Source organism: Anabaena azotica SJ-1, assembly GCF_047275885.1.
GTDB lineage: Bacteria > Cyanobacteriota > Cyanobacteriia > Cyanobacteriales > Nostocaceae > Trichormus_B > Trichormus_B azotica_A.
The window spans coordinates 1,440,619-1,498,289 of record NZ_CP178454.1 but is presented as its reverse complement, the minus strand read 5'-3'; the positions used below and the strand labels follow the sequence as shown (position 1 = coordinate 1,498,289).

Sequence of the window (57,671 nt, the reverse complement as noted above, 5' to 3'; positions counted from 1 at the left end):
CTACACCCCTTTCTAGAAAGGAATCAGGACAGAAAACCTCAACAGATGCAACATCTTTTCTCATCTGTCTATTTCCATCTAAAACCGCAAACTGTTGTAACACCTCTGTGCCACTGCGATAGATTTCTGTCCCATCTCGCAACATAATGCGTGTGCGGAGAGTTGAACCATATTTAACAGTAATTGCAGCACCAGTAGTTGGTATTAAATCAATGGGTAAAGTACGATTTCCCAACATCGCATTTAACAAAGTTGATTTACCATGATTGAAAGGACCAAATACCGCAATCTGAAAATTAGGATTATTTAAATGATTACAAACAGCAGTTATATCTTTATATAGAGTTGATTCTGTATTCAAATCTATTAATTTACAAGCAGATTTAATAGCATCTATTAATTGACTATAATTTTGATATTTTGGGTACATATTTTTCTGATTTTATAATTAATATTTCTCTCGTTCCCATACTCTATATGGTAATGAATTCTAAAAAACTCTGGCTTCTTTACAGGACATTTGAAAAATTCATCATGGTGTATCAAACAATCTCAAATCTCCCCTGGATCTGGGGATAAATCAATCAAAGTCCCCCTTTTTAAGGGGGATTTAGGGGGATCTATAAAAAAATCCAACACCCTCTTAGATTATATTAGAGTCAGAGCCTCTGTATAACATTCCCAGTCAGAGACTGGGAACGAGACAATTAGCTATAGTAAGCTAATAAGTTGCTATATGCAGATTCTATTTTTTGTAGCTGTTCAATAATACCTTCCTGCAAAGTTTTAAACCGCTTGAACTCAGCTTCACGATTAATTTCGTGTGTTGTTTTCTGTTTGAGAAGATTATCTAACTCCGATTTACGAGAATTGATATCATCATTAATACGTTGACTGACTTCTTTTTCGTAAGCATTAAAACATTCTTTGACAGCATCATAAACAACTTGAGATTGTTCATTTGCTACTTGAGGAAGATATTTAACCAACTCTTTTTTGGCAGTTTTTACTAACTCCTTCCTCGCTTGATCTGCTTGTAGAATTCCCACACCCAAACCTAGCAAAGCAAAACCAATGGGACCGAGAAAAATACCTGTAACGGCTGTAATTATCCCCCCAACACCAATCACAGTAAAGTAGTTTAAAAGGATATTTTTCCAATCAAATCCAGCACCAGCTAAAGCCACACCAGCTAAGTTACCTCTAGATAAAGATAATAATCCCATTGCCCATTTTGCCCAACCAGGTGAATTATCCTCTTCTGAGGTAGTTGTGGCATTAACTTTAACTTTTTGACCTGTTAATTTTTCAGTGATTTGGTCTGTAACTTGACTGTAGGATGCACCATATTGTGCAGCAGAAACAGACAATTCTCTAAATGCTGCATTTAGGTCTTTTTCTGCCGTTAAAGTCCAAGCTGAAAATTTATCAGTAATATATTGTTCAAATGCTTTTTGTAATGCTTCATTAAAAGCATCCCGTTTACCACTACTCAAGAAATCAAACAAATTTAACTCTGGTTGGTAGCGTAAGAAATCGGTTTCAAAGGTATTCCCTAAATTCAAAACGTAGCTACGGAAAGATTCAGATATTGCTCTTGCTTTAGTATCTCTAGTATTGATAATTTCTTTTTGGAATTGATCACGAATGTGATTGAGTTTGGTAAATTCAGGTTCAACTGAATCAATGCGCTGTTTCAATTCATTGACATCTTTATCAAGCAAAGGAATACGTCTATCAATTGCTTCGCGGGTATGGTTTACAGCTTGTCTAGCTAAAGTCCTCACTTGACGTAATTCTGCGATCGCTCTTTCCCTAGTCAAAAAGGTGTTCAAAGCCCCCATAAACTCAGGAAACCCGGTTTTACTTAAATCAGCTTGGGGATTCTTTAACCTGCGTCTGAGTGCTTGAATTGATGAAACCTCAAAAACGCGCTCATCATAGATATCTTGTCCATCCAGATAACAATATTCCGCTAAATTCGCCTTAAATACTTGTCTGAGTCTAGTTTCTGCTGCTTGTAACTCTTCCAAATCATCAGGATCAATTAAAGATTCCTTCACCTGATCCCAAGCATTAACCAAGAAGAAAACCGATAAACCCCGACCTTTGATATAATTCTCTAAATATCGTCTCTCACCTAAAGTACAAGGTTGAGAAGCACGCATCACAAATAAAATAGCATGACAGTTATTCACATAACCTAAAGATAACTCATTCCGTGCTTCTGTATCATTTAACCCTGGACTGTCAACAATTTCAATCCCCTTTTCTAACAAAGTTAAAGGATATTCAACCACAGCATAATCAACATCAGGAAATGCTTGTTTTTTCTCCTGTTCTAACTTCTTCGCTTCCGCTGGATCAATAGTATATTTATATTTAAAGCTTTGGAAATCTAATTGTTGAGGACTTTTCCCATCATTAAAGTGAATAGTAACTTTTTTCTCAGCCCCATAGCGTAAAACAGTTAATACCGCCGTACAGGGATTGACATCACTGGGTAATAAATTTTCTCCGATTAAAGCATTAAGAAACGTACTTTTACCACGCTTCATATCTCCCAAAACCAAAAGTCGAAATACCCCTTGCCGCAAATTTTTACTAGCTATAGTAATATCTTCAATATCTCGTGATAAACTAAGTTTACCAGATGAACTATCACCATCTAACTCCGCTTGATTAATCGTGTCAGCCAGCTTACTTAAACAAACAGAAATTTCCGACCGGACTTGAACAACACGCTCTAAATCATTGATAAATCTATCAGTACCAGCTTGATAATTCATATTCACCACACTCTATTTAATATTTTTGAATTTCGATTCTAAGAACAGTTTGTAACCTAAAAAAGCCAACGCCCCAAAAATAACAACTCCAGCTACAACCGAAGCCACTCTAACTGCCACAAGCGTGGCAACTGCAAGACCAAAAAGCTTTGCACCAAGAATCAATTTTTTCATCCCAGATTTTTGAGAATTTTCTGGTTGATGTTTCTCAGTTTCATACAAAGGCGTATCAGTAGCATGGATTCTATCTTCCATTTCCCGAAGTCGCATTTCAACTTTACGTTGCAGTTCTCTATTATGTTCATCAGGTGATGTCATTGATATCCAACCTCTGTAGTTAATACCCTTGTATGTTAACTTACCCTGTTAATTGTACTCAAGAGCAAAATCACAGTTTTAACCTCAATTATGTAAACAGATGAACTAGGAAGAGTTATCTTGAACCATTTACACAGATTCAATATTTTTGAGGGAATTTTCGGAAATTGTGGAAAAATTACTCTCTCCTACCAAAATAGAGGCTTCACTTTTCCCTCCTTCCCTTGTGGGGTTGGGGGTTAGGTCTAAGAATTATTGCTGTAACCAATTTATTGGTCTGACGTACCCGACAAGAGACTTAATTGTGACACTTGTGTAAGTTCTATATATGTAGAATCAATCCAAAATTGGATGACCCTAAGAATTTGGTTTCAATACATGAACTCTGTTGTAACCAATTTATTTGTCTGACCTACCCAACAAGAGACTTAATTGTGACACTTGCGTAAGTTCTATATCTTAGGATTTACGCAAAAGTAATAGAAAAATGAACCGCAAAGACGCGAAGGACACGAAGGAAAGAGCGTTTAGAGAGATTCTGCGTAAGTTTTATATCTGTAGCATCAATCCAAAATTGGATGACCGGGGAGGGTGTAAGACATGGAAAATAGATTCAGGAATAACTTTAAGTACATTCAGCATGGATATAAAACAAGGATTTGTTGGCACTGTTGGTAACACACCGCTAATTCGCTTAAATAGTTTCAGCGAAGAAACAGGTTGTGAAATTTTGGCCAAAGCAGAATTTCTCAACCCAGGAGGTTCTGTCAAAGACCGCGCAGCACTTTACATCATTGAAGACGCAGAAGCAAAAGGTTTACTCAAACCCGGTGGTACCGTTGTAGAAGGAACTGCTGGTAATACAGGAATTGGACTAGCGCATATATGCAACGTAAAAGGGTATAAATGTTTGATTATTATTCCCAATACCCAATCCCAAGAAAAGATAGACGCACTCACCACCCTGGGGGCTGAAGTTCGTCCCGTTCCTGCTGTACCTTACAAAGACCCTAACAACTACGTCCGGCTATCAGGTAGAATTGCAGCCGACATGGAAAACGCAATTTGGGCTAATCAATTTGATAACTTGGCTAACCGTCAGGCACATTACGAAACCACAGGGCGAGAAATTTGGACACAGACAGACGGTAAAATAGATGGTTGGGTGGCAGCAACTGGTACTGGTGGTACTTATGCTGGTGTGGCAATGTATCTGAAAGAAAAGAACCCAGCCGTTAAATGCATTGTTGCTGACCCAATGGGTAGCGGTTTATATAGCTATATCAAAACCGGCGAAATCAAAATAGAAGGTAATTCCATAACAGAAGGAATTGGTAATAGTCGCATTACAGCTAATATGGAAGGCGCACCTGTTGATGATGCAATTCAAGTTGATGACCAAGAAGCTTTAAGAGTTGTTTATCAACTATTACGAAAAGATGGTTTATTAATGGGTGGTTCGACCGGAATTAATGTTGGTGCTGCTGTAGCTTTAGCGAAACAATTAGGTCCAGGACATACTATAGTTACCATCTTGTGTGACAGTGGTTCTCGCTATCAATCACGTATATTTAACCGTGAATGGTTGGCTAGTAAAGGATTGGTTGTTAGTTAAGAGTTTTCTAAGCATTCAGCTATCAACCCTCAGCTTTTTAAAGCTTACGGAGTTTTCTGATATTCATCGCCATCCTAGTAAACTGGGGGCTAGTAACTGAATCAAAATATCTACCTAAATCTACTCATATCTGATTAAATAGGAAACTATCATGAAGATATGAGTAAGTTTAAACCATCCTCTCTAACAGCAACAAAAATTTCTCGGTTAATACATAGCTGACTGGGGATATTATTAATTAATGTATACATTAACCTACTATCACGTTACTTATAGTAGCATAAGTTTTAACGATGAGACTGGATAACTAGGAAAGTAGTGAAATACCCCGAACTACAGGAGATGTAAAATCATTGCTACTAGGATTTAAAACCGAGCTAAAGTTAAACCACATTCAACGGATAAACATAGTAAAACACTGTGGAGTAGCCCGTCATGCCTGGAATTGGGGATTATCTCTAACTAAACAAATCTTAGACCATAACCAAAATAATCCTGATGAGAAAATCAAATTTCCCACAGCAATAGACCTACATAAATGGTTAGTAGCATTAGTCAAACCTGAAAATCAATGGTATTATGAATGTTCCAAATCAGCACCGCAAGAAGCATTAAGGAATTTAAGACAATCCTGGGATAGATGTTTTCAAAAAAAATCAGGAGTCCCCAGATTTAAAAAGAAAGGTAAACATGATAGTTGTACCTTGGAAGGAACAGTAAAAATTTTAAGTAATCACAAAATTCAAGTTCCCAAAATAGGGATATTAAAGACCTATGAAAGATTACCTCAAACTCAACCAAAGTCAGTCACCATAAGTCGCCAAGCTGATAGATGGTTTATTAGTTTCAAAATAGAAGTAGAAACAAAAATATCTAATTTAACCAAGATTGTCGGTGTAGACTTAGGAGTTAAAAACCTAGCAACCTTATCTACAGGTGAAGTCATACCTGGAGCTAAATCTTATCAAAAATATCAATCAAAATTAAGGCGACTACAATGGTTAAATAGACATAAAATAATAGGTTCAAACAATTGGAAAAAAGCCCAACTCAAAATAGCTAGGTTACATAGAAAAATAGCAAATATCAGGAAAGATACATTACACAAATTAACTACACTGTTAGCTAAAAACCACGGTGTGATAGTGATAGAGGATTTGAATGTATCAGGGATGTTAGCTAATCATAAACTAGCTGCGTCTATTTCTGATATGGGTTTTTATGAATTGAGGAGACAATTAGAGTATAAATGTCAACTGTATGGCTCAAAATTAGTGATAGTTGATAGGTGGTTTCCTAGTTCTAAAACCTGCTCCCATTGTGGAGTAAAAAAAGAAACTCTGTCATTGAGTGAAAGAGTGTTTAATTGTGATAGCTGCGGATTTGAATGTGACAGGGATGTAAACGCGGCTATTAATTTATCAAAAGCTGTCAGTTAGGCAGTGTTAGCCTGTGGACTGAGTAGTGCCGACACTTTCAGGGTGAAGCAGGAAGTAAACGACGCTCAAGAGTCAGCCTTTCGGTAGATGGGTAGATTTGAGTAGGTTTTATATAGCGGCGATGATATTATATTGACAATTCCCGGTCTAAAGAAAGACATCATCACAAAAATGTCAAATTACCCAATTCAATATCAGCCGGATATTGCCAAATGCGTGCAGGTTTGCCAACAGCGTACTTGCAGAAAACAAGGTGCAGTAGAAGTTTTAGCTGCTTTTCAGGCTTTACCAGTTCCTGATGTGACAGTTACAGCTAGTGGTTGCTTAGGACAATGTGGTAATGGACCAATGGTGCTGGTGTTACCAGATATGGTTTGGTACTGCCGAGTTTTGCCTCAAGAAGTACCGCAACTGGTAAAAAAACATTTGTTAGGCGGTCAAATAGTTAAGCAGATGCTTTATTCTCGCTTTCATTCACGAGTTAATTAGGGCTTGCTGAATAAGTTTTTTCGTGAGGTGTAGGGGTGAAGCATTTGGAAAATAGCCCTTTATGAAAACCGTAACAGTATCTTATATTAATAGTTTTAATCCCCTTGCGGGGAAGAGATTATGAGAAACAGTACGTGATTCATTGAACTTTTTCTTTAACAGGAAAGCGTTTCAATCCCCTTGCGGGGAAAAGGTTATGAGAAACAATGAAGCGCCTCGATATTGCCCTACACTGGGGTCAAAAATAGTTTCAATCCCCTTGCGGGGAAAAGGTTATGAGAAACGAGGGTGTCGAAGAGGTTTCCTGGGAGGAGGAGGCTCTAGTTTCAATCCCCTTGCGGGGAAAAGGTTATGAGAAACCCGCACGTCAACTAGCGATCGCAGTTATTAAGACTGTTAAAGTTTCAATCCCCTTGCGGGGAAAAGGTTATGAGAAACAGCGGCAGCGGAAAAGGACAGTTTGTGAGCGATCGCAAAGTGTTTCAATCCCCTTGCGGGGAAAAGGTTATGAGAAACTAAATGTAAATTAACCATACACTCTAGAAATATAGCTGATGATTTCAAGTTTCAATCCCCTTGCGGGGAAGAGGTTATGAGAAACCCAGACTGACCCAAGTTGCACACCTCAGTAGTGCTACCATCCGTCTGTTTCAATCCCCTTGCGGGGAAGAGGTTATGAGAAACTAGATGTTCTCCAGATTACGAGGATGATGATGATCAGAAGGAGTTTCAATCCCCTTGCGGGGAAGAGGTTATGAGAAACACTAACCGAAATCGTAAAAGTTTGTGACGAGACAAACACGTTTCAATCCCCTTGCGGGGAAGTGGTTATGAGAAACATGAGCTCTCCCACATGATGTCTGAGAACTTAGGAGATATACAACGTTTCAATCCCCTTGCGGGGAAGTGGTTATGAGAAACAGTTAGGGAAACTAATAAGGGAATTCCAAGAAGGTAAATTTGGTTTCAATCCCCTTGCGGGGAAGTGGTTATGAGAAACTCATACATCTGGTCACTATCGATCAACACTTTGTACTGACACGCATGTTTCAATCCCCTTGCGGGGAAGTGGTTATGAGAAACCCTATACTTATGAAACCCTTGCCACATTTAGCTTTTAAAGTGCAACTGCACGAAGCTACTGAAACAAAAATGTGACAATAAAAACAAGTATTGAATTATCAAGGTGCGAAAGGCTGTATTCAACCAATAACAAGAGAATAAAACAAAAACTCTAAGATGTCAACTCAAAAAACCAAGGTTTTCTCTAAATTACAGAAGATGACTAAATTTAAAGCTGTTTAACTCCTTGCGACAAAACTGATGCTCCTCTTTACATTCTGTTACAACCACCCAGAACCTGACGTGGAGGGTATTTAGACCAGTTGCATACCCCCATAACCTTGAATATCAAAGTTTACAAAATTAAATAATCTGGTGGTTCATAAGGTGGTTCACTTCCATAGACTTTTGTCTTTTGTTTTGCAGTTTCATCCAGAGGATAAACGCGCAAATTATCCTCGCTGACAGCAGATTGCAAATCTAAATAAAGTTTTTTAAATAAGTTGATAGTTTATAGGTTTGTGGTGGGTTACATTATCGCTAACCTAGCCTACGGTTATTTATAGTTGAGGAAATGGGAGATTTGCGTGAGGTCGTGTAGTAATATTTTTAGGTGATATCTGGGTTGGAAGATAGGACTTGAGGACTGTATCATAAATTATGAATTATGAAGTTTAAATTTTAAAAATCCAAATTTAGCTTCACAATCCATAATTTACGAAAAATAGTGGGAAGTTTGAAATCCTACCAATTGGTAATAACCTGAAAATCCAAAAAATTTTCATGTTTTTACTTCCTTTAGGGGCTAAGGCTCCATTCACTCAGTCGGGGCATCGACTGTTGGGTTAGGTGATGTCAGACGAGTTATGCCCGCGATCGCTTTTAAACCCCAAAATCCCACCCCTTGAAGAGGTGGGAGTATGTCAAAAGCTTTCAGATTGAATGCAAAAGAAAAATCTAGTTTTGAGTTTTGAGTTAGGACGCTGTAACCCAAAACTCATAACTTTGAAATTTCAAAAATCAGCCAAGCTTTTAAGCCATTTGATTTTCAATTGCCCAACGCGCTAATTCAGTACGGTTGTGGAGGTTGGTTTTACCCAACATATTGGAAACATGGCTTTCAACGGTACGCTGACTGACATTTAATTCTTCAGCAATTTCCCGGTTGGCTAAACCCCTAGCTACAAACTGTACTACTTTCAGTTCTGTTGGGGTCAACTGGACATCGAAGGGAACCTGGATACGAGAACCATTTTCCCCTCCCTTTGTTTGGTGTTCTTTCCAACGAATAGTTTGCTTAAGTGAGGATTCTACTTGTGCTACGAGTTCTTCAGGTTCAAAGGGCTTGACCATGTATACGTCAGCACCTTTGTTCAGTCCTTTAACTCGGTCTGCACTTTGTCCCTTAGCGGAGAGGAAGAGAACGGGAATCCAACTTGTACGTTCATTTTGTCGTACTTGTTCCACAAAAGTGTATCCGTCCATTTCCGGCATCATCACGTCACAGATGATCATGTCTGGAACTTCATGTTCTAAAATTTCCAGAGCTTCTCGTCCATTTTCGGCTGTGATGACTTCGTATCCCCGGAATTCTAAGTAATCCTTCACCAGCAAGATGAGGTTAGGGTCATCATCAATCAATAGAAGTCGTTTGTGATCTTTCATGCTGGGCTCTTTCATAGCAGTGGCACTTGTCGCGCGTCGATCCATCAAGGTCTTGAATAGTTATCCTTTATGGTGGATTATTGAGATGTTGTTTTTTTCCCCACTTAACTTGCCTTTGCTGCCTAAAAGTCTAAAAAGTGATGGACACTCTGAAGAAAATAGTAGCTAGATGGCAAAATTCCAGTAAGGATACGGAGAGCAATAGTATTTATAATGCGTTATTATATGTTGCTTTGAAAGGGGCGGGCTAAAAAACCTGATTAAATAATAATCTGTCTGGCTGACAAGTTCAGTATTTAGCTGAAGATGGCCCTGGCTCACAACTCACCCGCACTTTCATTTGCTTACTTTTGCTCTGCTATATCCCTTGGATGTTAAGCCTCAATCAGAGGTTCACAAGAAACCAGGGAAGTTTCTGGCAAAGGATGGGTTAAAAATGCTTGTGCTTCAACCACCATTATGCCGATTAAGTGTTCTGGGATGATCCGCTCAATGACTTCCGGTTTTGTTTGGCTATACCAGACCCCATCTGGGTAAACTACCATTATCTGCCTAGAACAACAAACACGCAAGCAGTTAGTTTTAGTTCTGAAGATGCAAATGGGATGACTCTCGTGAAATGGGTTGATGTGTCGCTCTTTGAGTCGCAGTTTCCAGCATCCCAGAATTCTAGATTAGCCTGTTTTGACCAGTTGTGAATCACTATCTGCTCAGAACAAACATCAAGCTGTTCGTTGAAGAATTGCTAGTCCTAGAACGTCTACAACCATTACTTAGGGTTTTAAGTTCCTTGGCTTTAGTAGTTTTGGGGATTGGACAGCAATTCTTTAGCTCACTGTATTGTTACTCATTAAGCGACTCCCTGATTACAGTTCTATAACAATTTCTCAGCTTTGCAAATAAAAGTTGTCCATATAAAAATATTCATTACTTACGCAACAGAACCAGACAACAAATACAATTAGGCATTTATACTTTAAGTGAAGTAACTTTTTGGTTCAGGAAGAAGGTGAAAGATGATAGGTGACAGGTGATAGGTGACAGGTGACAGGTGACAGGTGACAGTTAAGAGGGAATAGGGAATAGGGATATAGATGATTAATACGTTATTACTCCCCTGCTCCTCTGCTCCTCTGCTCCTCTGCTCCCCTGCTCCCCTGCTCCCCTGCTCCCCTGCCCCTCTGCTCCCATGCTCCCCTGCTCCTCCACACCCTACACCCAATTCCTAGTTCGGAAACCCGTACAGAAAACATTGTTGCCATTTGTCACTGCTTTTCGGTAGATTAGCACTCAGGAGTCGAGAGTGCTAACAAGCGAGAAAAAATTAAAATTATGGCAGCTGTATCTCTAAGCGTATCTACAGTTAAACCTTTGGGCGATCGCGTTTTTGTAAAAGTGACCGCCGCTGAAGAAAAAACCGCAGGTGGTTTGTATTTGCCTGACACCGCTAAGGAAAAGCCCCAAGTAGGCGAAGTAGTAGCCCTTGGACCTGGCAAGCGGAATGATGACGGTAGCCGTCAAGAATTGGAAATTAAAGCCGGTGATAAAGTGCTTTACTCCAAGTATGCTGGCACTGACGTTAAGCTCGGCACTGAAGAATATGTACTGCTTTCTGAGAAAGATATTCTAGCAGTCGTTAGCTAGTTCGGTGATGAGGGGTCAAACAATTCAAAATTAAAAATTAAAAATTTGGATTTTGAATTGGCACGAACTGACACCCCACTGAAAAACTGACAACTAACAAACTAATAACCAATTCAAAAAATTACACAGATTATGGCAAAGCGCATTATTTACAACGAAAACGCCCGTCGCGCCCTTGAGCGTGGTATTGATATTCTGGCTGAAGCTGTTGCTGTCACCCTTGGACCAAAAGGTCGTAACGTAGTTCTAGAGAAAAAATTTGGCGCACCACAAATCGTTAATGATGGTGTCACTATTGCTAAAGAAATTGAATTAGAAGACCATATTGAAAACACTGGTGTAGCTTTGATTCGTCAAGCTGCTTCTAAAACTAACGATGCTGCTGGTGATGGTACAACCACCGCTACAGTTTTGGCTCACGCCATTGTTAAAGAAGGCTTACGGAACGTGGCTGCTGGCGCTAATGCAATTCTGTTGAAGCGCGGTATTGATAAAGCTACTGCTTTCTTAGTTGAAAAAATTGCTGAACACGCTCGTCCTGTAGAAGATTCTAAAGCGATCGCACAAGTTGCGGCAATCTCTGCTGGTAACGACGAAGAAGTCGGTAGCATGATTGCTCAAGCTATGGACAAAGTGGGTAAGGAAGGCGTAATTTCCCTGGAAGAAGGGAAGTCTATGACCACCGAACTCGAAGTCACCGAAGGGATGCGCTTTGATAAAGGCTATATCTCTCCTTACTTTGCTACTGATGCAGAGCGGATGGAAACAGTGTTTGACGAGCCTTACATCTTGTTAACCGACAAGAAAATCGCTTTAGTACAAGATTTAGTACCTGTACTTGAGCAAGTAGCTCGTTCTGGTCGTCCTTTGGTGATTATCGCTGAAGATATCGAAAAAGAAGCTTTGGCTACTTTGGTAGTTAACCGTTTACGCGGTGTACTCAACGTTGCGGCTGTTAAAGCTCCTGGTTTTGGCGATCGCCGTAAGGCTATGCTAGAAGATATCGCTGTCTTAACTGGTGGTCAACTCATCACTGAAGACGCTGGATTGAAACTAGATACTACCAAGCTGGATAGCCTGGGTAAAGCTCGCCGCATCACCATCACCAAGGACAACACCACAATTGTTGCTGAAGGTAACGATGTCGCAGTTAAGGCTCGTTGCGAACAAATCCGCCGTCAGATGGAAGAAACAGAATCTTCCTACGACAAAGAAAAACTCCAAGAGCGTTTGGCTAAATTGTCCGGTGGTGTAGCTGTAGTTAAAGTTGGTGCAGCCACCGAAACCGAAATGAAGGACAAGAAACTACGCTTGGAAGATGCTATCAACGCTACCAAGGCTGCTGTAGAAGAAGGTATTGTTCCTGGTGGTGGTACAACCTTGGCTCACCTAGCTCCCCAATTGGAAACTTGGGCTAACAGCAACCTCAAAAATGAAGAGTTGACTGGTGCTTTAATCGTTGCTCGTGCTTTACCTGCTCCTCTCAAGAGAATCGCAGAAAACGCTGGTCAAAACGGCGCTGTAATTGCAGAAAGAGTCAAAGAAAAAGATTTCAACATCGGTTTCAACGCTTCTACCAACGAATTCGTTGATATGTTGGAAGCTGGTATTGTTGACCCCGCTAAGGTAACTCGTTCTGCTCTCCAAAACGCAGCTTCTATCGCTGGTATGGTGTTGACAACCGAATGTATTGTTGTTGACAAACCCGAACCTAAAGATGCTGCTCCCGCTGGTGGCGGTGGTATGGGTGGCGGAGATTTCGATTACTAAAATCTTTTCCTAGTTTAAATAATGGCCGCTTCCGCAAGGGGGCGGCTGTTTTTTTGTGTCAAAATCAGGGTGTTTCCTACGAGAAAATAATGAATTAATAATTTCAAGGAAATGTTATTTAATAATATACTGTTATAGCTTTAACGCTAAGTTCGCTAAGTATGGAAGATTACCAAGCTGCTTTTATGCAGCGTCACCTTGATACTGAAATATTATGTAGAAAGGAATCGGAAAGAAGAGTAGCTGCTATGCACTTGGGAGGTATAACCATTGAGTGTTTATTAAAAGCCATGATTTTTGCTACCTTGCCAAAAGGTGTAACTCAGGAATGGAAGACTGATACCAATGATCCTGGACATACTATTACTAATCCAAAACATAGTTATATAGAAGCATTAAAACGGCATAATAGACTCAGATCCCGAATTGATAATTTTCCTGAAGTGCGAAAATGGCTAGATGAAGTAGAAAATCCAAATAGCCAAAATTTTATAGATATGCGTTATTCTGGCCTTGAACCTGATGATGAAAGTTACAAACGCTGGTTAAAAGCCTATCAGAGTCTCAAAGGGTGGTTACAGAAGCAAGCTACTCAACTTTAAAGAGGTGATCAAATGCAGGAAAATTGGCAGGTTTTGCTAAAGCAGGAAATTGCAAAGCATTATATGCATAATTCACCAGAATGGATTGATTTAAATATTTCTACATCAGGTTTAATAAATCTGACTATTGTGAGTAATGCCTTTGTCAATTTATCCATTCCCCAGCGTAAAGAACAAATTTATAACTTACTTAAATCGCAAGTTCCTCGTTTATCTACTGGTTTTCTCTCCCTATATACGCTTCAAGAAGCTGAATCACTTAATCTTTCACCACCACAGACTTTTGATCCAGCATCAATACATACTTGGCAAGATTTAGCAATTCAAGCTGCAAACCCACAAAATCAAACTCAATTACCCCAGCGTGAACCCAGTTTACCCAGAACAGTAACATTTTATTCCTTTAAAGGAGGAGTAGGACGCACTACAGCATTAACTCATGTTGCTTGGATTTTAGCAATGCGAGGACGTAAAGTTGTAGCTGTAGATTTAGATTTAGAAGCACCTGGTTTAAGTACAGCATTTAACCTACAACCACAACCAAAATATGGAATTGTTGACTATTTTTATGAACGTTCCTATTTACCAGAAGGAATAAAAGCGAGTATTTCTATTACTGAAATATTTGGTGAAGTGAGAATACCAAACGCTAAAGGAAGATTATTTGTTGTTCCTGCTGGTTGTCTTAGTCTTGATTATATTTCTAAGGTTGATGATCTCCATGCTAATACTGTTATTGATGGAAATCAAAATCTTTGGACTGTTTTCAAGCGGGAAATTTATGAACAATTAAAACCTGATGTTATTTTAATTGATTCGAGAACGGGAATTAATCAATGGGGAGCTTTATCATTAATTCAAGCTGCTGATGATGCGGTTATTTTTCTTTTTCCTAATGAACAAAATAAACAGGGAATAGAATTACTATTGCGCTCACTAAACACCCTAAAAAATCTATCAATAAATTTTGTTTTCTCTCCTGTTCCTGATGTTAGCAAACTTGACAAGGTAAACGAGATTTATAAATCTTTCCTAGATGAAATAAAAATATCCACAGATGAAGAATCTGAAATAGATGATACTGATCAATTAGAAATACCAGAACCTTTAGTAATTCCCTATCTCCAACCCATTGCGTTAGCTGATAATTACCCTGTAAGAGCTTTACTAGATTACTATAATAAAATTGTCAATTTAATTGATGAAGAAACTGACGAAATTGAAAGAACAAATATTTTAACTAATTCAGAAACACGCTGGAAAATTATCAAAAGCTTGCAATTTCCTGAAGTAAATGCTGCGGATACAGATAAAAAACAAGATTTCACCCTCCTATTCCAGCGTACCAATGATTTTGAGAAATTTTTAGATCATGCAACTTGTTTAATTAGAGGTAGAAAAGGAACAGGTAAAACTGCTCTATATTGGCTTTTTCTCAAATATAAAAGTGATGCTCAAAAACTAGCTCGTGGTAGATTAGATAATACTGTATTTTTGTCTGCACATGGTAGATTTGAGGAAAGTCGTCCATCTCGTCGACAATTCCGATCTATTCATGAAAATTTACAGCAAAACGGTGGCACATGGGAAGATTTCTGGAGAGCTTATTTATTACTTAGATGTCATCAGGAAAATTTATGTAACTTTCCTAGAAATAGGAAAGGTGAAAAATTTAGTGATCTGAAAAATATTATCAATAATTTACCTAAAGGACAATGGCAATCTGAATATAATGAAGCTTTATTAGAATTATCTACTAACTCTAAACTAAGTGAAATAGTTAATGATGCCATCAACATTATTATTCATGAAGACACCAAAAATAAATCTCAGAAAATCTGGTTTCTTTATGATGATTTAGATGAAGATTTTCCTGAAGCAGGAGAAGTAAGACAATCAGCATTATCTGGATTATTTCAATTAGTTCAATCTTGTGATGCAAATAGATTAACAGAAATTAGATTTAAGATTTTCTTGAGAGAAGATATATGGAATCGTTTAATTTTTGATAATAAAAGTCATTTTACTGGACGCGATATTATTTTACAATGGACTAGGGTTGATTTTTTAAGATTAGCTTTGCGTCAATCAATACAATCTCCGCATTTTAAGAATTTGGTAGATAGGTTTTCTCCTATTGCTGAAGATGCAATTGATCAAACTAATGAAGATGAAATTGATAAAGCTTTAGAATTGCTTTGGGGAAGTCGTCGCAGAAGAGGAGACAAAGCTAAATATGTATCTAGATGGGTTTATGAAAGATTAACTGATTCTAGTCGTACTACTTTTCCTCGTAGTTTAAGTATCTTATTAACAGGTGCAAAGGAACAAGAATTAAGCTATCAAGGAAAATCATCAATTCAGACACCAACAGATCGTTTATTACGCAGTAAATCTTTAGAAATGGGATTGAAAAAAGCATCTGAAAAAAGATGTGATGAAATCAAAGAAGAATATCGTCATTTGACTAAATTTTTTGACTCTCTCAAGCAGAAACCAGCCCTTTTGCCTAAAGAAGAATTACATAGTATATGGCAAGAATCAGCACATGATATAGCAGACTTTGAAGAATTCGCTTCTTTTTTAACTGAAATCGGTATTATTCAATTGCGCGAGAAAGATCAACGCTATAAATTTGCGGATATCTATGTATATGGATTTGAGATGATTCGTCAAGGTGCTGTATAAAAATATTTTTAACTTTATATTCCTGGTTGTGTAGAAGTTCTCGCAGGTTTACGGTTTGAAAAAGATTTGGGATTCTACCATACTTGTTATGCTAAATCATCAGAAAGAGGGAACAGGGAACTCTTAACAGGGTAAAGAGGCAATATTTTGTAATAATGTTCAAAACTATGGCTTCTTTATTATGTATAGTAAGCTTTTCGAGATTTTTTTGCTTGATTTTGCTAGGTACTGAAGTTTAAGGAATCTCCATTTTTAATCAAGTTGTATAGGAATTTCTAGCATAAATTCTGTACCATAACTGGGATCAGAACAGACATAAATATTACCTTGATGCTTTTCAATAATTTGGTAGCTAATTGCCAGTCCTAAACCGGTTCCTTGATTGACAGGTTTAGTTGTAAAAAAGGGATCAAATATTTTGTGTTGTAATTCTGGACTAATTCCAGGCCCATTATCTTGGATGGTAATTTTTATTTTCCCAGAATCAGTTTTTTCGGTTTCAATAACTATTTGTTTTTGCTCTTGTTTTGGTTGTTCTAATAAAGCATCAATAGCATTACTCAGAAGATTCATAAAGACTTGGTTTAGTTGGGCTGGATAACATTCAACTAAAGGTAAGTCTCCATATTTCTTGATGATTTCGATATCCTGTTTGAGACGATGATTTAAAATCAATAGTGTACTGTCAAGACCTTCATGAATATTCACGGCTTTTTTATCAGCTTGGTCAAGTCTGGAAAAGTTTCGCAAAGACAGTACAATTTCCCGGATGCGATCAGTTCCCATTCTCATTGAGGAAAGTATTTTAGGTAAATCCTCAATAATAAAATCTAAATTAATTTCTGTAGCGTGATTTTGAATTTCAGGATTTACAGAAGGATATTGTTGTTGATAAAGTTTGATTAAACCTAATAAAGATTGGATATAATTATGAAGATGAATAAAATTGCCATGAATAAAATTAATAGGATTATTAATTTCGTGAGCTAATCCAGCTACCATTTTACCCAAACTAGACATCTTTTCTGTTTGGATTAATTGGACTTGTGTTGCTTTCAGTTCTTTTAATGTCTGTTCTAGTTGTCTTGCTTGTAGTTGGGAAGTGGCATTTGCGGCTGACAGTGCTTTGAGGTTGTTATAAGCTTGGGAATGATAACGGATACGAGCGATTAATTCGACCACATCCGGTAATTTTATTAAATAGTCATTTGCACCCGCAGCAAAAGCATCTGCTTTAATTTGTGGTTCTTCTTTGCTGGATAGCATGACAATAGGAATGTCATAAGTTGCTGGATGAGAGCGAAACCAACGTAGTAGCATTAAACCATCAATATCAGGCATTACCATATCTAAAAGTATTACTGTAGGAGCAATAGATATGGCTGTTTGAATAGCCTGTGCAGGTTCGTCTATATAGTGAAAAGCAATATCTTTTTCATTAGAGAGTAATCTGCTAACGGCTTCACCAATTATTGCTTGGTCATCTATCAATAAAACTGTGACTACATCTGTATCTAAATGAACTCCCGATGGACTATGTTGCAGTTTATTTTTCTGAACCAAACTTAAGAACGATCCTTTAGTTGTGAGCGGCGTTAGTGCAAGAGCGGTGGATGTGGAGATCATGATTTATTAAATCCTCATAACTATTATATTTGTTTTATTTTTGTTTAAAATTCTAGGTATATACAGCAGTGATGAGCGTTGAGCAGTCAAATTTTATTGTTGTATAGCTTTTCACGCTTCTTTTCTACTGGTTTTACCTGCTGTATTGTGTCTTTTTTATCTTATATTTAGCATAACCTTAACTAATAATAAAAAAACTTTAGTTTGCAATTCGTAAACAAAATGATACCGTTGACTCTCCCTAGAAAGTTTGTTTATTTAGAAATAGTTTTTACGTAATTATTGGTAGCCAACAAACAATATATTCAAAACAAAAATATCGTCATATCTGATAAATTCAGCTTGAATCAAAGAAATATTGACGGTTTTAATCCTGAATAACAAAAAGCTTGTTATGGGTTGTATTCATACTCCTAGTAATATGTCAACCCAAAAATCACGGATAAAGGTAAGCAAGGGAAGAAAAGAAATTTTTTTTCTGTGGTTATCTATCAAAATCTCTTTGACAGACTACTAGTACCACAGTGCGGAAGTAAAAAGCCAAAATGAATACAGTGTAAGCATTTCAGGGATTTGTGATGGTTTATTTACGCCGTACTATACTAGTTTTGGTTCTTAAATTCCAGCTGGTAGTAATTTTGTCGCTCGGTTGCTCACTGTGGTGACAATCCTCAAGTTTTAAAAATGTGACGACAAAATTATGGGGTGGTTTTACAACCACCCCTAAAACCCCTCTTAATTTAAGATTTAGCAGCGCCCTTGACGAGCTATATAATTACTCAGATATATTAACGAATTCAGAACTAGCTAAAGTTGGAGCAGTAAAGATTTGTGAGTACAAGTTAGATGGTTGTTGACGAGCCACAACTGGTAATACTTGACGAGCATGAGCCGCAACTTCAACTGTCTTCACATCATAGGTTTGTGTAGCTAACTTAGGATAGAAACCAATCCCGATGATAGGAAGTAATAAACAAGCGGTGATGAACAATTCACGAGGTCTAACATCAGCGACTACGGTATCTAAATGTAGCTCTTCGCTTTGATTACCGTAGAACACTTGACGCAACATGGAGAGTAAATAGATGGGAGTCAAAATCACACCAACTGCGGATAGAAAGATGACTACTACTTTGAAGCTGGAACTATAAACATCACTGGTGCCAATACCCAGGAACACCATCAATTCACCGACGAAGCCACTCATACCGGGTAAAGCTAGAGAAGCCATTGAACCGATAGTAAACAGAGCGAAAGTTCTGGGCATTGCTTTAGCCATACCGCCCATTTGATCCATCATCAAGGTGTGAGTACGTTCGTAAGTTACACCAGATAGGAAGAATAAACTAGCAGCAATTAAACCGTGAGAAACCATCTGTAAGACAGCACCGCTGATACCAATTTCTGTGTAAGATGCAATCCCGATTAATACAAACCCCATGTGGGCAATGGAAGAGTAAGCTAAACGACGTTTGAGGTTGGTTTGAGCTAAGGCGCAACAAGCACCGTAAACAATATTGACTACACCTAAGATTGCTAAGATGGGAGCGAAAACAACGTGGGCATCGGTTAACATTTCTACGTTGAAGCGAATTAGAGCATAGCCACCCATCTTCAACAACACACCAGCTAATACCATTGAACCAGGCGCAGATGCTTCACCATGAGCATCAGGCAACCATGTATGGAAGGGGAAAATTGGTAGTTTTACACCGTAAGCAATTAAGAAACCTGTATATAGTGCGAGTTCTAGAGCTTGGGGATATTCTTTGAGTCCCAATTCTGTCATGTTGAAGGTGAAGTTATCACCATAGAAAGCCATTGCAAAACCAGCTACCAGAATAAATATAGATGCTGCGGCGGTGTAAATAATAAATTTGGTGGCTGCATAGCGGCGGTTTTTTCCACCCCAGATGGAAATTAGCAAGTAAACAGGTACTAACTCGATTTCCCACATTAAGAAGAACATTAATAAGTCTTGGGCGAGGAATACGCCTAATTGGGCGCTGTACATCACCAGCATCAACGCATAAAATAAACGCGGCTTATTGGTTACTTTCCAAGCCGCGAATACTGCAAGTGTGTTGATTAAGCCTGTTAATAGGATTAAGGGCATTGATAAACCATCAACCGCTACAGCCCAGTTAAAGCCTATTTGGGGTATCCAAGCGTAGCTTTCTGTCAGTTGCAGGGCGGAACTTTGGAAGTCGTAACCTTGCCAAAAGGCAAAAATCATTAATGCAAAGTCTGCAAAAGCTACTCCTAATCCATACCAGCGAACTGTTTTACCGTCTTTATCAGGTATGAAGGGAATGGCTAAGGATGCCACTAAGGGCAAGAAAATTATGGCTGATAGCCAAGGGATTTGTATCGGATTCATCACTGTTGACAATCAATTTTTGGTTTTTCTTTTAATTACATTATATTAAGGAATCGTTACTTTTGTAAACAATTTCCTTTACATATTTTCTATTGAGAGGATAAATAGTAATAAATACTTACCAAAATCGTCTCGTAGCCATTCTAAGAGTAAAATTTTGTAACGTCAACAAAAAAGCGGCTTTATTTGCCGCTTCTTTAAGTTATAATTTTTGTTCCAATTTTTTATGTTGATTTGATAAAGTATTTATTACTGAGTTTTAATACCTAAACAATACGGTTGACAATTGTCCATACTTCTCCATCAGAACGTACATAAGGAACAGAGATGGTTTTAAATCCGGTAATGAAGGGTTTATAGTAAACCTGCCAATACATGGGGCTAAGTTCATCAGCACAAGCTTTCAGAAATTTAATTTCCTGTGCGAGTTCTCTTGCAAGTTCATTCACCCGCTGGGCATGAACTTCGGCTACTTTTTTCGCTTCTTCTAGTTGCTCTTGTTGTTGAGCAAGACGTTTTGAAAAAGTTAGTTTTCCATTGAAATAGGCTTGTTTCTGCTGCTTCTGCTGTTCTAGGAAATTAATTGCATCATCTATTCCCTTTAGTTCAGCAGATAATTGAGCATTTTCTCTAGCTTGACGACGGTAAGCCTCAACTACTGCTAAAGCTGAATCATGTTCACCGGATTCTACATTATTATTAGTCAGTGCATTCCTTTCTTCCTGGAGTGCCTGAATTTGTGAATTAAGTTCGTTGATATCTGCCTGAATTTTCTCCATATATATATAGTGAATGATTGGGGATAGGTGATAGGGGAAAGTGTGACTTGAATCAAAAAGTGAGCTTTTAGCTCAAGATATGGGAATCTAGCTAAAAAACTATTATCTATTTTTTAGTGCTTTATTTCTTCTGTGCGATAGCGAAGCACTGCTGCAAGCAGATCGCATACAAAACATTTACCTCCAATGCATAAACTTCATTAGCTTGAAGGAAATGCAGATTTGCTTGGCGGACACGCTCTCTTGCTGCCGAATCAAGCTGATCAATTGTACCTCTAAGTCCACCACCTAAAACCATTGTCCACCCATCTTCTGGAGCAGCTAGTTCATGAGTACCTGCTGCTGGGATTGCAGAAGCACCAGTCCCACAACAAACATCTAAAATGCGATCGCCGGCACGAAGCGAAAGTTGATCAATGGTTTGCATAGTGGGATCATCTGCATGAATTAAACCTACATCCTGAATACGAACCACATCTAACTTAGGCAAACGTCTAATTAAGCCTCGCAATATTGAACCATTGAAGTTCTCATCTGTTAGTAAACGCACTGTTGATTAGTTCTCCTTGAGTCTAATCACGATCAAGTAATCGCTGTCTAAGATCAGCCAAGTTATATTGCTGGGAAAATTCACTACGTTGTTGCTGGGATTTTCGCTGACGTTGCTCTAAGTAGCTATCAATTTCCTGACGATGACTAAGGTAGTAAGCGATCGCTGAGTATATATCCTCTAAACGGAGAACAGAATATTGAACCGCAATTTCTTCAGGTGTAGAACCACTATGATATGCAGCTAATAGGCTATCTAGGGTTACTCGACTCTGAGCAATGCGAATACCTCCAGCTTCATCCCAACGAAATGGTGGAGCAGAAACTTTAAATTCGACTTGAATACTCATAGGTTGGTTTTGGAAACATTTGTGTTGCTTTATCTATACCTCTCAATCTTATACCTAAACGCCCAATTGCTGTTAATTCATTACTGTGTTGAAGATCCTATACAAGCCAAATATAAGGTGAATGACATTTCATTAACGCACTTTACAAGATTGGCGATCGCACTAAGTTATTGGCTGAATTTGTTTTTTAGCTTTATAGGCATCGCGCAAGCACTGACTTACTCACTTAGGTAAATAATTAATATCGAGAACTTCCTCCAAAGAATAAGGACATTGTGCGGGAAAATTTACAGTAAAACCAGTTTTTTCTTGAACATAGCCCAAAGCATCCTCATAAATAGTTGTAAAAATAGAATGCAAGTAATTATACAAATTAGATGTTAATCTGTCTTTTAACTGTACACGAAAACTTCTAATTTCCGAACGCCAATGATTTTTATTTCTGTCATATTCTTGTGTCCAAAAATGCAATAATAAAAGATGTCTAATGACTTGTTCTAGTAAACTTTTAACTTGATGTTTATCTCTTGTTGCCAATGATTCCAATTCCTCAATTAAGTTTTCTAAATCTAATTCATCAAAACGACTTTGTTTTAATAATTTAATAGTTTCTAATAACCATAAATGATCGTCTGTTTCATAGAGTTGCTGTAAATTAGTAATAACTGTCATAACGTCACCTTTTGTTATTTACAAATTACACATACAATCAATGTATATTGTAGGGTGTATCAGGCTAGATAATTTAATGTTAATCAACAAATTGAAATGTTTAAAGTAGCGATAATTCATGAATTACCGTTCTAAAATGTCACCATAGATACATTGGTATTGCTGAATTTTTAATTACGAATTACAAAATTACTGCCCCTTGAATATCGAGGGGGAGCGATCGCACTACAGATGTAATTCCCGCTTGTTTCCAGGCATTGGTCATGGCTGTTACTACCGCTTGTGTATGCAATTCATCAGTTAAAGCTAACAGCGTTGGACCTGCACCACTAATTACCATGCCATAAGCACCAGCAGCCACAGCAGCAGTTTCCACAGCGTCGTAACCGGGAATTAAGGCTTGACGATAGGGCTGATGTAACTTGTCTTGTAAAGCTGCCCTTAACCATTCTTCCCGATTAGTTGCCAAACCCCGCAGCAATAAACCAAAATGGGCAGTATTAAAAATCGCGTCACCACGACTGACTTCTGTTGGTAAAACTCGCCGTGCTTCTGAAGTTGACAACTCAAAATCAGGAATTGCTACCACTGGAAATATATCTCTGTGCCAGGTAATATCACAAATTTCCCAACCTGTGCGGCTAGTAGCGGCTAGACGGCATCCCCCTAATAAAGCTGGAACAACATTATCAGGATGTCCTTCCATGGCGATCGCTAATTCCATCACCTGCAACTCAGATAAAGGAGAACCTGCCAAAACATTACCAGCAACCAACCCACCGACAATAGCAGTAGCAGAACTACCCAAACCCCGCGCCAGTGGTACACCCAACTTAATCTCTATTTTCACAGATGGCGGTGTCTGCTCTATAAATTCATATAACTTCAAAAAAGCCTGATATAACAGATTACTCTCATCCGTTTGTACCTTTTCGGCTTCCGTGCCTGAAACTTGAATAATTAACCCACTCTCATGGCGAGTAAACTTAAATTCGTTGTAAAGCTTTAAAGCCGCACCAATGCAGTCAAAACCAGGACCCAAATTAGCAGTGGTAGCAGGAACTTTAACGGTAACAGTAGAAATTACAGACATTTTGAGAATTAAAAATTAAAAATTAAAAATTAAAAATTGATCACTTAACTAGCATCCCACGTCAAGAGTCCATTTTTTCATCAACAAGCAAAATTTTTTCACACAACAACGCACTGAGGCAGGGGTGCAGAGAGGCAGAAGTAAGTTTTTTCCACCACACCCTACACCCCACACCCCAATTAAATAGCAATACTTTGGGGAATGCGGGAAGGTAGCAAGTAAATGTAAGGCTTAGAGAGAGAAGCATTACGAGTAGCTATTTTCTGTTCTATTTCCAGCAACCCAGTTTGAAACTTCTCAAAAGCTTGTTTTGCCGAAGATTCTGAGAACGGATTACCTAAAGTCAACAGTGATTTACTAGAGTATGGAGGTGTCATTGTTAACACCTTTACCAAAACAATTTGCTTAATTGTTTCCAACCTATTGGGCAACCTTTTAGTCAAAGGAATGATATTGTTGCCATCTCTGGTAAATAAATCTGATAAAGATTCATAGAGGGCAAAGGGATTATTAGGAATCCATCCAGCATAGTCATATTGACCAAAATTGACAGCCGAGTGTTGAGCAGTTGCCGTGAAAATAATGTTAGTAGCAATATCAATTAGATCAGCTATGGTATCCAACTGATCATTTTTTTCAGGTGGCAGCAGACCCTTAATATTACCATTAGTGATCAGTTCTTCTTTCCATCGTTGTAATTCTTGATCATTAACTACATCCGCATCAGTTTTATAATGGTTTTTCAGAACATCACTCACATATTCTTTGATAGCATCCCACATCAATACAGCATCATCACGATAGTAATAGTCTGGTATTTCCAAAACATCACGTGCTTTTAGATTGTAGGGTAAAGCTTGCTCGTAAAATTTTAATTCTGGAGTGATATCTTCATAACCGTTATAACCTCTCCTTAAAAATTCATTAGAACCACTGTAACCCAAAGCTCCAGTCACATCAAAAAAACCACCTCTACTCAAAAACACATTACGAGCCATATTATTGATCGCCATAGTGTTGAAATAATGAGGTGTCAACAACTGATAAATAATATGTTGTGGTGATATTTTTCGGTATGTACTAACTCCAAAAGCCTCTATGAGTAAATGTGTACACAATAAATGAGAAATTACCCCTTGATAAGCCGCATCAGTACTAGATACAGCAACTTTGGCAGCTTGCCAAACTTCTGATGGTGAATTAGGGGTTAATATTTGGTTATATTCTTGATGATCAGCGTCAGCCTTGTACTGTAATTTAATTGCAATGGGAATTAACTGTTGTTTGTCATTGACATAGAAAAGACAAATGGGAGATTGTGGATATTTTCCTATCTCCTCTTCCATTCGAGCATCCGTGATTTGGTTCAGAATTTTGAAATCTAAAATATATAGGCGATTTCCCTGTAACGCTGATTCTAGATTAATTTCTTTACCTTGAACCGGGTTAATAATTTGGTCAGTCACTGGGAAATTACTCTCAGGACTAATATCGGCTGGCAGACATTTACGGATAACTACTGGATTCATTCCTGCCAGACGTTGACGACCAAATTCAACATCAGAATCCCAATCTTTAGCTACTTCTGGTGCTTCTAAAAAAGTCCAAGGTTTAAAAAAATCATGAAATTCATTTACACTATTCCAATCATTAAATTGAGAGAAAATAGTTAATAATCCAAAATCAGCAGTACCTGTAAAAATTATTTCACCCTTTAGCAATTTTTTCCAAAGATAAGGAAAAAGATGAAGAAGTTGGGCTAATAGTAAACCTATGATGCCTTTAATGGTCATGCCGAGAAAAATAAATATTTTCTCCAGACTAAAGCCCTGTCCCCTGGGAACACCTTTAACGTGACCGGGTAAGTAGGGATAACTTGCTTCCCATTGGTACTTATTTTCAACAGCTTGCCAATTTTGTGAACTCATATATCTATGAATTTCCTTGATTTTCAAGTTATGCAGGAGCAGGAAAATATTAGACACAACTATCTTAGGTACAATAAGGTCTTCAGGATACTTGCGCTATTACAACCTCAAGTTCAAATTATCGCTGATTGTTCAATAAAAGTTAGTTAATTTCACTTAAATTTAATTCTTGAACAAAAAAAATACCCACAACCAAAGCAGTAATGGTAGCGGGAAGAATTTATTATCAAAAATTTTGGAAGTTGTCAGTTAATAGATAAAAAACTTAATTTTGTGGTCAGAATGAAAGGGGTGTAGGGCGTGGAAAAAATAATCTTTCCCTATACCCCACACCCTGTTTTTAGTTAAGAAGAAGTTGGAAAGTTGACTGCAAAACTGTAAATTTTCCCTCTGAACAGAGAAATATGAGGTTTACTTCAAAGTTGCTAAAACTGAGTTAATATCAGGTTCAGCGATTTTCGGTATCAAGAATCCATCAGCATAAATGCGAGGATTGCTTTGGGAGATGATTGTATAAGATTGGCGAACATGAGTATTTACAGCCACGGTCTTGGCATCATACATCTGCATAGCCAGCTTGGGATAGAAACCAATGCCGATAATCAGGACTATAAAACAAGCGGCGATAAAAACTTCACGGGGTCTAGCATCGCTGTATACTGCTTGGGTAGGTAGGAGGCAATCTGTACCAAAACAAGCTGTTCCTTCATCTTCCTGATTTTCTAATCCAGCATTATTAATGTCACATATTAATGCTGCATCGTTGCCATAAAACACCTGGCGTAGCATGGAAAGAAGATAAATAGGTGTAAGGATGACTCCAACAGCAGCGAGAAAAACTGTGACGGTGCAAAAGATGGAACTATAAACATCACTGGTTGTCAGACCAACAAAAACCGAAAGTTCACCAACAAAACCACTCATTCCTGGTAGAGCTAAAGATGCCATTGCACCTATTGTAAACAGTGCGAATACTATGGGCATGGCTTGACCAATACCACCCATATCTTTCATTACCATTGTGCGAGTGCGATCGTAAGTAACACCTGCGAGGAAAAACAACACGGAGGCAATTAAACCATGTGATATCATTTGCAACATTGCCCCATTCATTCCCAAATCGGTGAAAGAGGCTAAACCTAACAGCACAAACCCCATGTGAGAAATGGAAGAAAAAGCCAAACGCCGTTTCATGTTGGTTTGGGCAAAGGAATTTAATGCACCATAAATAATATTGACAACACCAAGAACAGCTAAAACTGGTGCAAAATAAACATGAGCATCAGGTAGAAGTTCCATATTTAGGCGAATCAAACCATAGCCGCCCATTTTTAACAACACACCTGCCAAAATCATGGATACAGGGGAAGATGCTTCACCGTGGGCATCTGGCAACCAGGTATGTAAAGGGAAAATAGCTAGTTTAACGCCAAAGGCAATAAATAAACCTGCATATAGTAGCAGTTGTAAGCCAAGGGGATAATCCTTCAAAGCCAGGGTGGTGAGATCAAAACTCATATTACCGCCACCGTATAACCCCATTGCCAGGGCTGCTACTAAAATAAATATAGAAGCTGCTGCGGTATACAATATAAATTTTGTTGCTGCGTAGCGTCTTCTTTGTCCACCCCAAATGGAAACTAATAGATATACGGGAACAAGTTCCACTTCCCACATGATGAAAAATAACATCAAGTCTTTGGCAACGAATACTCCTACCTGTGCGGAATATAGCACCAACATCAGAAAGTAAAATAAGCGTGGTCTGCGGTCAACTTGCCAAGCAGAAAACATGGAAAGGGTAGTGACAAATCCTGCTAAAAGCACGAGGGGAACTGAGATACCATCAACTGCAACGCTCCAGTTTAGTCCCAACTGAGGCATCCAGGCAAAATTTTCGACTATTTGGAAACTAGCATCACTAGGGTCGTAATGCTGCCAAAAGGTGTAACACATTAAGGCAAAATCAGCGATACCTACACCTAGCGCATACCAACGGATAAGTTTACCGTCTTTATCAGGTATTACGGGAATCAGGAAAGATGCAAGGAGTGGAAACAAAACAATCGCGGTAAGCCAAGGGAATTGATCCGCCATCATGTCAATAAGAAAAAATACTCATTTGTGTAATAAAGTTATTCTACTAATGTTTGTAACATTTTCTTTATAATTCTTTATCTCAGATATACATAGATAAATATCAATTGCTGGTTCAGAAGTCAGAAGTAACGAGAGTACAAGCGATCGCTAATTCTGCATTTTTGACTAAAATCTCTTTTTCCAGGGTATACACTGGATATTGGGGAGTTCCGGCCAATAATTTCTCAATTCTCTCCCTTGCTGCTACTACAACTTTCTCATCCAAGCTGCCGTTACTCAAAGAAGTGGTAAAATCCTCAGTTATTTGATATGTCCTTTCTATTGAGGAAGAATTGATATTGCGAGAAACAATAAATAAATCGCAACCGGCATGAAAAGCCCGTGCTACTGTTCCCGACTGCATAAACATCTCAGACACGGCTTTCATATCCAAGTCATCGGAAACAACCACACCCTGAAAATTCATTTCTTCCCGCAGGATCTGATTTAAAATCGGTTTTGACAACGTGGCTGGAAATTCAGGATCTATTTGTGGAAACAAGATATGGGCAGTCATAATTAGCGGTATCTGTTCCTCAATCAACGTTTTGAAAGGTATTAATTCCCGTCTTTGCAATTCCTCTCTAGTTAAATTGAGAGTTGGTAATTCCAGGTGAGAATCTTGGCTGGTGTCTCCATGTCCTGGAAAATGTTTTGCACAACCGATAACACCTCCTTCCTTGAGTCCCCGATAATATTCCCTCGCACGTTGACTAGCAGTTTCAGGAGTAGTTCCAAAAGCGCGGGATCCAATAATCGGGTTTTGGGGATTGGAGAAAATGTCAGCAACGGGAGACCAAGAAAGATTGATTCCTAGTGATTTTAATTCCAAAGCAGTTGCTTTAGCCACTTCTTGAGCATGAGATTTTAATAGATAACTTTGGGGAAATCGAGTAATCGGTAATGGAGTTCTGACAACTCTTCCACCTTCATGATCTATGGTCATAAACATGAAATCACGTTCTGTATATTCACGCAAACTTTGATGTAATTGCTTAAAATTTTCTACCCAAATTTGATATGGGACACCATCAAGAAAGTTTTTGGCGAAAAATATCACCCCAACAGGTTTTAATTCACTTAATGCCCTTTTATCATCATCATTGAGGCTTGTTCCAGAAACACCGAGAATCAGATGATTACCAAAGCTTTGTATCTGTTGTGATTTTGACATAACTTTTAAAAATAAAGATTTACATTCTTTTTGAGGCAAAAGATCATACATTCTTCTCCTCTGCCCCCCTATACCCTACACCCCACACCCTACACCCTTTTCTTACCCCCACACCCTCTTTTTCCAGAAACAAGGCCAAATGTAACAGAATGCAAAGTATAATGAGAACGAGAAAACAATTAAGAAATATTGAAGAACAGTAGGTTTAAATGCGAGTAGCGTCCACGAAGTGCCGCGTAGCTATCGCCGGTGCCGGTCTAGCAGGACTTTCCTGTGCAAAATATCTCACAGATTTAGGTCACACACCCATTGTCTTGGAACGCCGAGACGTAGTGGGCGGCAAAGTGGCAGCTTGGAAGGATTCTGATGGAGACTGGTACGAAACAGGACTGCACATTTTTTTTGGGGCTTATCCCAATATGTTGCAGTTATTTAAAGAACTAGACATTGAAGATCGGTTGCAGTGGAAAGAACACACAATGATCTTCAATCAACCAGAAGCACCAGGTACATACAGCCGCTTTGATTTTCCAGATATACCCGCCCCCTTCAATGGTGTGGTGGCAATTCTGGGAAATAATGATATGTTAACGTGGCCGGAGAAAATTAGTTTTGGTCTTGGTTTAATCCCAGCCATGCTAAAAGGTCAAAAGTATGTAGAAGAAATGGATAAATACTCTTGGAGTGAGTGGTTAAAACTACAAAACATTCCCCCCAGAGTAGAAAAAGAAGTTTTCATTGCCATGTCAAAAGCCTTGAATTTCATCAACCCCGATGAAATTTCTTCTACAGTCTTGTTAACAGCCTTAAATCGGTTTTTACAAGAAAAAAACGGCTCAAAGATGGCGTTTTTAGATGGTTCACCTACTGAACGCCTGTGTCAGCCAATCATCGACTACATCACAGAACGCGGTGGCGAAGTACGATTAAATGCACCATTAAAAGAGATTCAACTCAACGAAGATGGCAGCGTTAAATCCTTTTTACTACGGGGTTTAGATGGGGCAGAAGATGAAGAATTGACAGCAGATATATATGTATCTGCCATGCCTGTTGACCCTTTAAAGGTGATTTTACCCAAACCTTGGCAGGAAATGGAGTTTTTCCAAAAACTAGAAGGTTTGGAAGGTGTGCCTGTAATCAACGTACATTTATGGTTCGACCGGAAATTAACAGATATTGATCATCTGCTATTTTCCCGTTCACCCCTCCTCAGCGTTTATGCTGATATGAGTAATACTTGCCGTGAATATGCCAATCCTGACCGTTCTATGTTGGAATTAGTTCTAGCACCGGCTAAAGATTGGATATCTAAATCTGATGAGGAAATTGTTACTGCAACTATTACCGAGTTGGAAAAACTCTTCCCGCAACATTTTGGGGGAGATAATCCAAGCAAACTGCTGAAATATCACGTCGTGAAAACTCCACGTTCAGTTTACAAAGCTACACCAGGAAGGCAACAACACCGTCCCTCTCAGCAAACCCCCATTTCTAACTTCTATCTGACTGGGGATTACACCATGCAACGCTACCTAGCCAGTATGGAAGGTGCCGTACTTTCTGGTAAGCTGACAGCACAGGCGATCTCGGAAGCACCACCGGTAGCAAATTCCTCTGGCCTGCAAACGCTAACTCGACCGCCCGCAACGAATGCTGCAACTGCCTGATTCCCCCCCGCGCATGAAAACGCTGGTCTCTGTAGACGAGTCCTACAAACTTTGTCAGGAACTCACAGCCAAGTATGCCAAAACTTTTTACCTGGGTACATTGCTGATGAGTCCGGCAAAACGTCAATCTGTTTGGGCAATATATGCTTGGTGTCGCCGTACAGATGAATTAGTAGATGGCCCCGCATCTGCTATAACCACGCCAGAAACCCTAGACCTATGGGAAAAGCAGCTGGAATCAATTTTTGCGGGACACCCATTAGACAATTACGATGTAGCTTTAGTAGATACACTCCAACGCTTTCATCTGGATATTCAGCCCTTTCGGGATATGATTGACGGTCAGCGTATGGATTTATATCGCAGTCGTTATCAAACCTTTGAGGAGTTATATCTCTACTGCTACCGAGTGGCTGGTACTGTCGGCTTGATGTCAACCACGATTATGGGCATAGATACTAGTATCTATACAGCACCTTGGCATCAAAACCAACAACCTTATCTTCCTATAGAAGAAGCGATCGCATTAGGAATTGCCAATCAACTGACCAATATTCTTCGGGATGTCGGTGAAGATGCACGTAGAGGCAGAATCTACATCCCCCTAGAAGACTTGGCAAAATTCAACTACACCGAAGAAGACTTTTTTAAAGGTATTGTAGATGACCGTTGGCGTTCCCTGATGCGTTTTGAAATCGACCGCGCCCGCAAATTTTATACCAAAGCCGATAGGGGAATTAGTTACCTAGCGGCGGATGCTCGTTGGCCTGTATGGTCTGCATCCATGCTCTATGGACAGATTTTAGATGTGATTGAACGCAATAATTATGATGTGTTCAGTCAGCGTGCTTACGTCCCCCAGTGGAAAAAGTTACGTACCTTGCCAGCAGCTTGGATGCGATCGCAAGTTTTATAATCGGTTAATAGTTATTGGTCACTGGGAACAGGGAACAGGGAATAGGGCTGAGGTTTTAGAGACTTTTGAATTTATTTCTACCCAATTACCCATTACCAATTACCACTGACAAAATAACTATTGACCAAATCAAAAACATCTGATAATATTATTATCTATGACCTGGAGAGGTGGCTGAGTGGTCGAAAGCGGCAGATTGCTAATCTGTTGATGGAATCGTAAGGTCCATCCGAGGGTTCGAATCCCTCCTTCTCCGTTTTTAGCTGAGATATCAAGTGTATTTTGTGTGTAAACACAAGAATTAATAAAAATTAATATTTATCTAGGCTCTTTTACTTCCACAGTGTGATGTTATTATTTAGGCTTTAGAGCCTTGATAGGATTGATCTGGATTTAAAACCTAGTGTTATCCTACTTTCAAGCTCCTGAACATCCCAGCAGTGAAAGTTATCCATGTCGAAAATTCGTGTTTCTCTTGCTTTGAGTTTAGTTACCCTGGCCAGTGGTTTCTTCATGGCCGCTTGTGAAAATACCACTACCACAAATAACCAAACACCTGATGGAACTACCGCTACTACAGCAGCGAACACCACCACCACAGGTAATGCTAAAGGATTAAAAATTGGTAGTTTATTACCAACAACTGGTGACTTAGCTTCCATCGGTCAGCAAATGGTTGGTTCAGTTCCTTTGCTGGTAGACACCGTTAACGCTTGCGGGGGTGTAAATGGAGAGAAAGTGAGTCTAGTAGAAGTAGACGATCAAACAGACCCCAAAGCTGGTGCTGCTGGTATGACCAAATTAGCTACCGTTGATAAAGTCGCTGGTGTAGTGGGTTCTTTTGCTAGTAGCGTTTCCACAGCGGCTATCTCTGTAGCTACACCCAATAAAGTTATGCTGGTTTCTCCTGGTAGTACCAGCCCCGTATTTACCGATAAAGCGCAAAAAGGCGATTTTAAAGGTTTTTGGGCGCGGACTGCTCCCCCAGATACCTACCAAGCATTAGCTTTAGCTCAACTTGCTAAGAAAAAAGGTTTTAAAAGAGTTTCCACAGTCGTAATTAACAATGACTATGGTGTAGGTTTTGAAAAAGCATTTGTACAAACTTTTGAAAAATTAGGTGGAACAGTAGTTAATAAAGATAAACCTGTCCGTTACGACCCCAAAGCCCAAACCTTTGAGACTGAAGCCGGTGCCACTTTTGCGGGTAAACCAGATGCAGTCTTGGCTGTGATGTATGCGGAAACAGGAAGTTTATTCCTCAAAGCTGCCTACCAGCAAGGTTTGGCAAAGGGAGTACAAATTATGCTCACAGATGGAGTCAAATCAGATAGTTTCCCTGGACAAGTAGGTAAAAGTCCTGACGGCAAATATCTTTTGTCCGGTGCTATTGGTACAGTTCCCGGTTCTGATGGTAAAGCATTAGCGGCTTTCAAAAAACTTTGGCAAGAGAAAAAAGGCGGTTCACCAGGAGAATACGCACCTCAAGCGTGGGATGCTGCGGCTTTGTTAACATTGGCAGCACAAGCAGCTAAAGAAAATACTGGTGTTGGTATTGCTGGTAAGATCCGGGAAGTAGCTGGTGGAGAAGGGACAGAAGTTACAGATGTTTGTGAAGGACTGAAACTATTAAAAGAGGGTAAAAAGATTAATTACCAAGGTGCAAGCGGTAACGTAGATGTTGATGCTAATGGTGATGTCGTTGGTGTCTACGATGTGTGGACAGTAGGAGACGACGGCAAAATTAAGGTAATTGACAAAGTTAGTCCTAAGTAGTGGACAGGGGTGCAGGGGAGATGGGGAGGATGGGGAGGATGGGGGAGATGAGGAGATTAAATAGCCTTCTGCCTTCTGCCTTCTGCCTTCTGCCTCCTGACTCCTGAACTCCTGCCTCCTGACTCCTTCTTCCTTTAAAAGCCGCTGAAGTTGTAACCGACACCGACTAATAAACCGACATCTGTTTGATCGAAAAATCCGGCGTTTACAGCTGCTGTGGCGGTAAATCTGTTATTGAGGGGTATATCAACACCACCAGTAACTAAGAAAGCGGTTTCAGAGTTATCACCTGTTTTTAGGGCTGCACCCACTCCCACATAAGGAGCGATGGGCAGGGGTTCGGTAAATGGATCTCCCACTGACTGAAAGGAAAAGTCGTAGGTGATGGGAATCAAAAATGTAGTATTGTCGCCTAATATGGCTGAGGGTCTTAGAGATAAAGACCTTGTGAAACCAATTTTGCTGATGACTGTAAAGTTACCATCAGCTAAGGATGAATTCCCACCACTTAAACCAATATTGCCACCTACTCCTATGTAGCTGCTACCACCACGGGTAGGTCTTGCTATACTAACATCTGCTTGGGCTAATTGATTGGGCTGTGCTGTTTGTGCAGATGATGGAGAAGTAGGCTCTGTGTCTTCTGTTAGTATTATTGATGAAGTTGCAACTGTCCCTGGAACGGGTATGATGGTGCGATCGCCAATTTTTTCGGTGGTCGGGCTGGGAAATTGCTGAAGTTCAGCAGCGTTGTTAGCTGAGGGTTCTGCACTCACTTGATTTTCGGGTGTTACAGCGTTTGCTGCTAGGCTACTACTTATAACTGCAAGGGCAGCCAGACTGGGCAAACAAAAAAGATTTGTACGTAGAGACATAATATTCACATTCACTCCTACACGAATTCTGAAGACAACAAAATAATAGTTGCTATGGATTTAATGTAGCAAATTTGAGCAATGCTCAACATTTAACACCAAAAAATCGTTTCTTACATCTTTATTTTGACATAAGCAATTTGGTCATGCTCAATTATTAAATGCTGGAGGTAACAGGTGAGTTAGCGCGGTCTTGGAGGTTTCCCCCATGTAGGCGCTTCTCGTTCGCGCAGCGTGTCGGAAACATTACTCCAAGGGTGACAGGAGGCAAAAGAACAATCCTATTTCCCCTTCGAGGGTGTTTTTGGTCAATAGTTTCTTTAAACCAAAACAAATTGAATCTTTAATCTCTTGTTTGCTAATATTTTGGTTGCGAAAACATTGAAACAGGGTGACTGTTGATCGCTATGCCAACATCTGCTATTGACGGTAAAGACACAGCAGCTATTCAAGCGGCAAGAGAAGGGGTGGTTGTGTGCGATCGCTCAAATTGGGGAATCATCCGTGTGGCTGATGATGATCGTCTGCGGTTTTTACACAACCAGAGTACCAACGATTTCCAATCTCTCAAATCGGGTGAAGGCTGTGATACTGTCATGGTGACATCCACCGCTAGAACTATTGATTTAGTGACAGGTTATGTTTTAGATGATGCTGTGTTATTGTTGGTTTCACCTGGCCGTCGTCAGTTTTTACTGCAATGGTTAGACCGTTATATTTTCTTTGCGGATAAAGTGCAGTTAACGGATATCACCGAAGAAACTGCTACTTTTAGCCTCATCGGACCCGGTAGTGATGCCATGATTGAGAAATTGGGTGCTGGCTCACTCATTGGTCAACCCTATGGTAATCATATCTTGGAGAATGGGTTAAGAGTGGCTGTGGGTAGTGGTTTAGCTTTACCTGGATACACCCTAATTTTCCCCGCTGCTCAGAAAGCAAAAATTTGGCAGCAAATACTAGAATATGATGCCTTAGAGTTGAGCGATCGCGGTTGGGAAATGTTGCGAATATTACAAGGTCGTCCTGCACCAGATTTAGAACTAACCGATGATTATAATCCCCTAGAAGTCGGTTTATGGCAGACAGTTTCTTTCAACAAAGGCTGCTATATCGGGCAAGAAACCATTGCCAGATTAAACACTTACAAAGGTGTAAAACAATATCTGTGGGGAATTCGCCTCAATGCGCCCGTAGAACCAGAAACCATAATTACCATTGGAGATGAAAAAGTCGGTAAACTTACCAGTTATACAGAAACTCCAGATGGTCACTTTGGACTAGGATACATTCGTTCTAAAGCAGGTGGAGTAGGTTTAAAAGTGCAAGTAGGAGAAACGACGGGAGAAGTAGTTTCCATCCCGTTTGTTTCTCACGAGTATCCGTAGCAGGATTCAGTTATCAGTTAACGGTTCACACCTTGACAAAACTCATCAATCCAAGAAGGTAAACTACGGGCATTAGTACCAGATGAAATAGGAGAAACATCTTTGACTGGGATGGTTGTAAATTTACCATTGTGATTAAGTTCTTTCAGGGAAGTGGGAACTTGTGTAGTAATAGTGAGCGATCGCACAGACGCTGACTTGTCATTTCCCTTGGGTATTTGTTCCCGTCCCACTCCAGAAAGCGGTTTGGCTGGTGAATGTTTATTCATTGGTGTGGCTAATCCCACCGCTGAAACAGTTTGGTGCTTTTGTTCCACACCTGACGTAATCCTTAATAATACCTGTTTATTCTCCTGGGGCGATCTGGAATGGGGCTTTTGTGATACCAAAGTCTTGACAGCAGCAGGAAAATTACTTTGTGCTATTGGTGTATCTACAACGGCAATCTTAATGGGAGGCTTACTGACAATCTGATTTTTAGCCTGGGTTTCCGTTGAAGAACGCTCTAATTTTAATAAACGTAACTCTTCATCAGGATTAAAGTGAAGACCCAAAGCCGCGACTATTTGATCAGGATTATTATTCAAATCCAGAATAAAAGGAAGTATTTGCTTTAACTGCGGTTCTAAAACAGACAGAGTTGCCAAAATATAACCAGACGAAGGTCGTCGGACACCATCATAGGAACGCCAAATTTTCATTTTGACCAGCCAAGGACGGTTTTCTTCACAGTAACTCAGCCACTTCAGTTTTAAAGATTGACGTAGCTGCTGAATGTCCATCAGTTCCCTCACTTCAGTGAACAAGAGTGCAGTATTTAGTATATTTTTAATTTAGATTGTTCTATCTACATCAGCTGCCTAAAAATGGTGCCAATTGTCTCAGCGCCCACATTTCACCTGTGGAAGAAGAAAATAGTTTTCAAACATTATTTTGTTATTTAAGGAAAACAGCGATTTTAGTCATCAGCATTTCTGCGTTGCTGAGTTGGTAAATCCAAATTATTGCCAGTTGTAAAATTGATACTTTCTGAATCTCGATGAGCGAACATCACATCGCGATCGCTCTCACGTAGTAATTTCAGTAAAGCGCGATCGCATACCAAACTTACCATTAAACTACTCAAAAACACCTTAACGGGTGACAAGGGGGTTGAAGATGAGATGTGGCAATAATTTGAGAAAATAAGGGGGAAAAAAATAGGGGCAAGGAAGCCCCCAAAAAAACAAAATGTTACCACAATCATATCAAACAATTTTCAGAAAGCATTTGAGTGAACAGCAGTATTTGACATTGGAGATATTGTTGTTATTGATACAAGCTCATCGCCAAGTAAAACTGTCAAAATTGGCAAGTTTATTTCCCCAACCGATTCAATATGAAAGCAGGAAACGCAATCTACAAAGATTTTTAGCAATAGGGAAACTCTGCGTAAAATTATTATGGTTTCCGTTGATAAAATATTGGATTAGACAATCGTTAAAACCAAAGCAACTGAATCGAGAACAGCGTCGTTATTTTCAGAAAAAACAATATCGAAAATATGGTTATTGGATGGTAGCACTGGATAGAACACAGTGGAAAGGACGAAATATATTTATGGTGACATTGGTATGGGGTACTCATGCCTTACCACTATATTGGGAAACATTAAATCATGTCGGAAATAGTAATTTACAAATACAAAAAAGATTGATAAAAACGGCAATAAAGTTGTTAAAAAAATGTCGAATTGTGGTGTTAGCAGATAGAGAATTTCATAGTCCAAAGCTGGCTAAATGGCTTGATGAGCAAGGAGTGTACTTTGCTCTACGTCAGAAGAAAAACCTCTATTTTCAAGAACAAACAGGACTTGAATATAAAGTTCTTAAAAATCAAGGATTTAAGCCGGGAATGTCGAATTTTTATGAGAAAGTCAAATGTGGTAAAGGCGATGAATTAGGCTTATTTAATATTGCTGTTTATTGGAAGAGAAAATATCGAAATAAAGGACCAAAAGAACCTTGGTATATTTTAACGAATTTGCCAACTTTGAAACAAACTTTATGCCTCTATAGATGCCGATGGGGAATTGAGCAATTCTTCAAGGATTGTAAAACTGGTGGTTATAATCTAGAGGATACCAAAGTCAATGAAACACGATTTTTAGCTTTAGTATTATTGATTATCATTGCTTATAGTTTGGCTACTATGCACGGTCAACGGATGAAAAAACTAGATATAGAAACTTATGCCGGACGTATTCAACAACATCAGGACAAGTACCCACGCCAGAGTAATTTTAGCTTTTCTCTCTACGGACAACTTTGGATTTATGGCATGGAATTATGGGCTGATTTAGCTCTGAACTTAATCGATCTCAAGCCTCATAAACGCCTCTTTTTTCAACGTGGCTTTCAGGCTCTATCCCTTATGAAACAAGCTGTTTAGCCACCTTGTCACCCGTTAAGCCCCGCAAGGGGATTGAAACACTTTTAGTTCACTTCTGTATGGATACTCCTCATCCTCGTTTCTAATAACCTTTTCCCCGCAAGGGGATTGAAACTTAGAAGATATGATTATTAAACGCTAAATTAAGCAGAGCATTTTATTAATAACAAAATATGGCAAACATTTTAAATCTTAATAAATTGCCAAAACCCTTGTTAAATAAAGCTTTTAAATTTTGCACTGTCAAAAGTAACGGAAGAGAGTTGCAAGCTACTAACCAAAAACAAAGCCCCCTTCATGTTGTAGGAGGAGGCATTTGTAGAAGTAATAGACCTGGCATAGAGCTATTTTGGCGTGGGGCTACCCCCAGACTATCGTCGCCGCAGCAGCGTTTCACCTCTGAGTTCGGGAAGGGATCAGTGTGGTTCCACCGCGCAATCAACACCAGGAAAAATTGTTGGGTAACAAAACCCTGAAGACTGCAAGTAACGCGAAAAAGAAAAGAGGTCAAGCCCTCGGTCTATTAGCACGGCTCGGCTGCATACATTACTGCACTTCTTCCACCTACCGCCTAAGAACGGGTGTTCTGCCCGTGACCTTACCTACTTATGTAGTGAGAGCACTCATCTTGAGGTGGGCTTCCCACTTAGATGCTTTCAGCGGTTATCCGCTCCGCACTTGGCTACCCAGCGTTTACCGTTGGTACGATAACTGGTACACCAGCGGTGCGTCCTTCCCGGTCCTCTCGTACTAAGGAAGGCTCTCTCTCAATGCTCTTACGCCTGCACCGGATATGGATAAGAACTGTCTCACGACGTTCTGAACCCAGCTCACGTACCGCTTTAATGGGCGAACAGCCCAACCCTTGGGACGTACTTCCGCCCCAGGTTGCGATGAGCCGACATCGAGGTCTAAAACCTCCCCGTCGATGTGGACTCTTGGGGAGATCAGCCTGTTATCCCTAGAGTAACTTTTATCCGTTGAGCGACGGCCATTCCACTCTGCGCCGTCGGATCACTAAGGCTACTTTTTCGTACCTGCTCGACTTGTCGGTCTTGCAGTCAAGCTCCCTTTATGCCTTTACACTCGCCGCACGGTTTCCAAGCGTGCTGAGGGAACCTTTGCGCGCCTCCGTTACTTTTTAGGAGGCGACCGCCCCAGTCAAACTGCCCACCTGAAACTGTCCTCTCTCCGGCTGACGGAGATGAGTTAGAATTCTAGCTTCGCCAGAGTGGTATCTCACCGTTAGCTCCATATTCCCCACAAGGAATACTTCATCGCTTCCCACCTATCCTGCGCAAGCGAAGCCCGAACACAATTCCAGGCTACAGTAAAGCTTCATAGGGTCTTTCTGTCCAGGTGCAGGCAGTCCGTATCTTCACAGACATTCCTATTTCGCCGAGTCTCTCTCTGAGACACCATCCAGATCGTTACGCCTTTCGTGCGGGTCGGAACTTACCCGACAAGGAATTTCGCTACCTTATGGAGTTATAGTTACGGCGCCGTTCACCGGGGCTTCGGTCGCCAGCTTCACTTACGCTGACCGACTTCCTTAACCTTCCGGCACTGGGCAGGCGTCAGCCCCCATACGTCCTCTTACGAGTTTGCGGAGACCTGTGTTTTTGGTAAACAGTCGCCTGGATCTCTTCACTGCGACCCACGTCTAAGGTGGCACCCTTCTTCCGAAGTTACGGGGCCATTTTGCCGAGTTCCTTAGAGAGAGTTATCTCGCGCCCCTTGGTATACTCAACCTCCCTACCTGTGTCGGTTTCGGGTACGGGTACTATGCTTTCATCGCATAACTAGCTTTTCTTGGCACTATCCTTCACCACTCGACCGTCGTAACGGTCTCCCAAACCAATCAGGGTATGGCTATCTTTCATGCGTCCCTAGTCATGCTCCCACATAATAGTCAGGGATTATTGACCCTGTGTCCATCGACTACGCCGTTCGGCTCGCCTTAGGACCCGACTAACCCAGAGTGGACGAACCTGGCTCTGGAACCCTTAGGGTTTCGGGGTGTATGATTCTCACATACATTTGCGCTACTCAAGCCGACATTCTCACTTCCGTTTCTCCACAGCTGCTTGCCGCTACTGCTTCTCCCTACCACGGAACGCTCCCCTACCACTTAGATTAATCTAAGTCCACAGCTTCGGTACATCACTTAGCCCCGTTCATTTTCGGCGCAAGATCGCTTGACTAGTGAGCTATTACGCACTCTTTCAAGGGTGGCTGCTTCTAGGCAAACCTCCTAGTTGTCTGTGCAATCTCACCTCCTTTATCACTTAGTGATGATTTGGGGGCCTTAGCTGGTGGTCTGGGCTGTTTCCCTCTTGACAATGAAGCTTATCCCCCACTGTCTCACTGGCAATGTGTTCTCTGGGTATTCTGAGTTTGCCTCGATTTGGTATTTGGTCTCCCAGCCCGCACCGAAACAGTGCTTTACCCCCAGATTTAATCATTACCGCTGCGCCTAAACACATTTCGGGGAGAACCAGCTAGCTCTGGTTCGATTGGCATTTCACCCCTAACCACAGTTCATCCGCCGATTTTTCAACATCGGTCGGTTCGGACCTCCACTTGGTGTTACCCAAGCTTCATCCTGACCATGGTTAGATCACCAGGGTTCGGGTCTATAAACACTGATTATCGCCCTCTTCAGACTCGGTTTCCCTTTGGCTCAGCATTCTCGCTTTAACCTACCAGTGCCTATAAGTCGCTTACTCATTCTTCAACAGGCACGCGGTCATCCGTTTAATCGGACTCCCACTGCTTGTAAGCTAATGGTTTCATGTTCTATTTCACTCCCCTTCCGGGGTTCTTTTCACCTTTCCCTCGCGGTACTTGTTCACTATCGGTCACACAGTAGTATTTAGCCTTACGAGGTGGTGCTCGCTGATTCACATGGGATTCCTCGTGCCCCATGCTACTCGGGATTCAGCTCCTATCCTTTAACTTTCGACTACAGGACTTTCACCCCCTCTGGTGCAGTATTTAGCTGCTTCGTCTAGTCTCTAGATTCGTTATTGCTGTCCCACTACCCCAATCAGTAAACCAATTGGTTTAGGCTCTTCCCCTTTCGCTCACCACTACTTAGGGAATCTCTAGTTTGATTTCTCTTCCTCCAGCTACTAAGATGTTTCAATTCGCTGGGTTGGCTCATACCTGTCTATATATTCAACAGGCTGTACTTGGGGTTGCCCCATTCGGACATCTCCGGCTCATAGTTTGCTTCCAACTCCCCGGAGCATTTCGTCGGTAACCACGTCCTTCTTCGCCTCTGTGTGCCTAGGTATCCACCATTAGCCCTTATTAGCTTGACCACTTTTCTTTGGTTCGACTTGCTTTCACTTTCATCCTCTCGAATGTCTGTGTCTGCCTGCTTTTTTTCGCGTTACTATGCAGTTTTCAAGGTTCTGACTGGACTCTAATCCAGCAGTCTGTACTCTCTGACTACAGTTGCTGAATTTTTCCACTTTTTTATTCTTAGGTTATGAACCAAACCAAGATAATACTTTGAAAGTTTTCAACCAATTCTCGACCGACCTAGGATAGACCAATTCAGAATCTAATGACAGAATGTGTTCGATTTCTAAATGGATTAGGTCTCCCTAAAAAGGAGGTGATCCAGCCACACCTTCCGGTACGGCTACCTTGTTACGACTTCACCCCAGTCACCAGTCCTACCTTAGGCATCCCCCTCCTTTCGGTTGGGGTAATGACTTCGGGCGTGACCAACTTCCATGGTGTGACGGGCGGTGTGTACAAGGCCCCGGGAACGAATTCACTGCAGTATGCTGACCTGCAATTACTAGCGATTCCTCCTTCACGAAGGCGAGTTGCAGCCTTCGATCTGAACTGAGCTACGGTTTATGAGATTTGCTTGCTATCGCTAGCTTGCTGCCCTTTGTCCGTAGCATTGTAGTACGTGTGTAGCCCAAAACGTAAGGGGCATGCTGACTTGACGTCATCCTCACCTTCCTCCGGTTTGTCACTCAAGTCTCTCTAGAGTGCCCAACTTAATGCTGGCAACTAAAAACGAGGGTTGCGCTCGTTGCGGGACTTAACCCAACATCTCACGACACGAGCTGACGACAGCCATGCACCACCTGTGTTCGCGCTCCCGAAGGCACTTTCAGCTTTCACCGAAATTCGCGACATGTCAAGTCTTGGTAAGGTTCTTCGCGTTGCATCGAATTAAACCACATACTCCACCGCTTGTGCGGGCCCCCGTCAATTCCTTTGAGTTTCACACTTGCGTGCGTACTCCCCAGGCGGGATACTTAACGCGTTAGCTCCGGCACGGCTCGGGTCGATACAAGCCACGCCTAGTATCCATCGTTTACGGCTAGGACTACTGGGGTATCTAATCCCATTCGCTCCCCTAGCTTTCGTCCCTCAGTGTCAGTTGCGCCTAGCAGAACGCTTTCGCCACCTGTTCTTCCTGATATCTACGCATTTCACCGCTACACCAGGAATTCCTTCTGCCCCGAACGCACTCTAGTTCTGTAGTTTCCACCGCTTTTACAAGGTTGAGCCTTGCTCTTTAACAGCAGACTTACAGTACCACCTGCGACCCTTTTTACGCCCAATCATTCCGGATAACGCTTGCATCCTCCGTATTACCGCGGCTGCTGGCACGGAGTTAGCCGATGCTTATTCCTCAGGCATCATTTTTTTCTTCCCTGAGAAAAGAGGTTTACGACCCAAGAGCCTTCCTCCCTCACGCGGTATTGCTCCGTCAGGCTTTCGCCCATTGCGGAAAATTCCCCACTGCTGCCTCCCGTAGGAGTCTGGGCGTGTCTCAGTCCCAGTGTGGCTGATCATCCTCTCAGACCAGCTACTGATCGTCGCCTTGGTAGGCTCTTACCCCACCAACTAGCTAATCAGACGCGAGCTTATCTTCAGGCAGCAAGCCTTTCACCTTCCGGCATATCCGGTATTAGCCACCGTTTCCAGTGGTTGTCCCCGACCTGAAGCCAAATTCTCACGCGTTACTCACCCGTCCGCCACTAAATCCCTAAAGATTCCGTTCGACTTGCATGTGTTAAGCATACCGCCAGCGTTCATCCTGAGCCAGGATCAAACTCTCCGTTTTGTTAAGTTTGTTTTTTAGCTCTATTATTTCTTTTCGATTCTCTCAACCCTCTACTTCTCTTTCCAGGGTCTCGATTCTCAAATATTTTTGACGAGGAATGGTCGTCTCTATTCTTTCAAAGTATTATCTTTTCGCGGTTCAGTAGTTGGGGCGCTTGCCCTTCACCTCAATTAATATATCAACTCTTTCTCTTTTTTGTCAAGCGTTTTTTTAAACTTTTTTTGGGACGGCTGGAGCATCAGCCGTGAAAAATGCTGAAACCCTTGTCAAACAAGAGATGACATCTCAATTATAGAATCTGATTATCCTTATATAGACTCTAGGCTGGATGTGGGGTTTTGCTTTTGCTTGCGAACCTTTGATTTCTTCGTGTTGCCAAATTTGCCAAAATATATCTGTAAGCTAGAATCACTAAGCTTTCAACATGGTCTTATGGGGTGGGTTCAGGAGTCTAGATTCACTAACTAGAAACAATTAACAGGAAGGGAGTATGGATAGCAATAATTGGTTGGAACAGCTAATGATGCTGGGTATCGGCACAACTTCTTTGGTAGCAGATAAACTAAAACAAGTCAGTGATGAGCTTGTCAAGGATGGTAAGCTCAATCCTGAGCAAGCCAAAGTAGTTATGGATGATATTGTGCAGCAGTTAAAGTCGGAGCAAGGTAATTGGGAAGTGCAGATGCAACGACAGATGCGAAATATGATGCAGGATTTGGGGGTTGCTCGTCAGTCAGAAGTGGATGAATTGCGGGGTAGAATTGACCGTCTGGAGCGTCAGGTGCGCGATTTGGAAAATAAGCTTTGGCGTTAGGATATCTATTGTGATTTAAACTTATTTCTGTCCTATCGGTAATCTGATTACCAAGCTACCTACATAGGGAGGGCTGATTTTGAAAGGAATTTTACTGAGCGTGGTGTTGATGCTGGTGTGTGTTGTGGCTTTGGTGTTAACGCAAATGGGTAGTAAACAGGATACTGCTGTTGCGGCTAAGTTGATTCAAACACCATCAGTAGAGACTACTGCAATTGCTGAAAATAATTCTCTGATAGCGAGCAATACTATTATGTCGGAAACGAATGTTGTAACTACTCCCTCTGGACTGAAGTATATTGAATTAAATAAAGGGGAGGGAACGGCTACTCCTGAACGGGGACAAACGGTTGTGGTTCACTATACTGGTACTTTAGAAGATGGTACTAAGTTTGATAGTTCACGTGATCGCGGCCAACCCTTCAGTTTTAAAATTGGTATAGGGCAGGTAATCAAGGGTTGGGATGAAGGTCTGAGTACGATGAAAGTGGGCGATCGCCGTCAGTTGATTATCCCTTCAGAGTTGGGTTATGGTGCTAGAGGTGCTGGTGGTGTCATTCCACCCAATGCTACTTTGATTTTTGATGTGGAATTGTTGGGGATTAAGTAGTGATGGGGAAATTGGGATTAGGAAAAACCCATTCCCAATTCCCTATTGACAATATGCTATTAAATTAATAATTATTTGGTCTAGCTAGGTTTTTAAATTTTGTAAATTGTGGGTCAAATAAAAGTTTTACAGTTCCTGTAGGTCCGTTGCGGTGTTTAGCGATAATAACTTCTGCTATTCCCCGGTCTGGGGTGTCTGGTGAGTAATATTCATCACGGTAAAGCATGATTACTAAATCTGCGTCTTGTTCAATTGAATTGTGAACAATGATGTTATTAGCTATAAAATTATGCAAATGAGGAACTGTTAAGTCGAATACTTCCTGTTCTTCATCAGGTATGATTGCCACAATTTCATCCCAATATACATCACTGTTGGCAAGAGTAAGTAACTCACTTGATTCAACAATATTGGCAACTTTTAATGCTCTTTCTCGACTTAAATTTGCCTTGTAAAGTGTAGAGCCACAATAGGATTGTCCCAGGTGTGATTGTATTTCTCGTGTTGTCATACCAAGAGTTTGCATCGCAGGTACAACTTGTGTTTTCCAAACTTCTTTGGGGATTACATCTCGGTTAGGGTTATGAATGCAATTTTCAAGGTGTTCAGAGATTTCTTGTAATGATTTTCGTTTGTATTCTCCTACTGCTCCAACTTTTTGAATAAATAAATTGGTTTGTTGACCAGAACTAGGTAAATGTCTTGGTAAACACAGATGTTGTTGAGGATTTAATTCATCAAGTCTTTTCCAACCATGAATTGTGAGGAATTTGTGATTAGCTGTTGCCCTAATTTTTCGTCCTAGTCTAGTTGTTAATGTAAATACTGGTTTCACACCTGTAGAAAAGGCATTGCTGACAATTGCCCTTTCTAACTGCATTGTGTTTTCATTCAGTCCCCAAACTGCAAAACCAGATTGACCTACTAATTCTTTAATTGGTACTTGTAATCCAGTATCTGCTAATGTGACTAGACTATCACCTGTTAAACAACCAGATTCTCTTAAATCTGATAACATTGGGCGTTTATTAGTGCGTGCTTCTACACCGCGACTTAACTGAGATAAGGCAATTACTGGAACGGATAATTCCCGCGCTAAACCTTTGAGAGAACGGGTAATTCTTGATAATTCTTGGACACGATTATCACCGGCTCCTTCCATTAATTGCAAGTAATCTATGACTATTAATCCTAGTTCTGTATTCTGTTCTGCCTGGAGTCGTCGAGCTTGACTCCGCATTTGTGTAACTGTAATATTCGGAGTGTCATCAATAAAAATTGGCATTTCGGAGAGCATACCAATTGCCCGACTTAAAGGTTCCCATTGGGTTTGGCTGATGCGTCCACTTCGTAAATAACTACTTTCAATTTGTGCTTCACTAGCTAATAGTCGCTGTACTAATTGTTCTTTGGACATTTCTAAGCTGAAGAAGGCAACTGGTAATTTATAACCAGCCGCGATATTGTGCGCTAGGTTCAAGCAAAATGCGGTTTTCCCCATTGCAGGTCTAGCCGCGACGATAATTAAATCTGAACGCTGAAAACCAGTTGTCAAGCCATCTAAATCATAAAAACCGCAGGGAATACCGGGTAAAGCGATGCCTTCATGTCGTCTTTCTACTTCTTGGAAGGCGTTAATGAGGGTATCGGAAATGTGAACTAATCCTGATTGGGGTTTTTCTTGAGTAACGCTAAAAACTTTTTGTTCTGCTTGGTCGAGGACGATGGGTAATTCGGTTTCTGTTTCGTAACCAAGTTGTACAATTTCGTTGCCAGCTTTGATCAATTGCCGTCGCAGGTATTTTTCCATTACTAGCCCTGCTAAGGCATCAATGTTGACTGCTGATACTGTGCGGTCTACTAATGTGGCTAATTTATTCCTGCCACCTATGCGGGTTAATTTGTCGTTGTCAGTTAGCCAATTTGTGAGGGAGAGTAAATCTGTGGGTTTATTTTGGGCGTGAAGGGTAAGGGCGGCTTGATAGATGTCTCTGTGAGCGTTAATATAAAAGGCTTCGGGTACTAGGCGATCGCGTATTCGACTGATAGCTTCTGGATCTAGTAAAATACCCCCCAATATGGCTTCTTCTACTTCGATATTTTGGGGTGGTAGGCGGTTACTACCATCTCCTTGAAAACTAAGTTCTTCAGCCATAAGCGATTTTGGATTGGTAAGCAGGTTTTAAATATTCAGGTAATTTGCAGGTTAGGAGGCAAAAGGCAAAAGGCAGAAGGGATACTTTATTTTCTCTATCACCCCATCTCCCTCTTCCCTGTCACCTGTCACCTGTTACCTAACTTAACTGGCAACTACTTCGATGTTAATTTCTGCTGTTACTTCAGAGTGCAGCTTAATTTCGGCTTTGTATGTACCCAGGTGGTTAATATCAGGAATGGTAATACCACGCCGATCGATTTCTTGACTGGTGGCTGCTTGAATTGCTTCTGCTACGTCTTGGGTGGTGACTGTACCAAAAATAGCTTCGTTTTCACCAACTGGCTTGGCAATTTTCAAGCTACTGACTTTTTCCAAGGCTGCTTTTTGTTCTAGTGCTTGTTGTCTAAGTTCTAATTGCCGTTGACGTTCTTGTTCACGACGGCGTTCTACTTGTCTGAGAATACCAGGTGTAGCATGAGTGGCTAAACTCTGGGGAATTAGATAATTACGAGCATAGCCTGGTGCTACGTCTACTAAGTCGCCGGATTTGCCCAGCTTGCTGACATCTTTTGTTAAAACTAACTGCACTCGTTTCGCCATTGTTTTTGTTTTTCCTGTAAAATCTCATTAAATTGGGTGTCAGCAGGATAGCTTACAAAAGTGTAGCTTGACCTTAAGCGAGTTTGCTTATACCCCAAAGACTAAAGATTGTAGCTAATTAGGGGGAGCGATCGCAATAGGGCAAGATGACAGTGATAATGAAATGAAGCGATCGCTAAAATTTATCTTTCATGCTGCGAATTTGGGCAAATGTTTGTACTGCTTCGTTACTTTGTGCAGCTAACTGTAATGAAGGTTGATCCCAACGCAAAAAGGGATTTGTACGCTTTTCTATTTCGAGTAATGAAGGAACTGTGGCTTCTTGGCGTTTACGCATAGCTGTTACTTCTTCATAACGCTTTTGTAACTCTTGGTTATCTCTATCCACAGTCAAGGCGAAGCTTAAATTATTTAAAGTATATTCGTGGGCGCACCAAACACGGGTATTGTCAGGTAAAGCTCGCAGTTTACTCAAGGAGTTTACCATTTGGGCTGGTGTCCCTTCAAACAAGCGACCACAACCACCAGCAAATAGGGTATCACCGCAAAATAATTCTCCTGTTTCACCTGTTGTTACTGGTGGAAAGTAGTAAGCGATATGAGCGCGAGTATGTCCAGGAACAAAGAATACTTCTGCTGTCCGATTAGCAAATGGGATGCGATCGCCTTCTTGCAAAAACACCTGCTGTCCAGGAATTCTACCTTTATCCTCAATTCCACCATAAACCTTTAATTCAGGATATGCCTGTATCAGCTGTTGATTTGCACCTACATGATCATGATGATGATGTGTATTAAAAATTGCTACTAACTTAGCTTTTATTTGCTGCAACTGCTTTAAAACTGGTTCAGACTCAGCCGGATCAACCACTACAGCAATATCTTGTTGTGAATCATATAACAGAAATATATAGTTGTCAGAAAGTGCTGACAGACGGATAACGTGCATTACTTAACCTCCGTTATTTATACGCAATTAAAGTAATATTTAATACCGTTTTTTGTATACTAAACACTTTATTTTATACAATATTGAGAATAATCACTGATTTTTTTCAGTAAATATCAAAAGATAGCTGGTATGATAATATAAAATCATACTTTTCATGGTATGGAATATTACTCATACGCCAGTTTTATGGGATCTGCAAATAGAGACTATATTACAATTTTCAACTACTTATAGCTAATTAGAAGCACATTTCCCAATATATCAAAAAATTTGTAGTGGCAGGAGAAAAGATCCAAATTGAAAATTTCTATCCTTGTGAGCGATCTATCTAGTGCTGGAGCAGGAAGATGGGGAGGAGGATCGGTTCGTTCCTTTCTGTTAGCACAATCACTACAAAAACTTAATTATCAAGTAGAAATTTTAGGATTTCTCTTTGGTGAAGAAGCAACTGTAATTCCTCAATCAGAAATTAGAATCAATCAGTTTATTGGCTATAATTATCCAAAATTCTTGATGTCAGCTTCTCAGCTTTTAAAAAAAATTGATGGTGATATTATTTATGCTATGAGACCCAAGCCTACAACTTTTGGTCTAGCACTATTACGAAAATTAAAAACTAATCAACCAATAATTTTAGATATAGACGATTGGGAACTGAGTTGGTATGGAGGTGAAAACTGGAAGTATAAAGCTTCTTTTAAACAACTTTATCGTGATATTTTTAAATCAGATGGAGCATTAAGACAGCCAGATCATCCATTCTATTTAAAGATGGTGGAAGGCATGACCAAAAAAGCGAATGCTATTACAATACATACTAAATTTTTACAGGATAAATTTGGTGGTATATATTTACCTAATGGCAAAGACACAGAACTTTTTAATCCCAATTACTATGATCCAGAAAAAAGTAGGATCTTCTATGGTTTATCTGGATATAGAATTTTAATGTTTCCAGGCGCTCCTAGACCATATAAAGGTGTTGAAGACGTATTATTAGCTCTTGAACTTATCAATGAACCAGATATAAAACTAGTAATTGTGGGAGGTAGTCCTTATGATGATTATGATGCTCAACTTTCAGAAAAATGGGGACGTTGGATTATAAAATTACCAAAATATCCACCATCAGAAATGCCTAAAATTGTTGCAGCAGCACATATTGTGGTTGTTCCCCAAAAAAATACACCAGCCGCTTTAGCTCAATTTCCATTAAAATTAACCGATGGGATGGCAATGGCTAAACCGATATTAGCAACCCGTGTGGGAGATATTCCTGAAATTTTAGGTGAAACTGGTTATTTAGTTGAGCCTGAGTCACCTGAACAAATTGCCGAAAAAATAAAATTGATATTTCAAGACTTAGATGCGGCTAATCAACGTGCAGTAAAAGCTAGAGAAAGATGTGTAGAAAAATATAGTATCAATTCGATGTCTAATATTCTAGAATCTGTTATTAGCGAGTTGTGATTAATTTTAAATGATAATTAATTGCCAATTAATTATTTTTTGTTGAACAAACTTTCTTGTCATGTAATAAACCCCAATGTCTACCAGAAAGATACTACTAAGATTTTCTAAACCTTATTCAAAGTTAATTTTACTAACAATATTATTAGGATTTTCTGGAGCTTTATTTAATGGTGTAAGTACAGCTTTAATTGTTCCAGTAATTTTAAAAATAGTGGGACAAACAGTAGATTTACAAGGCGCTCCTGGTATTTTAAGATTCATGCTCAATCCATTTGATGGTGTAGCTGAAAGTTATCGAATTGGAGTGATGTCTGGGGCAATTTTAGCCATAATTGCTTTGAAAAATTTAGCTACTTATGCTGGTTCGTTAACATCTAGTTCTCTAACCCGGATGATAACTTCCGATATGCGGGAAGCGGGAATTAGTATGTTGTTAAAAGTGGATATAGATTATTACACCACAATGAAAGTTGGCGATTTAATAAATCGTCTAGGTGGAGAAATAAGTCGTGCATCTACTGTTATTAATAATACTATTAAATTAATTACTTTATCAATTACAATTCTAGTTTTTGTTAGTTTATTGTTGTCAATTTCTTGGCAATTAACCATTGCAGCAACGGCTTTAATGCTATTAGTAACCCTAGTTAATCAGTATTTTATTAATAGGGCTAGAAAATTTGGGAAACAACTTAGTACAGCTTCTAAAGGTTATTCAATAGCTGTTTTGGAAGTTTTAAATGGAATCAGATTAGTTAAGTCCACAGGTAATGAAGAAAAAGAATATAACCGCATAAAAAACTTAATTAAAATTCGTGAGCAAGCAGATTTTTTAGATCAGGCAAATTCACAAATAATTGCACCATTAAGTGAAGTTCTAGGAATTGCTTGTCTATTGATGATTGTAATTTTAAGTAAAACTTTATTTGCTGCACAGGTTACGGCAATTTCTACGGTACTGCTGACGTATTTACTGGTATTATTGCGATTGTTACCACTAGTTTCTCAGCTAAATGGTCTTCGCAGTAACTTTGCTAGTACTGCTGCCAGTGTAGATATGGTGAATCAGTTTTTAAGGCTAGATGATAAGCCTTTTATGGGTAATGGCAAACTTCCCTACAAAAAATTAAAACAGGGAGTGCATTTTCAATCTATTTCTTTTGGCTATACAAACAGTAACAAAGAGGTGCTTAAAGAGGTCGATTTATATTTACGTTGTGGTACAACTCTAGCATTAGTTGGTAGTTCAGGTGCCGGTAAATCTACATTGGCAGACCTGTTACCAAGATTTTACGATCCAACAAGTGGTTGTATTACTTTTGATGGCATAGATTTGCGAGATTTTGATTTGGCATCTGTACGAAAAAATATGGGAATTGTTAGTCAAGATACTTTTCTTTTTAATGATTCGGTGCGGTATAACATAGCTTATTCTAAACCAGAGGCGACAGAATCAGAAATTATCAAAGCAGCAAAGCTGGCTAATGCCTATGAATTTATTAGTAAACTACCTGAGCAGTTTGACACTATGATAGGCGATCGCGGTGTAATGTTATCCGGTGGACAAAAACAAAGATTAGCGATCGCACGCGCACTGCTGCAAAACCCCGAAATCCTGATTTTGGATGAAGCTACCAGCGCCTTAGATACTGTTTCCGAACGGTTGGTACAATCTGCACTCGATGAACTGAGTCGCGATCGTACTACCTTAGTAATCGCTCACCGCCTTTCCACAGTCCGCAAAGCTGATCAAATTGCCGTCTTAGATCAAGGAAGAGTAGTAGAAGTTGGCAACCATGAAGAACTACTTCAAAAAGGTGGTTACTATGCTCACTTGTATTCAATGCAATTTGCTAACAACACTGATACTTCTAGCAAGCGTAACCAAAGCTTACTCCGCATATCTTATGAAATTCGCACCCAACTAAATTCATTAATTGGATTGCTACAATTATTAATGGATAATTTTGTAGACGATGCTCAAGAACGTCAAGAATTACTTGAACAATCTTATAAAGCAGCATGGAGAATTCTCAACACTGTCGATGTTTTTGAAGATGTAATTAATCGACAAATTAAAGGACAATTAGTTACAATTGCCGAGCAGAATCACAGCAGCATTACTGGCTATTATCAAAAATTGAGTTGTATATTTGATGAATTTCGATCTGGTCTAAATCCAACACTCGCGTGTCTTCGTACAGTTACTGATCATGTGACAAACAACGATGATTTTCAAAGTCAATTACTAACAGAAGCTTATGAATCTGTTATTTATCTGCTTGGAAATTTACAAAAATTTGAAGATAGTATTAAAATATGAAATTTCATCATTTTAAGATAAAGCTTGATTTCATATTAATTTTACAAAAACTTCTAAAAACATGATCAAAACAGTAGGTATGATTAGTAGCTATGGCGCTCTGGAATCTAGAGCAGACTGGCTATGGCAACAAACGCCTCATCCATTTGGCACTTGGGGTAATATCCAAATGCAAGCGTTAGCAGAAAAACCTGATTTTTTACTAATGTATCAGTTCGATTTTCCTCAACCTGTACAACAATTATCTGTGTTAGATCGGGTACGAAAAAAGCAAAAACAACCAGAATTTAATATTGATAACTTACTACGTGGTGTCAGCAAAGAAAGGATTATTTATTTATTGCGAGAACCGCCTTTAGAGGAAGTTGTAGAAATAAATAAACGTAATTATCAACAGGCTGAAAAATATTGTGGTTATATTTCTGGACCTGATGATTTTGCTCCTACTCCCGATTATATGCCAGCGATTTGGTATCACTCTAACTCTTTTAAAGATTTAAATGAAATGCCATGTCCAGAAAAAGTTGCAACTTGTAGTTGGATTACTTCAGGAATTAACCGTACTGCCAACCATCGCCAGCGTTTGGACTTTTTGCAATCTTTACAAGCTAGTAGTATGCAAATTGATTTCTATGGACGTGGGTTACAAAAATGGGTAAAAACTTCAGGAGAACTTAATAACAAATGGTACGGCATGACACCATACTACTATAATTTAGCAATTGAAAACTATGCAGCAAATGATTGGTATGTGAGTGAAAAACTGTGGGATAGTTTACTAGCTTGGTGTTTGCCAATTTACTATGGTGGATCGGCAGCAGATAAACTATTACCACCAGGTAGTTTTTTAAGATTACCCAGCTTAGATGAAAAAGGCATTGCTTATATTCAAGAAATGACTTCTACTTCTGATGCTTGGTATGCTGCCAAGGATGCGATCGCAGAAGCTAGACAAATTATCTTACACAAACTCAATTTACTCAACTGGTTATCAGAATTTGTGACCCAATTTTCTTAATTCCGCTAGATGTACATTTTGAGAATTGATTGATATATGAATGGTATTTGTACCCTCGCTAATGATTATGTCTACGACCAACTCATTGCCCTACTCAACAGCATAGAGGTGATTTATGGTCAAACAATGCCTGTATGTATCTATCCTTATGATGAAAATACAGCCAAAATTGCTGCTGAACTTGCTAATCGTCCTCATGTAACACTCTATGACAACAAAGATTCCATGCAAAAATGGGATAAATTTGTCAAAGAAATTTGGGATATCCATCCTACCGCTCAAACACATTGGCAAAAAATAGGTAGTAGTAAATATCATCGAGTGGGAACTCATCGCCGTTATTGTGCTTTTGATGCGCCTTTTGATCGCTTTGTTTATATGGATGCTGATACTGTATTAATGAGTCCATTAGACCATATTTTTACTCAGCTAAATCACTATGATTGGGTAGTATATGATTTTCAATTTAAAGATTTATCTCATGTTTACAGCCTATCATCAACTAAATTAAAGGAATTATTTACCCCAGAAAGATTGCAAACAGAAATTTTTTGTTCTGGTTTTTATGGTTCTAAAAAAGATATATTTCCTGATCAACAGCGAGAAATTTTATTGAATTACTTGCGTCAGGGAGAAGCAGAAGTTCTCTATGATATGGCTCCTGACCAAACAATTCTCAATTATATGGTAATGCGATTGGGCATTTCTAGCTATAATTTAGCTCTCAGCTTACCTGAAAAAAACGCCACAGGTTGCTGTGTAACTTCCCTGCACTTTGAAAATAGAGATCAAATTCTATATGACAAGGGTAACAGACTCACTTATTTGCATTATATAGGTTTATCTTCCAAACTATTTAGTCGAGTTTGTGCTGGTGAAAATATAGATTTCCCGTACCGGGATATTTTTTTGCACTATCGCTATTTACATACACCAGAACAAAAACCGAAATTTACAACTAAACCAAAACCTTATGATGCTTCTCCGAGTTTAGGTACGCGAATTATAAAAAAGTTAGGATTAGCTAAACAATAGAGGATTATACTCATGAACAGGGGAATTTATATTATTGCTAATGACAAAGTAACAGATCAAGCGATCGCACTACTCAATAGTATCCGATTGCATGATGCTGATACCCCTATCGTCATGATTCCTTACGATGATAATTATCACAATATTGCAGATACTCTCAGTCACAATTATGGAGTGAAAGTCTATGAAGACTTAGATTTTATCGACCGTCTTTCCCAAAAATTATACGAAACTTTCGGAGGTCAGTTTTTCGCGCGTCCTAATCAATTTCGTAAACAAGCTTGCTGGTTTGGACCCTTTGATGAGTTTTTATATATTGACACTGATATTGTTGTCTTTGAAAAAATCATTGATAATCTTAACTATTTAAAAACCGCCGATTTCATTTGTTGTGATTATCAACATTTAGGAGGGATCAAAAACGTTTTTAGTCCCCAAGTTATAGAAGATAAAGTATTTACTGAAAATGAAGTTAAAGAAATATTTAACGGTGGTTTTTGGGGATCTAAGAAAAACTTAATTTCCGAAACAGAATTGTATGAAATCTTTACTGAATGTGCAGCGAACACAGAATATTTTGATTTTTCTGAAAAAACTTCAGATCAACCAATTATTAACTATATGTTATTAAAGCGAATTCCCCACCGTTTTAATATTGTGCGTCGAGAAGGTAAAGCACCAGGAAATTGGGCGGGAACTTCTCATTTTCAAACTCAAGGAAATGTCCTATTTGATCCAACAGTAAATCAACCTTTACAATATCTTCACTGGGCTGGTATTAGAATTCAACCAGGTTGTCCCTATTGGGAAACTTGGGAATATTATCGAAATCTGAATCCAGCCTTACCAACCGCAGCTATACCCGCACCTGTGCAGAAAAGTAAATGGCAGCAAACCTTAGATAATATGAAAAATCAATTACGCCAAATTAAACCCAAGTCGTAAGCATCATAGTGTAGATTTAGGAAGTTATCAAATAAAAAGCACTTCCTAAAATCTGCATCTTCACCTGTATCAATGGTGCTTAAGACCAAGAATCTAAATCGAGAGATTGCATTCCTCGACTGCTGACAAATTCCAGCAAACTTCCCAACTGTAACCAAACAAATAAACAAGTTAGTAAACTCAGCGGTAAACCCACACCTAAAGCTAGAGGAGAGGGAAAGCCAAATATTTCTAACCCAGAAGACATAAATAAACAAACACCTACAGTAATACCAATAAATGGTACTAACAATTGTTTTAAGGAGGAACTAGATTTTATAGGTTCTTTGTTAACACTTGGCCATTTCTGGACAATTACTTGCAAAGTGCCAGATAAGGCTAGACCAGAAGTTAATGCTGTGAGAAATCCCACCAAAAGTAAGATGTAAGGTGGTTGGAGAGGGTAATAGTACATGAAAAATCCTGATTGTTATTAAATTAATTTTTACTTGGTGATTGGTTATTAGTAAAGGAAATCAGAGAAGTAGCTTTTGGCAGAATAGCCGCTACACCTTCTCTAGATAACTCTGTCAAAATCCCGACCGCTACATCTAATAAGCGATTTGGTGGTAGGTCATCTTTGACTAAGTTCCAGAGTCGTTGTACTTCGTCGGTGTGCAAACGATCATCTTCAGTTAGGGCAAGCACCAACTGACGACGGAGAAATTTACCTTCTTCAGATAGTAGGAATTGTAATCCCATTTTCGCTGTCGGTAAAACATCAAAGTCCCCATCAGTGCGCGCGATGGAAATTAAATTCTCTAATCTCTGCCATTGGAATCTACCATCTTTAAATAACACATTGAGTAAGCGCCGTCTTAATGCCGGAGATTCTCCTGTTAACAACCGTCGTGCTATGTAGGGATAACCTATTTCTACGATTTTAAAATTGGGGTTGAGGCTAAGAGCAATACCTTCCTGTGTCACTAAGGAACGAATAATTAGGGCAAATTTGGCGGGAACTCGGAAGGGATATTCATACATCAATTCCGAAAATTCATCGGTGATGGTTTTGAAGTTAAAATCCTTGACGTTTTTACCGATCGCATTTCCCAATACAGCTTCTAATGCTGGAACAATGGGGGCAATATTGGTATCTGGAGCGAGAAAACCAAGTTTTACAAAGTCTTCGGCTAAGTCGGTGTAATCTTTGTTGACAAGATGTACTAAGGCATCTACCAATGTTTCTTTAGTAGTTTCTTCTAGCTGATCCATCATGCCAAAGTCGATGTAAGCCATGCGACCATCGGTAACGGCAAATAAATTACCTGGATGGGGGTCGGCATGGAAGAAGCCATGTTCTAACAGTTGTTGTAAACCAGAGGTGACTCCGATTTGGATGATTGTTTCGGGATCTAAACCTGCTTGGCGGATGCTTTGCGTGTCTGTAAGTTTAAAGCCGTTAATCCATTCTAGGGTTAAAACTCGGGTACTGGTATAACGCCAATAGATAGACGGAACTTTGACTTGGGGGTCGTCGCGGAAGTTGGTAGCAAATTTTTCTGCGTTACGACCTTCATTGATGTAATCAATTTCTTCAAATAGTTTTGTGCCAAATTCATCGACAATTAATGTCAAATCGTGGCCGAGGTTGAGGGGAAGCCAAGGAGTTAGCCAACTGGCAGCCCAACGCATTAAATACAGATCCCGTGTAATGACCGGACGCAGGTTTGGGCGTTGTACTTTGACTGCGACTTCTTCACCACTGATGAGACGACCTCGATATACTTGACCCAAACTAGCTGCTGCTACAGGTCTGGGTGATAGTTCGCTAAATATCTCGTCAATGGATCGTTCTAGTTCCGTTTCAATGATATGTTGCGCTAAATTATGGTCGAAGGGTGGTAACTGGTCTTGCAACTTCACCAGTTCTGCTAAAAAGTCTTTGCGGATCAAGTCAGGCCGGGTGGAGAGGGCTTGACCAACTTTGATGAAGGTGGGTCCAAGGTGGGTGAGCAGTTCTCGTAATTGGGTAGCTCGTTTTCCCTGATTCTGCTCAACTTGATTTTGCCATTCATCCCACTTGAGACTGAGTATAAAGCTTGCAAAAGAGAAGATTATTCTCAATAGTCTGCCCCAAGCTAACCAGGGACGGTAACGATAGTAACGAGCGATCGCGTCTGGATTATACTGCTGTAGTTGAGCAGGTTGATACTGACCCACGCCTTTATTTGCCTCTTCAACTGGGAACTTTACAATTTTGGTCGCTTGTTTTTTGAGCTACAAGCTGGTTGATATTCAAGATTTTTAGGTGGAGTAATGAGCTTCTTTCTGTTTTAGCTACAAGAAAGAATTACGCTTTACTTATTTCTAGATATTCTAGGTAATAAATAAGGCAAACTTAGCTGAACTTTACTGCCTAGAGTTCTTTATCTTTTTCTTAATTATACTTTATAAAAGTACAAAATCTTATCTCATTAGTGGACTATTTTATATTTTCTTAATATTTTGATTTTAGCATTATACCCTGCATTATCTTCTGCAATTACTTTTAATGTGGTAAATTTTAATACATAAAATTAATCTAATGAGAACCATAGCTAGTGGTAGTATCTAATTAGGTTATTTACAAGCTAGTACCGCAAGGCGGAAGTCAAAAGTAGTATGGAGTAAGCTTTTTAGCGATTGAGAATGGTATGTTTATTTACGCCAACCTGTAGTAGGTAATAATTGCTATATAGAGTATAAGAATTTTTATTCGCGAACAATATCATTTATGCTGAAGTTATTATGCTGTAATACTTCAAAATTAGAACATCTTGCATTCACACCTGGAA

General features: G+C 39.7%; 43 protein-coding genes, 1 tRNA gene, 3 rRNA genes and 1 CRISPR repeat array (1 of these 48 running past the window's edge). Of the genes, 20 read left to right on the top strand and 27 right to left on the bottom strand.

The genetic code is table 11. The annotated features are described in order from the left end of the window. The 3 genes from ACLLO5_RS06455 to ACLLO5_RS06445 all read right to left on the bottom strand — a co-directional run. Positions 1-430, bottom strand: the 5' end (the start) of a protein-coding gene (locus ACLLO5_RS06455) for a dynamin family protein (protein WP_413174653.1). 1,850 nt of this gene lie to the left of the window's left edge; the window shows 430 of its 2,280 coding nt (coding positions 1-430); it begins with the start codon at positions 428-430; its stop codon lies off the left edge, out of view. 277 nt (positions 431-707) lie between these two features. Further along, on the bottom strand, positions 708-2,789 hold the full coding sequence (locus tag ACLLO5_RS06450) for a dynamin family protein (RefSeq protein WP_413174652.1): 2,082 nt from the start codon (positions 2,787-2,789) through the stop codon (positions 708-710). Positions 2,790-2,801: 12 nt separating this feature from the next. Beyond that, positions 2,802-3,107, bottom strand: a complete 306-nt coding sequence (locus ACLLO5_RS06445; protein WP_413174651.1) for a hypothetical protein — start codon at positions 3,105-3,107, stop codon at positions 2,802-2,804. Between the two features lie 640 nt (positions 3,108-3,747). Between ACLLO5_RS06445 and ACLLO5_RS06440 the strand changes: the two genes are divergently transcribed. The 3 genes from ACLLO5_RS06440 to ACLLO5_RS06430 all read left to right on the top strand — a co-directional run bounded on the left by ACLLO5_RS06440 (position 3,748) and on the right by ACLLO5_RS06430 (position 6,650). Continuing rightward, positions 3,748-4,722 carry a cysteine synthase A gene (locus ACLLO5_RS06440; RefSeq protein ID WP_413174650.1) on the top strand — a complete coding sequence of 325 codons (975 nt, stop codon included), beginning with the start codon at positions 3,748-3,750 and terminating at the stop codon, positions 4,720-4,722. 353 nt (positions 4,723-5,075) lie between these two features. Beyond that, positions 5,076-6,161: an RNA-guided endonuclease InsQ/TnpB family protein gene (locus ACLLO5_RS06435; RefSeq protein ID WP_413174649.1), complete on the top strand. Its 1,086-nt coding sequence runs from the start codon at positions 5,076-5,078 to the stop codon at positions 6,159-6,161. A gap of 171 nt (positions 6,162-6,332) precedes the next feature. After that, the gene (locus tag ACLLO5_RS06430; protein ID WP_413174648.1) at positions 6,333-6,650 is read left to right on the top strand and encodes a (2Fe-2S) ferredoxin domain-containing protein; all 318 of its coding nucleotides are present in this window, start codon (positions 6,333-6,335) and stop codon (positions 6,648-6,650) included. A gap of 92 nt (positions 6,651-6,742) precedes the next feature. Beyond that, a CRISPR array of direct repeats spans positions 6,743-7,733; the repeat unit is 37 nt; unit sequence GTTTCAATCCCCTTGCGGGGAAAAGGTTATGAGAAAC. Positions 7,734-8,067: 334 nt separating this feature from the next. On the opposite strand, the gene ACLLO5_RS06425 is transcribed toward ACLLO5_RS06430, so the two are convergent. From ACLLO5_RS06425 to ACLLO5_RS06415, 3 genes are all read right to left on the bottom strand, one after another. Further along, on the bottom strand, positions 8,068-8,190 hold the full coding sequence (locus tag ACLLO5_RS06425; RefSeq protein WP_413174647.1) for a hypothetical protein: 123 nt from the start codon (positions 8,188-8,190) through the stop codon (positions 8,068-8,070). Positions 8,191-8,744: 554 nt separating this feature from the next. After that, the gene (locus ACLLO5_RS06420) at positions 8,745-9,422 is read right to left on the bottom strand and encodes a response regulator transcription factor (protein WP_013191734.1); all 678 of its coding nucleotides are present in this window, start codon (positions 9,420-9,422) and stop codon (positions 8,745-8,747) included. A 329-nt stretch (positions 9,423-9,751) separates the two neighbouring features. Beyond that, positions 9,752-9,922 (bottom strand): hypothetical protein, encoded by a 171-nt coding sequence (locus tag ACLLO5_RS06415; protein ID WP_413174646.1) that lies wholly within the window; start codon positions 9,920-9,922, stop codon positions 9,752-9,754. Positions 9,923-10,709: 787 nt separating this feature from the next. On the opposite strand from ACLLO5_RS06415, the gene groES reads away from it, so the two are divergent. The 4 genes from groES (at position 10,710) to ACLLO5_RS06395 (ending at position 16,081) form a co-directional block, all read left to right on the top strand. Beyond that, positions 10,710-11,021, top strand: coding sequence for a co-chaperone GroES (groES, locus tag ACLLO5_RS06410; protein WP_013191733.1), 312 nt, complete (start codon positions 10,710-10,712; stop codon positions 11,019-11,021). A 132-nt stretch (positions 11,022-11,153) separates the two neighbouring features. After that, on the top strand, positions 11,154-12,791 hold the full coding sequence (groL, locus tag ACLLO5_RS06405) for a chaperonin GroEL (RefSeq protein WP_413174645.1): 1,638 nt from the start codon (positions 11,154-11,156) through the stop codon (positions 12,789-12,791). A gap of 161 nt (positions 12,792-12,952) precedes the next feature. Continuing rightward, the gene (locus tag ACLLO5_RS06400) at positions 12,953-13,393 is read left to right on the top strand and encodes a hypothetical protein (RefSeq protein ID WP_413174644.1); all 441 of its coding nucleotides are present in this window, start codon (positions 12,953-12,955) and stop codon (positions 13,391-13,393) included. A gap of 12 nt (positions 13,394-13,405) precedes the next feature. Beyond that, a complete protein-coding gene (locus ACLLO5_RS06395; RefSeq protein WP_413174643.1) occupies positions 13,406-16,081 on the top strand; it encodes a ParA family protein in 2,676 nt (891 codons plus the stop codon). A 252-nt stretch (positions 16,082-16,333) separates the two neighbouring features. On the opposite strand, the gene ACLLO5_RS06390 is transcribed toward ACLLO5_RS06395, so the two are convergent. The 10 genes from ACLLO5_RS06390 to nagZ all read right to left on the bottom strand — a co-directional run bounded on the left by ACLLO5_RS06390 (position 16,334) and on the right by nagZ (position 28,771). Continuing rightward, positions 16,334-17,644, bottom strand: a complete 1,311-nt coding sequence (locus ACLLO5_RS06390) for a sensor histidine kinase (RefSeq protein WP_413174642.1) — start codon at positions 17,642-17,644, stop codon at positions 16,334-16,336. An 838-nt stretch (positions 17,645-18,482) separates the two neighbouring features. Further along, on the bottom strand, positions 18,483-20,087 hold the full coding sequence (locus ACLLO5_RS06385) for an NAD(P)H-quinone oxidoreductase subunit 4 (protein ID WP_413174641.1): 1,605 nt from the start codon (positions 20,085-20,087) through the stop codon (positions 18,483-18,485). Positions 20,088-20,353: 266 nt separating this feature from the next. After that, positions 20,354-20,866 carry a hypothetical protein gene (locus ACLLO5_RS06380; protein WP_413174640.1) on the bottom strand — a complete coding sequence of 171 codons (513 nt, stop codon included), beginning with the start codon at positions 20,864-20,866 and terminating at the stop codon, positions 20,354-20,356. 121 nt (positions 20,867-20,987) lie between these two features. After that, the gene (locus ACLLO5_RS06375) at positions 20,988-21,416 is read right to left on the bottom strand and encodes a hypothetical protein (protein ID WP_413174639.1); all 429 of its coding nucleotides are present in this window, start codon (positions 21,414-21,416) and stop codon (positions 20,988-20,990) included. A 22-nt stretch (positions 21,417-21,438) separates the two neighbouring features. After that, a complete protein-coding gene (locus tag ACLLO5_RS06370) occupies positions 21,439-21,765 on the bottom strand; it encodes a DUF433 domain-containing protein (RefSeq protein WP_413174638.1) in 327 nt (108 codons plus the stop codon). A 222-nt stretch (positions 21,766-21,987) separates the two neighbouring features. Then, positions 21,988-22,437 carry a DUF29 domain-containing protein gene (locus ACLLO5_RS06365; RefSeq protein WP_413174637.1) on the bottom strand — a complete coding sequence of 150 codons (450 nt, stop codon included), beginning with the start codon at positions 22,435-22,437 and terminating at the stop codon, positions 21,988-21,990. A gap of 181 nt (positions 22,438-22,618) precedes the next feature. Continuing rightward, on the bottom strand, positions 22,619-23,530 hold the full coding sequence (gene thrB, locus ACLLO5_RS06360; RefSeq protein ID WP_413174636.1) for a homoserine kinase: 912 nt from the start codon (positions 23,528-23,530) through the stop codon (positions 22,619-22,621). Between the two features lie 179 nt (positions 23,531-23,709). Further along, on the bottom strand, positions 23,710-25,458 hold the full coding sequence (locus tag ACLLO5_RS06355; RefSeq protein WP_413174635.1) for a lipoxygenase family protein: 1,749 nt from the start codon (positions 25,456-25,458) through the stop codon (positions 23,710-23,712). 411 nt (positions 25,459-25,869) lie between these two features. After that, positions 25,870-27,558, bottom strand: coding sequence for an NAD(P)H-quinone oxidoreductase subunit 4 (locus ACLLO5_RS06350; protein WP_413174634.1), 1,689 nt, complete (start codon positions 27,556-27,558; stop codon positions 25,870-25,872). A gap of 112 nt (positions 27,559-27,670) precedes the next feature. Then, on the bottom strand, positions 27,671-28,771 hold the full coding sequence (gene nagZ / locus ACLLO5_RS06345) for a beta-N-acetylhexosaminidase (RefSeq protein WP_413176020.1): 1,101 nt from the start codon (positions 28,769-28,771) through the stop codon (positions 27,671-27,673). 209 nt (positions 28,772-28,980) lie between these two features. Here nagZ and pds point away from each other — a divergent pair, with 209 nt between their 5' ends. The 4 genes from pds to ACLLO5_RS06325 all read left to right on the top strand — a co-directional run bounded on the left by pds (position 28,981) and on the right by ACLLO5_RS06325 (position 33,133). After that, positions 28,981-30,441, top strand: coding sequence for a 15-cis-phytoene desaturase (gene pds, locus ACLLO5_RS06340; RefSeq protein WP_413174633.1), 1,461 nt, complete (start codon positions 28,981-28,983; stop codon positions 30,439-30,441). Beyond that, positions 30,425-31,357: a 15-cis-phytoene synthase CrtB gene (gene crtB / locus ACLLO5_RS06335; RefSeq protein WP_413174632.1), complete on the top strand. Its 933-nt coding sequence runs from the start codon at positions 30,425-30,427 to the stop codon at positions 31,355-31,357. Before pds ends, crtB begins: the two co-directional genes overlap by 17 nt. Before the next feature lie 164 nt (positions 31,358-31,521). After that, positions 31,522-31,613: transfer RNA gene (locus ACLLO5_RS06330), tRNA-Ser, on the top strand. A gap of 197 nt (positions 31,614-31,810) precedes the next feature. Next, positions 31,811-33,133, top strand: a complete 1,323-nt coding sequence (locus ACLLO5_RS06325) for an ABC transporter substrate-binding protein (RefSeq protein ID WP_413174631.1) — start codon at positions 31,811-31,813, stop codon at positions 33,131-33,133. A gap of 134 nt (positions 33,134-33,267) precedes the next feature. Here the strand turns inward: ACLLO5_RS06325 and ACLLO5_RS06320 are convergent, their stop codons facing one another. Then, the gene (locus tag ACLLO5_RS06320) at positions 33,268-34,008 is read right to left on the bottom strand and encodes a hypothetical protein (protein ID WP_413174630.1); all 741 of its coding nucleotides are present in this window, start codon (positions 34,006-34,008) and stop codon (positions 33,268-33,270) included. A gap of 407 nt (positions 34,009-34,415) precedes the next feature. On the opposite strand from ACLLO5_RS06320, the gene ACLLO5_RS06315 reads away from it, so the two are divergent. Continuing rightward, a complete protein-coding gene (locus ACLLO5_RS06315) occupies positions 34,416-35,396 on the top strand; it encodes a YgfZ/GcvT domain-containing protein (RefSeq protein ID WP_413174629.1) in 981 nt (326 codons plus the stop codon). A 17-nt stretch (positions 35,397-35,413) separates the two neighbouring features. On the opposite strand, the gene ACLLO5_RS06310 is transcribed toward ACLLO5_RS06315, so the two are convergent. Both ACLLO5_RS06310 and ACLLO5_RS06305 read right to left on the bottom strand, forming a co-directional pair. Beyond that, positions 35,414-36,178, bottom strand: coding sequence for a DUF5331 domain-containing protein (locus ACLLO5_RS06310; RefSeq protein ID WP_413174628.1), 765 nt, complete (start codon positions 36,176-36,178; stop codon positions 35,414-35,416). Between the two features lie 176 nt (positions 36,179-36,354). Further along, positions 36,355-36,510: a hypothetical protein gene (locus ACLLO5_RS06305; protein ID WP_413174627.1), complete on the bottom strand. Its 156-nt coding sequence runs from the start codon at positions 36,508-36,510 to the stop codon at positions 36,355-36,357. A 116-nt stretch (positions 36,511-36,626) separates the two neighbouring features. Between ACLLO5_RS06305 and ACLLO5_RS06300 the strand changes: the two genes are divergently transcribed. Next, a complete protein-coding gene (locus ACLLO5_RS06300) occupies positions 36,627-37,826 on the top strand; it encodes an IS4 family transposase (RefSeq protein ID WP_413174626.1) in 1,200 nt (399 codons plus the stop codon). A gap of 331 nt (positions 37,827-38,157) precedes the next feature. On the opposite strand, the gene rrf is transcribed toward ACLLO5_RS06300, so the two are convergent. The 3 genes from rrf to ACLLO5_RS06285 form a co-directional block, all read right to left on the bottom strand. Next, a 5S ribosomal RNA gene (gene rrf / locus ACLLO5_RS06295) occupies positions 38,158-38,275 on the bottom strand. Positions 38,276-38,329: 54 nt separating this feature from the next. Continuing rightward, positions 38,330-41,152: ribosomal RNA gene (locus ACLLO5_RS06290) — 23S ribosomal RNA — on the bottom strand. 292 nt (positions 41,153-41,444) lie between these two features. Continuing rightward, positions 41,445-42,927, bottom strand: a 16S ribosomal RNA gene (locus ACLLO5_RS06285). Together the 16S, 23S and 5S rRNA genes form the textbook arrangement of a ribosomal RNA operon. Before the next feature lie 490 nt (positions 42,928-43,417). Between ACLLO5_RS06285 and ACLLO5_RS06280 the strand changes: the two genes are divergently transcribed. Together ACLLO5_RS06280 and ACLLO5_RS06275 are read left to right on the top strand one after the other, a co-directional pair. Then, the gene (locus tag ACLLO5_RS06280) at positions 43,418-43,741 is read left to right on the top strand and encodes a phasin family protein (RefSeq protein ID WP_413174625.1); all 324 of its coding nucleotides are present in this window, start codon (positions 43,418-43,420) and stop codon (positions 43,739-43,741) included. A gap of 79 nt (positions 43,742-43,820) precedes the next feature. Next, the gene (locus tag ACLLO5_RS06275; RefSeq protein ID WP_413174624.1) at positions 43,821-44,351 is read left to right on the top strand and encodes an FKBP-type peptidyl-prolyl cis-trans isomerase; all 531 of its coding nucleotides are present in this window, start codon (positions 43,821-43,823) and stop codon (positions 44,349-44,351) included. A gap of 64 nt (positions 44,352-44,415) precedes the next feature. On the opposite strand, the gene dnaB is transcribed toward ACLLO5_RS06275, so the two are convergent. From dnaB to gloB, 3 genes are all read right to left on the bottom strand, one after another. Next, a complete protein-coding gene (gene dnaB / locus ACLLO5_RS06270) occupies positions 44,416-46,506 on the bottom strand; it encodes a replicative DNA helicase (RefSeq protein ID WP_413174623.1) in 2,091 nt (696 codons plus the stop codon). 144 nt (positions 46,507-46,650) lie between these two features. Continuing rightward, the gene (gene rplI, locus ACLLO5_RS06265; RefSeq protein ID WP_413174622.1) at positions 46,651-47,109 is read right to left on the bottom strand and encodes a 50S ribosomal protein L9; all 459 of its coding nucleotides are present in this window, start codon (positions 47,107-47,109) and stop codon (positions 46,651-46,653) included. A 175-nt stretch (positions 47,110-47,284) separates the two neighbouring features. Continuing rightward, entirely contained in the window at positions 47,285-48,058 is a 774-nt protein-coding gene (gene gloB, locus ACLLO5_RS06260) for a hydroxyacylglutathione hydrolase (protein ID WP_413174621.1), read from the bottom strand. Positions 48,059-48,358: 300 nt separating this feature from the next. Here gloB and ACLLO5_RS06255 point away from each other — a divergent pair, with 300 nt between their 5' ends. From ACLLO5_RS06255 to ACLLO5_RS06235, 5 genes are all read left to right on the top strand, one after another. Continuing rightward, positions 48,359-49,531 (top strand): glycosyltransferase family 4 protein, encoded by a 1,173-nt coding sequence (locus tag ACLLO5_RS06255; protein ID WP_413174620.1) that lies wholly within the window; start codon positions 48,359-48,361, stop codon positions 49,529-49,531. A 76-nt stretch (positions 49,532-49,607) separates the two neighbouring features. Further along, the gene (locus tag ACLLO5_RS06250) at positions 49,608-51,857 is read left to right on the top strand and encodes an ATP-binding cassette domain-containing protein (RefSeq protein WP_413174619.1); all 2,250 of its coding nucleotides are present in this window, start codon (positions 49,608-49,610) and stop codon (positions 51,855-51,857) included. 61 nt (positions 51,858-51,918) lie between these two features. After that, positions 51,919-52,875 carry a glycosyltransferase family 10 domain-containing protein gene (locus tag ACLLO5_RS06245; protein WP_413174618.1) on the top strand — a complete coding sequence of 319 codons (957 nt, stop codon included), beginning with the start codon at positions 51,919-51,921 and terminating at the stop codon, positions 52,873-52,875. Positions 52,876-52,911: 36 nt separating this feature from the next. Beyond that, a complete protein-coding gene (locus ACLLO5_RS06240; RefSeq protein ID WP_413174617.1) occupies positions 52,912-53,910 on the top strand; it encodes an Npun_R2821/Npun_R2822 family protein in 999 nt (332 codons plus the stop codon). Positions 53,911-53,922: 12 nt separating this feature from the next. Further along, complete coding sequence (locus ACLLO5_RS06235) at positions 53,923-54,855, top strand: Npun_R2821/Npun_R2822 family protein (RefSeq protein WP_413174616.1); 933 nt, start codon at positions 53,923-53,925, stop codon at positions 54,853-54,855. 79 nt (positions 54,856-54,934) lie between these two features. Here ACLLO5_RS06235 and ACLLO5_RS06230 read toward each other — a convergent pair whose 3' ends face one another. Together ACLLO5_RS06230 and ACLLO5_RS06225 are read right to left on the bottom strand one after the other, a co-directional pair. Further along, positions 54,935-55,309 carry a hypothetical protein gene (locus ACLLO5_RS06230; RefSeq protein ID WP_413174615.1) on the bottom strand — a complete coding sequence of 125 codons (375 nt, stop codon included), beginning with the start codon at positions 55,307-55,309 and terminating at the stop codon, positions 54,935-54,937. 23 nt (positions 55,310-55,332) lie between these two features. After that, the gene (locus tag ACLLO5_RS06225) at positions 55,333-57,057 is read right to left on the bottom strand and encodes an ABC1 kinase family protein (protein WP_413174614.1); all 1,725 of its coding nucleotides are present in this window, start codon (positions 57,055-57,057) and stop codon (positions 55,333-55,335) included. Between the last annotated feature and the right edge of the window lie 614 nt (positions 57,058-57,671).

Bases quoted from the DNA above. Each gene is read 5' to 3' on its own strand.
- ACLLO5_RS06450 (WP_413174652.1), bottom strand. From the start codon at position 2,789: ATGAATTATCAAGCTGGTACTGATAGATTTATCAATGATTTAGAGCGT.
- ACLLO5_RS06445 (WP_413174651.1), bottom strand. From the start codon at position 3,107: ATGACATCACCTGATGAACATAATAGAGAACTGCAACGTAAAGTTGAA.
- ACLLO5_RS06440 (WP_413174650.1), top strand. From the start codon at position 3,748: ATGGATATAAAACAAGGATTTGTTGGCACTGTTGGTAACACACCGCTA.
- ACLLO5_RS06430 (WP_413174648.1), top strand. From the start codon at position 6,333: ATGTCAAATTACCCAATTCAATATCAGCCGGATATTGCCAAATGCGTG.
- ACLLO5_RS06420 (WP_013191734.1), bottom strand. From the start codon at position 9,422: ATGGATCGACGCGCGACAAGTGCCACTGCTATGAAAGAGCCCAGCATG.
- ACLLO5_RS06415 (WP_413174646.1), bottom strand. From the start codon at position 9,922: ATGGTAGTTTACCCAGATGGGGTCTGGTATAGCCAAACAAAACCGGAA.
- groES (WP_013191733.1), top strand. From the start codon at position 10,710: ATGGCAGCTGTATCTCTAAGCGTATCTACAGTTAAACCTTTGGGCGAT.
- groL (WP_413174645.1), top strand. From the start codon at position 11,154: ATGGCAAAGCGCATTATTTACAACGAAAACGCCCGTCGCGCCCTTGAG.
- ACLLO5_RS06400 (WP_413174644.1), top strand. From the start codon at position 12,953: ATGGAAGATTACCAAGCTGCTTTTATGCAGCGTCACCTTGATACTGAA.
- ACLLO5_RS06395 (WP_413174643.1), top strand. From the start codon at position 13,406: ATGCAGGAAAATTGGCAGGTTTTGCTAAAGCAGGAAATTGCAAAGCAT.
- ACLLO5_RS06385 (WP_413174641.1), bottom strand. From the start codon at position 20,087: ATGAATCCGATACAAATCCCTTGGCTATCAGCCATAATTTTCTTGCCC.
- ACLLO5_RS06380 (WP_413174640.1), bottom strand. From the start codon at position 20,866: ATGGAGAAAATTCAGGCAGATATCAACGAACTTAATTCACAAATTCAG.
- ACLLO5_RS06370 (WP_413174638.1), bottom strand. From the start codon at position 21,765: ATGAGTATTCAAGTCGAATTTAAAGTTTCTGCTCCACCATTTCGTTGG.
- ACLLO5_RS06365 (WP_413174637.1), bottom strand. From the start codon at position 22,437: ATGACAGTTATTACTAATTTACAGCAACTCTATGAAACAGACGATCAT.
- thrB (WP_413174636.1), bottom strand. From the start codon at position 23,530: ATGTCTGTAATTTCTACTGTTACCGTTAAAGTTCCTGCTACCACTGCT.
- ACLLO5_RS06355 (WP_413174635.1), bottom strand. From the start codon at position 25,458: ATGAGTTCACAAAATTGGCAAGCTGTTGAAAATAAGTACCAATGGGAA.
- ACLLO5_RS06350 (WP_413174634.1), bottom strand. From the start codon at position 27,558: ATGATGGCGGATCAATTCCCTTGGCTTACCGCGATTGTTTTGTTTCCA.
- nagZ (WP_413176020.1), bottom strand. From the start codon at position 28,771: ATGTCAAAATCACAACAGATACAAAGCTTTGGTAATCATCTGATTCTC.
- pds (WP_413174633.1), top strand. From the start codon at position 28,981: ATGCGAGTAGCGTCCACGAAGTGCCGCGTAGCTATCGCCGGTGCCGGT.
- crtB (WP_413174632.1), top strand. From the start codon at position 30,425: ATGCTGCAACTGCCTGATTCCCCCCCGCGCATGAAAACGCTGGTCTCT.
- ACLLO5_RS06325 (WP_413174631.1), top strand. From the start codon at position 31,811: ATGTCGAAAATTCGTGTTTCTCTTGCTTTGAGTTTAGTTACCCTGGCC.
- ACLLO5_RS06320 (WP_413174630.1), bottom strand. From the start codon at position 34,008: ATGTCTCTACGTACAAATCTTTTTTGTTTGCCCAGTCTGGCTGCCCTT.
- ACLLO5_RS06315 (WP_413174629.1), top strand. From the start codon at position 34,416: ATGCCAACATCTGCTATTGACGGTAAAGACACAGCAGCTATTCAAGCG.
- ACLLO5_RS06310 (WP_413174628.1), bottom strand. From the start codon at position 36,178: ATGGACATTCAGCAGCTACGTCAATCTTTAAAACTGAAGTGGCTGAGT.
- ACLLO5_RS06305 (WP_413174627.1), bottom strand. From the start codon at position 36,510: ATGGTAAGTTTGGTATGCGATCGCGCTTTACTGAAATTACTACGTGAG.
- ACLLO5_RS06300 (WP_413174626.1), top strand. From the start codon at position 36,627: ATGTTACCACAATCATATCAAACAATTTTCAGAAAGCATTTGAGTGAA.
- ACLLO5_RS06280 (WP_413174625.1), top strand. From the start codon at position 43,418: ATGGATAGCAATAATTGGTTGGAACAGCTAATGATGCTGGGTATCGGC.
- dnaB (WP_413174623.1), bottom strand. From the start codon at position 46,506: ATGGCTGAAGAACTTAGTTTTCAAGGAGATGGTAGTAACCGCCTACCA.
- rplI (WP_413174622.1), bottom strand. From the start codon at position 47,109: ATGGCGAAACGAGTGCAGTTAGTTTTAACAAAAGATGTCAGCAAGCTG.
- gloB (WP_413174621.1), bottom strand. From the start codon at position 48,058: ATGCACGTTATCCGTCTGTCAGCACTTTCTGACAACTATATATTTCTG.
- ACLLO5_RS06250 (WP_413174619.1), top strand. From the start codon at position 49,608: ATGTCTACCAGAAAGATACTACTAAGATTTTCTAAACCTTATTCAAAG.
- ACLLO5_RS06245 (WP_413174618.1), top strand. From the start codon at position 51,919: ATGATCAAAACAGTAGGTATGATTAGTAGCTATGGCGCTCTGGAATCT.
- ACLLO5_RS06240 (WP_413174617.1), top strand. From the start codon at position 52,912: ATGAATGGTATTTGTACCCTCGCTAATGATTATGTCTACGACCAACTC.
- ACLLO5_RS06235 (WP_413174616.1), top strand. From the start codon at position 53,923: ATGAACAGGGGAATTTATATTATTGCTAATGACAAAGTAACAGATCAA.
- ACLLO5_RS06230 (WP_413174615.1), bottom strand. From the start codon at position 55,309: ATGTACTATTACCCTCTCCAACCACCTTACATCTTACTTTTGGTGGGA.